At 72.9% G+C, this 41,814-nt stretch carries 35 protein-coding genes (1 of these 35 only partly in view); 21 read left to right on the plus strand and 14 right to left on the minus strand.

Features of this window, described 5'->3' with window-relative positions:
* From ACFWIC_RS21705 to ACFWIC_RS21730, 6 genes are all read left to right on the plus strand, one after another.
* Positions 1 to 1,213, plus strand: the 3' portion of a protein-coding gene (locus ACFWIC_RS21705) for an NtaA/DmoA family FMN-dependent monooxygenase (protein ID WP_329875911.1). The gene continues 134 nt to the left of window position 1, outside the view; 1,213 of the gene's 1,347 nt are visible here — the last part of the coding sequence; its start codon lies beyond the left edge, outside the window; its stop codon occupies positions 1,211 to 1,213.
* Positions 1,214 to 1,244: 31 nt separating this feature from the next.
* The gene (locus ACFWIC_RS21710) at positions 1,245 to 1,844 is read left to right on the plus strand and encodes a flavin reductase family protein (RefSeq protein ID WP_380519787.1); all 600 of its coding nucleotides are present in this window, start codon (positions 1,245 to 1,247) and stop codon (positions 1,842 to 1,844) included.
* On the plus strand, positions 1,837 to 2,262 hold the full coding sequence (locus tag ACFWIC_RS21715) for a riboflavin kinase (RefSeq protein ID WP_355405604.1): 426 nt from the start codon (positions 1,837 to 1,839) through the stop codon (positions 2,260 to 2,262). Before ACFWIC_RS21710 ends, ACFWIC_RS21715 begins: the two co-directional genes overlap by 8 nt.
* Before the next feature lie 153 nt (positions 2,263 to 2,415).
* On the plus strand, positions 2,416 to 3,141 hold the full coding sequence (locus ACFWIC_RS21720; protein WP_380519788.1) for a nicotinamide riboside transporter PnuC: 726 nt from the start codon (positions 2,416 to 2,418) through the stop codon (positions 3,139 to 3,141).
* Positions 3,142 to 3,264: 123 nt separating this feature from the next.
* Positions 3,265 to 3,507, plus strand: coding sequence for a plasmid mobilization protein (locus tag ACFWIC_RS21725; RefSeq protein ID WP_329875918.1), 243 nt, complete (start codon positions 3,265 to 3,267; stop codon positions 3,505 to 3,507).
* Complete coding sequence (locus ACFWIC_RS21730; protein WP_329875919.1) at positions 3,504 to 3,875, plus strand: fic family toxin-antitoxin system, toxin component; 372 nt, start codon at positions 3,504 to 3,506, stop codon at positions 3,873 to 3,875. The genes ACFWIC_RS21725 and ACFWIC_RS21730 overlap by 4 nt, the downstream gene beginning before the upstream one ends.
* 272 nt (positions 3,876 to 4,147) lie before the next feature.
* On the opposite strand, the gene ACFWIC_RS21735 is transcribed toward ACFWIC_RS21730, so the two are convergent.
* On the minus strand, positions 4,148 to 4,729 hold the full coding sequence (locus ACFWIC_RS21735) for a TetR/AcrR family transcriptional regulator (RefSeq protein ID WP_329875920.1): 582 nt from the start codon (positions 4,727 to 4,729) through the stop codon (positions 4,148 to 4,150).
* 600 nt (positions 4,730 to 5,329) lie between these two features.
* Between ACFWIC_RS21735 and ACFWIC_RS21740 the strand changes: the two genes are divergently transcribed.
* Positions 5,330 to 8,032 carry an AAA family ATPase gene (locus ACFWIC_RS21740; protein ID WP_380519789.1) on the plus strand — a complete coding sequence of 901 codons (2,703 nt, stop codon included), beginning with the start codon at positions 5,330 to 5,332 and terminating at the stop codon, positions 8,030 to 8,032.
* A gap of 68 nt (positions 8,033 to 8,100) precedes the next feature.
* On the opposite strand, the gene ACFWIC_RS21745 is transcribed toward ACFWIC_RS21740, so the two are convergent.
* The 3 genes from ACFWIC_RS21745 to ACFWIC_RS21755 form a co-directional block, all read right to left on the minus strand.
* Positions 8,101 to 8,466 carry a hypothetical protein gene (locus ACFWIC_RS21745; protein ID WP_329875923.1) on the minus strand — a complete coding sequence of 122 codons (366 nt, stop codon included), beginning with the start codon at positions 8,464 to 8,466 and terminating at the stop codon, positions 8,101 to 8,103.
* Between the two features lie 180 nt (positions 8,467 to 8,646).
* Positions 8,647 to 9,708 (minus strand): LLM class flavin-dependent oxidoreductase, encoded by a 1,062-nt coding sequence (locus ACFWIC_RS21750; RefSeq protein ID WP_380519790.1) that lies wholly within the window; start codon positions 9,706 to 9,708, stop codon positions 8,647 to 8,649.
* A gap of 111 nt (positions 9,709 to 9,819) precedes the next feature.
* On the minus strand, positions 9,820 to 10,557 hold the full coding sequence (locus ACFWIC_RS21755) for a VOC family protein (RefSeq protein WP_380519791.1): 738 nt from the start codon (positions 10,555 to 10,557) through the stop codon (positions 9,820 to 9,822).
* 655 nt (positions 10,558 to 11,212) lie between these two features.
* On the opposite strand from ACFWIC_RS21755, the gene ACFWIC_RS21760 reads away from it, so the two are divergent.
* From ACFWIC_RS21760 to ACFWIC_RS21785, 6 genes are all read left to right on the plus strand, one after another.
* Positions 11,213 to 12,613 carry an extracellular solute-binding protein gene (locus tag ACFWIC_RS21760; RefSeq protein WP_380519792.1) on the plus strand — a complete coding sequence of 467 codons (1,401 nt, stop codon included), beginning with the start codon at positions 11,213 to 11,215 and terminating at the stop codon, positions 12,611 to 12,613.
* Between the two features lie 186 nt (positions 12,614 to 12,799).
* On the plus strand, positions 12,800 to 13,774 hold the full coding sequence (locus ACFWIC_RS21765; RefSeq protein ID WP_380519793.1) for a carbohydrate ABC transporter permease: 975 nt from the start codon (positions 12,800 to 12,802) through the stop codon (positions 13,772 to 13,774).
* A 14-nt stretch (positions 13,775 to 13,788) separates the two neighbouring features.
* Positions 13,789 to 14,679 carry a carbohydrate ABC transporter permease gene (locus ACFWIC_RS21770; protein ID WP_355405596.1) on the plus strand — a complete coding sequence of 297 codons (891 nt, stop codon included), beginning with the start codon at positions 13,789 to 13,791 and terminating at the stop codon, positions 14,677 to 14,679.
* A gap of 63 nt (positions 14,680 to 14,742) precedes the next feature.
* Positions 14,743 to 16,380: a glycoside hydrolase family 13 protein gene (locus tag ACFWIC_RS21775; protein WP_380519794.1), complete on the plus strand. Its 1,638-nt coding sequence runs from the start codon at positions 14,743 to 14,745 to the stop codon at positions 16,378 to 16,380.
* Between the two features lie 363 nt (positions 16,381 to 16,743).
* Positions 16,744 to 21,039: a discoidin domain-containing protein gene (locus ACFWIC_RS21780; RefSeq protein ID WP_380519795.1), complete on the plus strand. Its 4,296-nt coding sequence runs from the start codon at positions 16,744 to 16,746 to the stop codon at positions 21,037 to 21,039.
* A gap of 220 nt (positions 21,040 to 21,259) precedes the next feature.
* Complete coding sequence (locus ACFWIC_RS21785; RefSeq protein ID WP_329875947.1) at positions 21,260 to 22,273, plus strand: LacI family DNA-binding transcriptional regulator; 1,014 nt, start codon at positions 21,260 to 21,262, stop codon at positions 22,271 to 22,273.
* A gap of 106 nt (positions 22,274 to 22,379) precedes the next feature.
* Here the strand turns inward: ACFWIC_RS21785 and ACFWIC_RS21790 are convergent, their stop codons facing one another.
* The 5 genes from ACFWIC_RS21790 to ACFWIC_RS21810 form a co-directional block, all read right to left on the minus strand.
* Positions 22,380 to 25,316, minus strand: a complete 2,937-nt coding sequence (locus tag ACFWIC_RS21790; protein WP_380519796.1) for a discoidin domain-containing protein — start codon at positions 25,314 to 25,316, stop codon at positions 22,380 to 22,382.
* A gap of 568 nt (positions 25,317 to 25,884) precedes the next feature.
* On the minus strand, positions 25,885 to 26,634 hold the full coding sequence (locus ACFWIC_RS21795) for a hypothetical protein (RefSeq protein WP_380519797.1): 750 nt from the start codon (positions 26,632 to 26,634) through the stop codon (positions 25,885 to 25,887).
* A 121-nt stretch (positions 26,635 to 26,755) separates the two neighbouring features.
* Entirely contained in the window at positions 26,756 to 28,036 is a 1,281-nt protein-coding gene (locus ACFWIC_RS21800) for an alpha/beta hydrolase (protein WP_380519798.1), read from the minus strand.
* Complete coding sequence (locus tag ACFWIC_RS21805; protein ID WP_380519799.1) at positions 28,033 to 28,797, minus strand: DUF2993 domain-containing protein; 765 nt, start codon at positions 28,795 to 28,797, stop codon at positions 28,033 to 28,035. Before ACFWIC_RS21805 ends, ACFWIC_RS21800 begins: the two co-directional genes overlap by 4 nt.
* A gap of 78 nt (positions 28,798 to 28,875) precedes the next feature.
* Positions 28,876 to 29,007, minus strand: a complete 132-nt coding sequence (locus ACFWIC_RS21810) for a hypothetical protein (protein WP_329875951.1) — start codon at positions 29,005 to 29,007, stop codon at positions 28,876 to 28,878.
* Positions 29,008 to 29,216: 209 nt separating this feature from the next.
* Here ACFWIC_RS21810 and ACFWIC_RS21815 point away from each other — a divergent pair, with 209 nt between their 5' ends.
* From ACFWIC_RS21815 to ACFWIC_RS21830, 4 genes are all read left to right on the plus strand, one after another.
* On the plus strand, positions 29,217 to 29,903 hold the full coding sequence (locus tag ACFWIC_RS21815) for a response regulator transcription factor (RefSeq protein WP_380519800.1): 687 nt from the start codon (positions 29,217 to 29,219) through the stop codon (positions 29,901 to 29,903).
* On the plus strand, positions 29,900 to 31,324 hold the full coding sequence (locus ACFWIC_RS21820) for an ATP-binding protein (RefSeq protein ID WP_380519801.1): 1,425 nt from the start codon (positions 29,900 to 29,902) through the stop codon (positions 31,322 to 31,324). The genes ACFWIC_RS21815 and ACFWIC_RS21820 overlap by 4 nt, the downstream gene beginning before the upstream one ends.
* 111 nt (positions 31,325 to 31,435) lie before the next feature.
* Positions 31,436 to 31,606, plus strand: coding sequence for a hydrophobic protein (locus tag ACFWIC_RS21825; RefSeq protein ID WP_329875954.1), 171 nt, complete (start codon positions 31,436 to 31,438; stop codon positions 31,604 to 31,606).
* A 401-nt stretch (positions 31,607 to 32,007) separates the two neighbouring features.
* Positions 32,008 to 33,207, plus strand: a complete 1,200-nt coding sequence (locus tag ACFWIC_RS21830; protein WP_380354879.1) for a PP2C family protein-serine/threonine phosphatase — start codon at positions 32,008 to 32,010, stop codon at positions 33,205 to 33,207.
* 77 nt (positions 33,208 to 33,284) lie between these two features.
* Here the strand turns inward: ACFWIC_RS21830 and ACFWIC_RS21835 are convergent, their stop codons facing one another.
* A complete protein-coding gene (locus ACFWIC_RS21835) occupies positions 33,285 to 34,127 on the minus strand; it encodes a TIGR04222 domain-containing membrane protein (RefSeq protein ID WP_380519802.1) in 843 nt (280 codons plus the stop codon).
* Between the two features lie 200 nt (positions 34,128 to 34,327).
* Here ACFWIC_RS21835 and ACFWIC_RS21840 point away from each other — a divergent pair, with 200 nt between their 5' ends.
* Positions 34,328 to 34,618, plus strand: a complete 291-nt coding sequence (locus tag ACFWIC_RS21840) for a DUF2695 domain-containing protein (RefSeq protein ID WP_380519803.1) — start codon at positions 34,328 to 34,330, stop codon at positions 34,616 to 34,618.
* 35 nt (positions 34,619 to 34,653) lie between these two features.
* Here ACFWIC_RS21840 and ACFWIC_RS21845 read toward each other — a convergent pair whose 3' ends face one another.
* Positions 34,654 to 35,634 (minus strand): zinc-binding alcohol dehydrogenase family protein, encoded by a 981-nt coding sequence (locus ACFWIC_RS21845; RefSeq protein WP_380519804.1) that lies wholly within the window; start codon positions 35,632 to 35,634, stop codon positions 34,654 to 34,656.
* Between the two features lie 128 nt (positions 35,635 to 35,762).
* Between ACFWIC_RS21845 and ACFWIC_RS21850 the strand changes: the two genes are divergently transcribed.
* Entirely contained in the window at positions 35,763 to 36,224 is a 462-nt protein-coding gene (locus ACFWIC_RS21850; protein WP_329949952.1) for a helix-turn-helix domain-containing protein, read from the plus strand.
* A gap of 233 nt (positions 36,225 to 36,457) precedes the next feature.
* Positions 36,458 to 36,889, plus strand: coding sequence for a hypothetical protein (locus ACFWIC_RS21855; protein WP_380519805.1), 432 nt, complete (start codon positions 36,458 to 36,460; stop codon positions 36,887 to 36,889).
* Between the two features lie 34 nt (positions 36,890 to 36,923).
* On the opposite strand, the gene ACFWIC_RS21860 is transcribed toward ACFWIC_RS21855, so the two are convergent.
* From ACFWIC_RS21860 to fdxA, 3 genes are all read right to left on the minus strand, one after another.
* Positions 36,924 to 38,039: a YncE family protein gene (locus ACFWIC_RS21860; protein ID WP_380519806.1), complete on the minus strand. Its 1,116-nt coding sequence runs from the start codon at positions 38,037 to 38,039 to the stop codon at positions 36,924 to 36,926.
* A 282-nt stretch (positions 38,040 to 38,321) separates the two neighbouring features.
* On the minus strand, positions 38,322 to 39,617 hold the full coding sequence (locus ACFWIC_RS21865; protein ID WP_380519807.1) for a peptidoglycan-binding protein: 1,296 nt from the start codon (positions 39,615 to 39,617) through the stop codon (positions 38,322 to 38,324).
* A gap of 962 nt (positions 39,618 to 40,579) precedes the next feature.
* Complete coding sequence (fdxA, locus tag ACFWIC_RS21870) at positions 40,580 to 40,903, minus strand: ferredoxin (RefSeq protein WP_329875963.1); 324 nt, start codon at positions 40,901 to 40,903, stop codon at positions 40,580 to 40,582.
* A 96-nt stretch (positions 40,904 to 40,999) separates the two neighbouring features.
* Here fdxA and soxR point away from each other — a divergent pair, with 96 nt between their 5' ends.
* Complete coding sequence (gene soxR / locus ACFWIC_RS21875; RefSeq protein ID WP_380519808.1) at positions 41,000 to 41,464, plus strand: redox-sensitive transcriptional activator SoxR; 465 nt, start codon at positions 41,000 to 41,002, stop codon at positions 41,462 to 41,464.
* The last annotated feature ends 350 nt before the right edge of the window (positions 41,465 to 41,814 follow it).

Genomic DNA, 41,814 nt, shown 5'->3' on the forward strand with positions numbered 1-41,814 from the left:
CGAGGACGCCAAGCTGGACTTCCTGTTCCTGGCCGACGCCTGGGGCTGGTCGGAGATCGACGGGGTGCGCCCGCCGATCGCCACCGAGGAGACCTTGGACCTGCCGCGCCTGGACCCGTTCGTGATCGCCTCGGCCCTGCTCGCGAGCACCACCGACCTGGGCCTGGTGGTGACCGGATCGGTGCTGGTCGAACCGCCCTACGCGTTCGCCCGCCGACTGGCCACCCTGGACCAGCTGTCCGGCGGCCGGCTCGGCTGGAACGTCGTGACCACCGGCACCGCCGACACGGCGGTCAAGGCCTTCGGCATGGACATGGTGGCGCACGACGACCGGTACAGGATGGCCGAGGACTTCCTCGACCTGGTCTACAAGTACTGGGAGGGCGCCTGGGAGCCGGACGCCCTGGAGAAGGACAAGGACGGCCGGTTCGCCGACCCGGCGAAGGTCCACCTGGTCGAGCACGACGGCCCGTACTTCCGCTCGCGCGGCTACGGCAACACCGCCCGCTCCCCGCAGGGCACCCCGGTGCTGTTCCAGGCCGGAGCGTCCCCGGCCGGGCGACGGGTCGGCGGGCGGCACGGCGAGTGCATGTTCGTCGGCAGCGGCTCGGTGGCGCAGCTCGCCGGGCACACCACGGCGATCCGCGAGGAGGCCGTGAAGGCGGGCCGACGCGCCGACGAGGTCAAGGTGATGTCGGCGTTCTCCTGTGTGGTCGGAGCCACCACCTCCGACGCCGAGCGCCGCTGGCAGCGCGTCCTGGACGCCCAGCGTCCGGAGGTCACCGTCGCCAGCTACGCCATGTTCACCGGCCTCGACCTCTCCTCGTACGCGCCCGGCACCCCGATGTCGGAGCTGTCCACCGAGATGTCGCAGACCCAGGTCGCCCGCTTCGCGGGCAGGACCGTCGGCGACGTGCTCGCCGACTGGCACACCCACGGTGTCGGCGCCCGCCCGGTGGTCGGCACCGCCGAGGAGATCGCCGACGAGATCTGCGCCCTGGCGGAGGGCGCCGACCTGGACGGCTTCCTGCTCTCGCCGACCGTGCAGCCGGCCTCCACCACGGAGTTCGTGGAGTCGGTGCTCCCGATCCTGCGCGCCCGCGGTGTCTTCCGCGGCGAGTACACGGCCGGTGAGTCGCTGCGCGAGCGGCTGACCGGCGCCTCCGACCGCGCCCTGCCTGCCAGCCACCCGGCCGCGCAGCACCGTCACTGACCACCCCACGCGCGACGAGAGGACGACGACCATGGTCACTCCCGCCCACCATCCGACCCCGCCCGCCGCGTCCGCGGAGCTGACCGCTGCGGAGCTGACCGCTGCGGAGCCGACCGCTGCGGAGCCGAACGGTGCGGAGCCCGACGCCGCGGAGCTGAACGCGGCGGTGCTGCGCCAGGCGTTCGGCGCCTACCCCACCGGTGTGGTCGCGATCGGTGCGCTGCGCGGCGGCGGACCGATCGGGCTCGCGGTGAGCTCCTTCGTGTCGATCTCGCTGGAGCCGCCGATGGTCGCGGTCAGCGTGGCCCGCTCCTCGACCACCTGGCCGAGGCTGGCAGGGGCGCCCGTGCTGGGGCTGAGCGTGCTCAGCCGTGACCAGGGCGCGCTCTGCCGGCGGCTCGCCTCCCGCGCGGGCGACCGCTTCGAGGGCACCGCGTGGCAGGCGACGCCGGACGGTGCGGTGCTGATCCACGACACGGCCCTGTGGCTGACCGCCCGGGTGAGCGCGGTGTACGACGGCGGCGACCACGAGATCGTCCTGATGGAGCTGCTCACCGCCGAGCTCTTCCCCGGGGTGGAGCCGCTGGTCTTCCACACCAGCCAGTTCCGCGAGCTCACCCCGCATGGCTGACACACCGACGACCCCCCTGGCCGGCACCGTGGTGCACGGCGCCGGCCGGGGGACGGGCCTGGGATTCCCCACCGCCAACGTCGCTCCCGACCCCGGCACTCCCGTCCCACCGCCCGCGATCTACAGTGGCTGGCTGGCCCGCCGCGCGACCGGCACCGTGCACCGCGCGACGATCAGTGTCGGCACCAACCCCACCTTCTGCGACACCTCCGAGATCCACACCGAGGTGTACTGCCACGACGCCCCGGGCGATCTGTACGGCGAGCGCGTCGACCTCTGGTTCGTCGCCCGCATCCGGGACACCGAGAGGTTCGCCTCGGCGGACGAGCTGGTGCTCGCCGCACGGGAGGACGTCCGCCGCTCGGAGGCCCTGCTGGACTCCGCGTACGGACGGCACGTCCGCAACGTCCTCTCCTGACCCCGTCACCACGCCCCACCTGCTCGGCGCGCGTTCCCGCCCCCTCGGTGACCGCGCCCTGCGCCCACGCGCCCGGTCGGCCCCGCTTCCCCCGCTTCGGCGGGGCCGACCGTCGATCCCCCTCCTCGCTCCGAACGAACAAAGGTGTGAGTCATGAGCGCATTCCACTGGCTGAACGAGCAGTTCAGCTTCTTCGGTCTCCCCGTCTACTGGTCCGACTTCCTGGGCAACCTCCTGGCGCTCGCCACCGTCTGGCTGGCCCTGCGGCGCTCGCTGGTGGCCTGGCCGGTGCAGATCCTCGGCTCGGTGCTGCTGCTGATCGCCAGCCTGAACGTGCATCTCGGCGGCAACGCCGCCCGGCAGATCGTGATCATCGTCTCGGCCTCCTGGGGCTGGGCGACCTGGAAGCGCAGCCGCGAGCAGGAAGGCACCATCAACGTCCGCTGGGCGTCGAGCCGTGAACGCGTCGCGCTGATCGCCGCGATGGTGCTGGGGACGGCCGTGTTCGGCGCGGTGCTGAGATGGACGGACGCCTCGTTCTACCCCGGCGCGCCGTTGTGGATGGTCCTCGCGGACGCCTGGATCTTCATCGGCTCGATCCTCGCCATGTACAGCCAGGCCCGCCGCTACGTCGAGTTCTGGTTCGTCTGGCTGGCCGTCGACCTGGTGGGCGTGCCGCTCGCGGTCCACTCCGAGCTGTACTTCTCCGGCATCGTCTACGGGATCTTCTTCGTGATGGTGCTGCTCGGCATCCGCGACTGGGCCTCCCGCAGCAAGCCGCAGGAGATCGCCTCGCCGCTGGAGCCCGCCGTCCTGGTCGAAGGCCGGGACGACGCCCGCCCGGCCGGCGGCCCGTCCCGAGCCGGGATCCCCGACTGAGCGCGGCTCACGTCCGCCACCCCCTCGTGCGTCGGCCGCCCGCCCCCTCAAGGGTGGGCGGCCTGCGTCGGATCCGGCCCGGGGGTGTTGTAGCGCACGATACGCACGGCTACGCTGACGGGCGTGAAGCAACTGAACGTCCGCCTGGACGAGACGACCCACGAAGCCCTGGAGCAGCGCGCCGAGGCGGCCGGGATGAGCCTGCCCGACTACGCGCGCAAGGTCCTGGTCGAGGAGGCCGACGAGAGGCGCGAGCGCTTCCTGACCGCCGCCGCGCACTTCTCGCAGGCGTGGGCGCCGGCCTTCGAGGCCGGGTTCGGCCCCTACCCGCAGAGCGCCCGGTCCGGCACGGCGGACGCGGCGTGATCCTGCGCGTCGACCGGGCCTGGCTCCTGGACGTCACCCACCAGTTCCTGGCCGCAGACCCCGACGTCACGGACTACGGCACGCTCGCCGCCGCGGTCGCCCGCCACGTCGACGAGGTCATGGAGGTGCCCGTGTACGGGGCCGTGCACCAGCGTGCCGCCGCGCTCATGCACCAGCTCATCCGCGTCCCGGCCCTGGAGTACGCCAACGAGCACTTCGCCGCCGTCGTCGCCGCCTCCTACCTCAGCGCCTCCGGTGTCATCGTCACCGCCGAACCGAAGGCCGCCGTCGCCCTGGCCGCCCGTGTCCGCGACGGACAGGCCGACGTGCGCGAGACCGCCACCGCCATCCGCACCTGGTACCGCTGAGCCGCGGCCGGGGGCGGCGCCGCAGGACGCGCCACCACCCCCGGCCGCGGATCGCTGATGCTCACACTGACGGAACCCGGCCCGTGTCCGTCGTCGTAGTGGAGGAATCCCGAGGCCGTGCCGGACTCGTCGAGCGTGAGCCGCCCGTCCTCGAACGACCCGCGGCCGGAGATCCGGGTGACCGTCCCCGGGGGCATGAACGCCGCCAGCTGGGCCGAGATCGGGCCCGAGCGCCGGCCTCCGCCGGCGGGGCCGTGGCCGGTGGCGGCCGGTCAGGTGTCGGTGCCGACCGCGGGCCGGCGTGTGTAGTGGGCGAAGAGGGCGTCGGCGACGACGGCCCACTGGGTGCGCAGGTCGAAGCCTTCGGGGTCCATGAGCCAGTGCAGCTGGAGGCCGTCGAGGACGGCCGGCACGACCTGGAGGAGTTCCGGCGCGGCGTCGGTGTCGACGCGGCTGCGGGCCTCCCGGATCAGGAGTTCGGTGCGGCCGTCGAAGTAGGCGCGAGCGGGGTGGGCGGGGTCGAGGGCCTCGGCCTGGACCATGGCGTACAGCTGGGCCCGGCGCGGGTGGCAGGCGTTGTAGTCGACGATCGCGTCGAGCGCGGAGCGCAGGTCGGGGCTGCCCGCGACGACGGCGTAGAGGTGCGGGCCGTCGATCCCGTCACGGTGCTCCAGGAGGGCGAGGAGCAGGGTGGGCATGTCCGGGAAGTAGTGCATCACGCCCGGGGCGGACATGCCGCAGCGGCGGGCGAGTTCGCGCAGCGACAGGCCCTTGTAGCCCTCCTCGGAGACCACGTCCATCGCGGTGTCGAGGATGGACAGCCGCCGCTCCTGCGGGGTCATTCGGGTCGCCACTACGCCTCCTGATCAGGGCCCCTTCGGCGGGCCTTGCCGGGGCCGCGGGGCTGGCCTAGAGTACCCCCGCCAGCTTATCTAACGGATGTTAGATAGTTCTGACGCCGGGGAGGGACGTCGTGACCGCCACCTCGTGCGAGGCCGTCGACGTCGCCTCCGTCGTGCCGGTCGCCGGCGTGACGCTGCCCTTCCGGCTGCCCGCCGCGACCGGCACGGCCGTCACCGGCCTCGGCTCCGGCACGGGCCGGGCCGTCGGCCCGGCCCGGATGCCCGAAGGGCTGCCCGGAGAGCCTGCTCCTGCGCGGAGGTTCTCGGCGTCCTTGGTACCGTCACCGCTCTGCCGCCGACCGTCGGTCCCTTCGCCGTCGGCCCCTTCGACGGCGGTGCTGTCATCACCCTCGCCATCCTCCCGATCCGATCCGTGAGGCAGGTACCCCCGTGAACCGCACCGCTGCCCCCGCACCTCCGCGTCCCGGCGCCCGCGACGGCGTCCCGCTCACCGTCACCACCGGTACCCCGGTGAGGGGAGGTCCCGGGCCCGACGGCCGGGGCGGCCACCTCCGGATCGGGGCCACCCGCAGGGAAGGGGGTGGGGAACGAATGCTCCTGGAACGCGACGAGGTGCTGGGCACGGCCGCGGCAGCCGCGGCAGCCACGCGTGCGGGCAGCGGCCGGTGGATCCTCCTCTCCGCGCCGGTCGCCGGCATGGGGCGGACCGCGGTGCTGGAGACGATCGTCCGCCGCGAGTCCGGCCGCGGCGCGATGCGCGTCGGCCGGGCGCGCGGCGTGGCGGAGGAGACGGCGTTCCCGTTCGGAATCGTTCGGCAGCTCTTCACGGACGACGAAGCCGTGCCCTTCTCGGTGCCGACCGGGATGGACGAACAGTGGCTGTTCCACCGCCTGGTGACGCGACTGACCCGGTCCGCCGCCGAGCGGCCGGTCCTGCTCGTGGTGGACGACCTCCACCATGCCGACGAGCCGTCCCTGCGCTGGATCGGCTACCTCGCCCGCCGGATCGCCGAGATCCCCGTCCTGCTGGTGGTCACCGAGTGCGCGGACCAGCCCGGTCCGGTGCCCTTCCCACCCTCCACGGGCGGGGCCGTCGCCCTCCGCCCCCTCAGCGAGTCCACCGTCGTCCGCCTCGCCCGGGCCGCCGACCTGGACCGGGACGACACCGCGACCTGCGTCGAAGCGGGTGCCGGCAACCCGGCCCTGGTACGGGCGCTCATCGCCGACCTCGGCGGCGGACCGCCGTCCGGCCCGAAGTCCGCCCGGCCGCACGGCCGTTACCGCGACACGATCGCCGACTGGCTGAGGAAGGCCGATCCGTGCTTACGCCACGCCTGTCTCGCCCTCGCTGTCGCGGCGGAGGGCGACCCGCCTGCCGGCCCCGGTCCCGATCACCGGCTCTGCGACCTCTGCACGTCCGCGCGAGCCCCGGGCGAGCGGCCGGCGCACCACCTGGACGCACTGCTGAGTCACCCCCTCGCCCGCGGGGCCGTGCTCGCCGCCGCCGATCCGGAGGAGGTCGCCGCACTGCACGCCCGTGTCGCGGAACTGCTCGACGAGAGCGGTGCCCCTGCGACGGCCGTGGCCTCCCGGCTCCTGCACGTGGAGCGGCCCGGCGCGACGTGGATGGCCCGCGCGCTCTCCGAGGCCGCCGAGGAAGCCGCGCGCAACGGTCACGTCGCGCAGTCCGCCGCGTACCTGCGCCACGCCCTGAGCGGCACGCTCGACCCGGACCGGCGCGCCGCCCTCACCGTGCGCCTCGGCGCCCTGGAGCTTGCGAACAACCCGACGGCCGGTATCCGTCGACTCCACACCGGACTGGAACTGCACACCGACGTCCGGGAACGGGCCGCCGCGGCGACCGCCCTCAGCGCGGCCCTCGTCGCGGTCCGGGACCCCGACACCGCCATGCGGGTCCTGCGCCAGGCCGGTCGCGCCGCCGCCGACGACGAACTGGTCCAGGTGTTGCAGACCCTCGGCGCGCTCGTCGCCTCGCACGACAACGACGAGTGGCGCGGGGCCGTCGCCGGCCTGCGCGCGCTCGCCCCGACGGCGCCCCCCGCCATCGAGCCGCTGGTGTGCGGGCTGATCACCGAGTACGAGGCCGGCGCCGGTCTCTGCTCGGCGGCCGAGGCACTCGCCCGGATCCGACCGCGCCTGGCGACGCGGGTCGACCCGCGTCTGCGGACGGCCTGGTTCGGCAGCGCGGCCACCCTGTTGCAGTGGGCCGACTGTCTGGACGAGGCCCGCGAGCTGACCGGCCTGTGCCTGCCCGGCCTTTCCGTCCCCCCGGCCCTGACGGACGTCGGTGTGCAGTGCCTGCTGAGTGTCCGGGCCGAGACGGCGCTCTGGGAGGGCGCGTTCGACCGCGTCGTCGCCGAGAACGCGCCGCTGGTGGAGGCGGCCGGCGAGCGGGGCGTCCGGTTGCCGCACCTGTCGGCGATGGTGGCGTCCGCCCGGTACGAGAAGGGCGATCGCGCCGGGGCGTGGGAGGCCGTGGCCCTCGCCGGACAGCGCGGCAGCGAGAGTTCCTGGGAGTGGAACGAGCTCAGCTACACGCGGGCCGTGCTGCATGCGGCGGACGGCGACTGGCACGCGGCTCTCGACGACTACCTGGCCTGCGGAGCCGGCCAGAGCGCCCACGACTTCGTCAGCCCGGTCGCCACGCCGTGGCGCTCGGGAGCGGCGTTCGCCCTGGTCCGGCTCGGGCGGCGGCAGGAAGCCCGCGAACTCGCCGAGGAGGAGCTGCGCCACGCCCGGACCTGGGGCACCGCGCGTACCGTCGGCCGGGCGCTGCGGGCGTACGCCGCGGCCGTGGGCGGCAGGCTGGCGCTGTGTTCGCTGACCGAGGGCGCCGAACTGCTCAGGCCGAGTGCCGCGCCCGTGGAACTCGCGGAGGTCCTGGTCGACCTCGGCCGGGCCCAGATCGAGGCGGGCAGCGCCCGCAAGGGCCGCGACACGCTGCGGGAGGCGCACGCCGTGGCCCTGCGGCCGGCCCCCGCGCCCGCTTCGGGGGCCGCTCCGGGAGCCGGGGGGCCGGCCGCCGTCGGCCGTCTCCTCGCCCTGACCCAGGACGCCTTGCGCGAGGGCGGGGTACGGAGCAGGAACGGCGGGCACGCCCTGACCCCGGCCGAACGGCGCGTGGCCGAACTGGCGGCGGTGGGGAACACCAACGCCCAGATCTCCTCCGCGCTGTGCCTCACCCTCCGCACCGTGGAAACGCACCTCACCAACTCGTACCGGAAGCTGCGGATCGCCCGGCGTTCCCAACTGGTGGCGGTGCTGCAGCAGTAGGCGTCGCGGGCCCACCCCGGCCTCGCCGTGCGCAGACGGTGTTCCGGCGCGTGGCCCGGGGGCGTGGCTCAGAGGCGGGAGACCCGTAGGGCCCAGGCGATCAGGGGAGCCTGAAGCGGTACCCGGGCCAGGGCGGCGACGCGAAGCGGTGCGGGACGGTGGCGCCAGTCCCGGGCCATCTTGACGTTGGCGGGCAGGACCGCGACGAACAGGCCGGCTGCGGCCAGCGCGCCGGCCCGGCGGGTGGGCGGGCAGGCGATGGCCGCGCCGACGGCGAGCTCCGCCACCCCGCTGAGCCGGGTCCAGGTGCGCGGATCACCGGGGAGGCCGCGGGGCACCATGGCGTCGAACGGGCGGGGGACGGCGAAGTGTGCCACCCCGGCGCCGAGCAGCAGGCCGCTCAGGAGAGCGGCGGATCGGGGCAGGGTCGGCATGGTGCTCCTCCAGGTACGGGCCCGCGCCCGGGCTCGATTACCGAAGAGTAACCATGTGGCGCCCGGAGCGGAAGCCGTCGTGCCGTCCGTGACCGACCCGGGCCGCCGCGACGGAAGGGGACGCAGGGTCGGCGACCCGGTCGGCGGAACAGTCGCGCCCGGCCCGCGCCGTCCCCGCCGTCAGTCCTGGGTCCCCGCGGGGAGCGGCCTCAGACCGGCGACCTGTGCGAGGAGGCGGTAGGAGGTGAACAGCGCGTCGCGGTCGTAGGTGCTGGTGGCGAGGAGGAACTCGTCCGCCGCGGCGCGCTCCATCAGCTCGGTGAGGCGGGCCCACGCCTGCTGAGGGGTGCCCGCGATGTGGCCGGTGAGCGACTGCTGGAACGCCGCACGTTCGCGCGGGGTCATCGTCCGGGACAGGATCTCCCCGGTGGGGGCCAGCGGCGGGAACTCGCCGTGGGTCCGGGAGTGGGCGGCGGCCCAGGCCTCGGGGACGAGGAGGTCGCGGGCCTCGGACTCCGACCCGGCGACGGCGACCGTACCCGAGAGCACGACGTACGGCCGGGAGGCGCGGGCCGAGGGGCGGAAGCGCTCCCGGTAGCGGTCGATCGCCTCGAACATCCGCTCCTGCCCTCGCGCGGCCGCGATCACCAGGGGGAGCCCGGCCTCGGCCGCGACGTCCGCGCCGGCGCCGGTGGCCAGCACGAACGCCGGTACGTCCAGACCCTCGGCCGGCCGGGCGTGAACGCCGTGGGGGGCGCTCGACGGCGCATCGAAGTAGGCCAGCAGTTCGGCGAGTTGCTCGGGAAACCGGTCGGCGGAGTCCTTCTCCCGGCCCAGCGCCCGCCGTACCCCGTCGGTGAACCCCACCGAACGGCCGAGACCCATGTCGATCCGGCCCGGGAACAGGGCGGCGAGCACACCGAACTGCTCGGCCACGACCAGCGGTTGGTGGTTGGGGAGCATCACCCCGCCCGTCCCCACTCTGATCCGCTCCGTTGCCGAGGCCACCGCTGCGGCCAGCACGGTCGGGGCCGAACCGGCCACGCCCGGGACGCCGTGGTGCTCGGACACCCAGAACCGGTGGTAGCCGAGCCGCTCGGCCTCGACGGCGAAGGCCACGGTGTCCCGCAGCGCCCGGGCCGGTTCCTCCCCCCTGCGGGTCCGGGAACGGTCCAGCACCGACAGTCGGAAGGGCGGCGTCGTGGTCACTCCCGCCACAACGGGCGCTGCCGCCCGGCTCATTCCCGTACGACGGAAAAGGCCACCTGCCCGGCCGGTCCCCGGCGCCGACCACCGGGGACCGGCCGTGGGGGAGCGGCCGTGCCTACGGGCCGGGTGTCGTCGGGCTCCGCGTCAGCGCGGGGCGAGGACGCAGAACTCGTTGCCCTCGGGATCGGCCAGGACCGTCCACGGCACGTCGCCCTGGCCCACGTCGGCGGGCGTCGCGCCGAGAGCCCGCAGCCGCGCCGCCTCCTCGACCCGGTCGCCCCCGGGGTACGGGCGGAGGTCGAGGTGGAGACGGTTCTTCACGGTCTTCTCGTCGGGGGTGCGGATGAATTCGAGGTACGGGCCGACGCTCCTGGCGGAGCGCAGCACGGCCTGGTCGTCCGTCACCTCGTGGACGGTCCAGTCCATCGCCTCGCCCCAGAACCCCGCCATGGCCCTCGGGTCCGCACAGTCGACCACCACCGAGGCCATCGGCCCGGTGTCCAGGTAGCGCTCGCGGGGCTCCAGTACGCAGAACTCGTTGCCCTCGGGGTCGGCCAGGACCGTCCACGGCACGTCGCCCTGGCCCACGTCGGCGGGCGTCGCGCCGAGGGCCTTCAGCCGTGCGACCAGCTCCGCCTGATGGGCTGCCGAGGTGGTGGCGAGGTCGATGTGCAGACGGTTCTTCACCGTCTTGGGGTCGGTGGCGCGAACGACGTCGATGCAGACGGCGACGGGGTCGGGATAGACGAAGCCCACGGGTTCGAGGTTGGTCACACCGGGGCCCTCGCTGTCGATGCCCCAGCCGAGTACCTCCGCCCAGAACCGGCCGACCGCGGAGTCGTCCCGGGCATTCATCGAAATCTGAACAAGCCGTGTCGTCATGCCGCCGACCCTATGCATGCCGTCCCGCGTCGACAAACACATATCCCGGCCTGGGAGGGATCCGTGGTGCTCCGTGGCATCCGGTGCTCGATTCTCCGGGGAGGAGGTGGTCGTGACAGTAGAGCGCGCTCGCCGAGCACCTCACAAGATGCATGCAAGGTTCTTTCTAAGATTTGCCGACTTCATGCAGTAGCGGAGAGTGGATCTTGCGGACGTGGAGCCGGGCCTTCCGCTGGTGGGCGGCCCCGGCAGTGATCCGGCAGTGTTCGGGCGGCGAAGTGCGGGAGGTGTGACCCGCCGGCAGATCCCAGGGAGGGGTGAGTGTGTAGCCGGTTGAGGCCGCAGCCGACCAGGTCGTCGGGGCATCGCGGCGGGCTATCTTGTTTTTGCGAAATTCTGTCGACATCTTGTGGTCATCTGGGCGGGATGGTTAAGTGAGCGGCGCGCCGAGGGGTGGTCGCCGACAGGTCCCGAGAGGGTCCGCGACGTGCCCCCGGGGCGTCCGAGCCGCGCAGTCCAGGAGTGCGCGGGCCTCGCTTCCGCACGTCCCCGCCCCCGTCACCAGGACCGGGGCGATCCCCACCGGAACACCGGGGCTCCCCCGCGCCCCGGCACCGGCCCTGCCCGCCGTGCCTGTAGAAGGGTCCTCTCCCCCATGAAGACGAATCGGCTTCTCCGCAGATCCCTCGCCGCCGTGGCCGTCGGCGCCCTGGTCCTCCCGGCCGCCGCGTGCAGCAGCTCCGCCGATAGCGGCTCCTCGGGCGACCCCGGCGCGCCGAACGGAGCGGAGGCCCCGCTGGACCCGTCCGCCAAGGTCACCATCAGCGCCGACTGCCAGCCGCCGACCACGAAGCCGGGGGAGCGCAGGCAGTGGGAGGAGGACATCGCGGAGTTCAACAAGACCTACCCGAACGTCACCATCAGGGCCACCGACGCCTCACCGTGCAACGAGCCCGCCAAGTTCACCGCGCAGCTCGCCGGCAAGACCCAACCCGACCTCTTCTACGCCTACTTCACGGACCTGGGCCAGGCGCTCGACGCCGGCGCGGTCGAGGACATCAGCGCGTACGTCAACGAGACGACCGTCCCGGCCCTGAAGGACATCGACCCCTCGGTGCTCGACACCCTCAGGAGCGAGGGCAAGCTCTACGGCCTCCCGGTCACCAACTACAAGATGGGCCTCATCTACAACCGCAAGCTCTTCACCCAGGCCGGTCTCGACCCCGACAAGCCGCCGACGACCTGGGCGGAGATCCGGACGGCCGCCCAGAAGATCTCCGCGCTCGGCAACGGCGTCAACGGCTACGGCGAGTACAGCGCGACCAACCAGGGCGGCTGGCACTTCACCGCCGAGCTGTACGGCCTCGGCGGCAGGATGACCGGTGACGACGGCAGGAAGGCCGCCTTCAACACCCCCGAGGGCAAGCAGGTCCTGCAGAACCTCCACGACATGCGCTGGACCGACGGCACGATGGGCGCCGCCCAGGGGCTCAAGTGGCCCGACCTGATGACCCAGACCTCCACCGACAAGCTCGGCATGTACATCGGGGCGCCGGACGACATCACGTACATGGTCCAGACCCTCAAGGGCAACTACGCCGACTACGGCATGGGTCCGATGCCAGGAGGCAGGGCCACCCTGCTCGGCGGCGACACCCGGCTCTTCAAGAAGGGGTCCACGCCCGACCAGATCAAGGCCGGCATCGCCTGGGTCACCTTCAAGTACCTGACCATGGGCAAGGGCCAGTTCGACTACGCCCGCAACAGGTCGGACAACCTGCCCGTCGGCATCCCTCAGCCCAACTTCTTCACCGGTTCGACCCTCGCGGCGGACAACGCGGCCAAGGCCGCCAGCGCAACCGTCCCGGTCCGGAACTACGCGCCCTACATCTCCGAGCAGGTCCCGGGAAAGACCGAGCCGGCCAACGCCCAGCAGCTCTACAAGGTCCTCGACAACGCGGTCTCCGCCGTGCTCACCGACCGGGGCGCCGACATCGACAAGCTGCTCGCCGACGCCGAGTCCCAGGCCAACAAGATCCTGGCGAGCCTCGGTTAGCCGACGCGGGGGACAACCCGCCCCGGGCCTCAGCCGCCCACGGCCACCCCGACGGACACACACGGATACGAAGACCGACCGACAAGCAGACCGACCGACAAGCAGACCGACGGACATGCAGACCGGCGGACCGGGCACCGACGACCCGCCCGACCCGCCGGTCCAGCCGGCACACCAGGAGCACCGATGGCCGGGACCATCTCCCCCTACAAGACCACCCGCCGGGCCAGTCGCATCCCGGCCGACCGCACGGGTGGCTCCGGAGGCCGCTCGTCCAAGCGTCCGGAACTCGGCCGGACCGTCCGCCGCAACGTCTCCGCCCACGGGTTCCTCTTCGGCGCCCTGGTGTGCTTCGGGTTCTTCACCTGGTACCCGATGGTCCGCGAAGTCGTCATGAGCTTCCAGAAGACCAGACGCGGAAAGACCACGTGGGTCGGGCTGGAGAACCTCGAACGGATCTTCGGCGACCCCGACTTCTGGACCGCCTGGCGCAACACCTTCCTCTTCACCGCGCTCGCGCTGCTCCTGGGCTTCGCGGTGCCGTTCTTCGTGGCCGTGCTCCTCAACGAGCTCCGGCACGCCAGGGCCTACCTGCGGATCCTGGTGTACATCCCGGTGATGATGCCGCCCGTCGCCGCGGTGCTGCTGTTCAAGTACTTCTACGACCCGGAGTACGGCCTCTTCAACTCGATCCTGACGACCCTCCACCTCCCCACCTCCGCCTGGCTCAACTCGCCGGACACCGCGATGGTCTCGGTGGTCGTCGCGGCCACCTGGATGAACATGGGCGGCGCCACCCTCATCTACCTGGCCGCCCTGCAGGGCATCCCCGGCGAGCTGTACGAGGCGGCCGACCTGGACGGCGCCGGCCTGATCCGCAAGATCTGGCACGTCACCGTCCCGCAGACCAGGCTCATCCTCTCGCTCCTCCTGCTGCTGCAGATCGTCTCCACCATGCAGGTCTTCGTGGAGCCGTTCCTGCTCACCGGTGGGAACGGCCCGCAGAACTCCACGATGTCGGTCGTCTACCTGGTCTACGAGTACGCCTTCGACATGGGAGGCAACAACTACGGCGTCGCCTCCGCGATGGGCCTGGTCATGCTCGTGGTCCTCGCCGGCTTCTCGGCCCTGTACACGCGGCTCAGCCGCACCGACGACTAGGAAGGGCTCCGGCCATGGCAGCGAACGAACCCCGGACCCGGACGCTCGTCGCACAGACCCAGCTCGACCGACCGCTCGGGAAGGCCGTCTACCGGACGGTGCTCGTCCTCGTGGTCCTCGTCTTCACCGCCGTCTTCGTCGGCCCGCTCTACTGGCTGGTGACCGGCGGCCTCAAGAGCACCCAGGAGGTGATCCAGAGCCCGCCGACCCTCTTCCCGTCCGAGATCCACTGGGGCACCTACGCGGAGGCCTGGCGCCAGCTCAGGATGGGCCGCCTGCTGACCAACACCCTCTACTACGCGCTCGGGGCGCTCGCCTTCCAGCTGGTGTTCGACGTCGCCGCGGCCTACGCGCTCTCCAAGCTGCGGCCGATCCTCGGCAACGTGATCCTCGGCATGATGCTCGCGACCCTGATGGTCCCCTCCGCGGTCCTGATCGTGCCGCAGTACCTCACCGTGCTGGACCTCCCGCTGCTCCACCTCAACCTGGTCGGCACCCCGTGGGCGATCTGGCTGCCCACCGTCGCCAACGCCTTCAACATCTTCCTGTTGAAACGGTTCTTCGACTCCGTCCCGGAGGACCTGCTGGCCGCAGCCGCGATCGACGGCGCCTCACCGACCCGGGCCCTGTGGTCGATCGTGCTGCCGATGTCCCGACCGATCCTCGGCGTGGTCTCCATCTTCGCCGTGGTCGCGGTCTGGAAGGACTTCCTCTGGCCGATGCTGGTCCTGCCGGACCCGGCCGACCACACGCTCAACATCGGCATCCGCTCCCTCGCCACCGGCCTGCCGCAGAACGTCGTGATCGCCGCCCTGGCCATCGCCTCCGCACCGACGATCGTCTTCTTCCTGATCTTCCAGCGCAGCATCGTGTCCGGCCTGACCTCCGGCGGCCTCAAGGGCTGAGCGCCCCGCCCGGAAGCGGTCGACCACCACGCCCCTCCCGTCCGGTCGAAAGGACCCCCCACCGTGGGACAGAACTCCAGCCGCCAGCCCGAGCACCCGGCCTGGTGGCGCGACGCGGCGATCTACCAGGTCTACCCGCGCAGCTTCGCCGACGGCAACGGCGACGGCACCGGGGATCTCGCCGGGGTCCGGTCCCGCCTCCCGTACCTCGCCGAACTCGGCGTCGACGCCATCTGGGTCAACCCCTGGTACCCGTCCCCGATGGCGGACGGCGGCTACGACGTCGCCGACTACCGCGACGTGGACCCGCTGTTCGGCACCCTGGAGGACGCCGAGAACCTGATCACCGAGGCGCTCGCTCACGGCATCCGCACCATCGTCGACATCGTCCCCAACCATGTCTCCGCCGAGCACCCGTGGTTCAGGCGGGCCCTCGCCGCCGCCCCCGGCAGCCCCGAGCGCGAGCTGTTCCATTTCCGCCCCGGCCGCGGCCCGGACGGCGAACTGCCGCCCAACGACTGGGAGTCCGAGTTCGGCGGCTGCCCCTGGACCAGGACCACCGACCCGGACGGAACGCCCGGCGAGTGGTACCTGCACCTCTTCGCCAGCCAGCAGCCCGACCTCAACTGGGCCCACCCGCAGGTCCGCAGCGAGCACGTGTCGATCCTGCGCTTCTGGTTCGACCGCGGAGCCGCCGGCGTCCGCATCGACTCCGCGGCCCTCCTCGTCAAGGACCCCGAACTGCCCGACTTCCGCAAGGGGGTGGACCCCCATCCCTTCACCGACCGCGAGGAGCTGCACGAGATCTACCGGTCCTGGCGCAGGATCGCCGACTCCTACCCGGGCGAGCGCATCCTCGTCGGGGAGGTGTGGCTGCCCGACGCCGAGAGGTTCACCCGCTACCTGCGCCGCGACGAGCTGCACACCGCGTTCAACTTCGACTTCCTGGCCCGCCCGTGGGAGCCGGAGGCGCTGCGCGAGTCCATCGACTCCACCCTCGCCCTGCACGCCCCGGCCGGGGCCCCCGCGACCTGGGTCCTCTGCAACCACGACGTCACCCGCACGGTGACCCGCTACGGTCGCAGGGACACCCGTTTCGACTTCGCGGCCAAGGCCTTCGGAACCCCCACCGACGTCGCCCTCGGCCTGCGCCGGGCCCGCGCCGCCGCGCTGCTCTCCCTCGCCCTGCCGGGTGCCGTCTACCTCTTCCAGGGCGAGGAGCTCGGCCTGCCCGAGGTGGAGGACCTCCCGATCGATCGTCTCCAGGACCCGATGCACCTGCGCTCCGGCGGCACCGACCCCGGCCGGGACGGCTGCCGCGTCCCGCTCCCGTGGTCCGGCCCCCTCCCGCCGTACGGCTTCTCGCCGGCGGGCACCGAACCGTGGCTGCCGCAGCCGGAGGGCTGGGCCGCGCTGACGGTGGAGGCGCAGAGCGCCGACCCGGACTCCGTGCTGTCGCTGTACCGCGCCGCGCTCCGGATCCGCCGGGGATCGCCCGGTCTGCGCGGCGACAAGTTCGAGTGGCTGCCCGGCGACCGCGGCGTCCTCGCCTTCCGCCGAGGCGCCGAGTTCGCCTGCGTCGTCAACCTCTCCCCGGCGCCCGTCGTCCTGCCCGCGCACGACACCGTCCTGCTCACCAGTCGGCCGCTCGACGGAAACCTCCTTCCCGTGGACGCCGCGGCCTGGCTGCGGTCGCGGTGACGGCCCGCCATCACCGGGCCCTCCCTCGCGGATCCTGCCGGGCGCAGGATCCGACCGAAAAGGGCTGAAGCGGTCGGCCGGCCACGGCCGCCCCTGCGCTCCCCTGCGCTCCCTGCCCTCCCCGGCGGCGCCGGCCGGTCCGGTGCCGTCGCCCGTCCTGAGCTCGTCGGCCCTCCCCGGAGGATCCAGATGATGTCGGCTCGGTCACCGCCCCCTCTCGCCAGGCCCCTCCGCGACGCACGCCCGGACCGCCCCGCCGGTCGGGGCCGCGGCACGCACGCGCCCACTCCCTCCCGGAGAGGCTCCGCTTTCCGGGCCTGTCCGCCCCCCACCTGTCATCCTGATGAGATCCAGAGGACTCCCGTGAGATCGACAGCTCCGACTTCCCGACTCGTGGCAGGGCTGGCCTCGGCCTGCCTGCTGCTCGTCGCCGGCCCGCTGCTGCCCGCCCGGGCCGCCGGCGGCCCCGACCTGGCCTCCGGCAAGCCGGCCGCCGCCGGCAGCGCCACCGCCGGCCGAGGCGCCGCCTTCGTCAACGACGGCGACCAGAACACCTACTGGGAGAGCGCCGGCACCGCCCTCCCGCAGTGGGTCCAGGTCGACCTCGGCAGCACCACCGCCGTCGACGAGGTGGTGCTCAAGCTCCCCGCGAGCTGGGGTGCCCGCGCCGAGACGCTCGCCGTTCAGGGCAGCACCGACGGCACCGCCTTCTCCACCCTCACCGCCTCGGCCCCGTACTCCTTCGAACCGGGCGCCGGCAACACGGTGAGGATCGGCTTCCCGTCGACCGGTACCCGCTTCGTCCGGGTGGACATCTCCGCCAACACCGGCTGGCCGGCCGCGCAGATCTCCGAGCTGGAGGTGCACGGCACCACCGGCTCCAGCGCCAACCTGGCCCGCGGCCGGGCCTTCACGGCCGGCAGCAGTTCGGGCGGCTACGGCGCGGGCAACGTCGACGACGGCAACCAGGGAAGCTACTGGGAGAGCGCGAGCAACGCGCTCCCGCAGTGGATCCAGGTCGACCTCGGGACGGCGGTCGCCGTCAGCCGGCTGGTCCTGAAGCTGCCGACGGGCTGGGAGCGGCGGACCCAGACCCTCGTCGTGCAGACCAGTACCGACGGCAGCACCTTCACCGACCGGGTCGCGTCCGCCGACTACGTCTTCGACCCGGCCACCGGCAACACGGTGACGGTGGACACCGGCACCACCACGGCCCGGTACGTCCGGCTGAAGGTCACCGCCAACACCGGCTGGCCGGCCGCCCAGCTCGCGGAGTTCGAGGTGTACGGCCCGGTGACCGGGGACACCCGGGCGCCGTCCGCGCCCGCGAACCTGACGTACACCCAGCCGTCCTCCGGGCAGGTCCGGCTGGCCTGGAGCGCGGCGAGCGACAACACCGGGGTCACCGGCTACGACGTCTACGCCGACAACGCCCTGGTCAGCAGTGTCGCGGGAAACGTGCTGACGTACACCGACAGCCGGGCCGACGGCGCTACCGTCTCGTACTACGTGAAGGCCAGGGACGCGGCCGGCAACCAGTCGGCCGCCAGCAACACCGTGACCCGCACGGGCGCCCCCGGGGACACCCGGGCGCCGTCCGCGCCGACGAACCTGACGTACACCCGGCCGACCTCCGGGCAGGTCCGACTGGCCTGGAGCGCGGGCGCCGACAACGTCGCGGTCACCGGGTACGAGGTCTTCGCCGACGGCGCGTTGCAGGCCGAGGTGGCCGGCAACGTGCTGACGTACACCGACAGCCGGGCCGACGGCGCCACGGTGTCGTACTACGTGAAGGCCAGGGACGCGGCCGGCAACCGCTCCGAGGCGAGCAACACCGTCGTCCGGACCGGCAACGACGGTGGCGGTGGCACCAACCTGGCCGGGGGCAAGCCGATCACGGCCGACTCCAGCATCTACACCTTCGTCGCGGCGAACGCCAACGACGACGACGTGACCACCTACTGGGAGGGCGCGGGCGGCAGCTACCCCAATGAGCTGACCACGCGGCTGGGTTCCAACGCGACCGTCGGTTCGGTGGTGCTGAAGCTCAACCCGGCCGCGGCCTGGGCCACCCGCACCCAGACCGTGGAGGTACTCGGCCGGGAGCAGAACGCGACCGGATTCACCAGCCTGGTGGCCGCGAAGCCCTACACGTTCTCCCCGGCCTCGGGCAACACGGTGACGATCCCGCTGACGGCCACCGCGGCCGACGTCCGGCTGCGGATCACCGCCAACTCCGGTGCCGGAGCCGGGCAGATCGCGGAGTTCCAGGTGATCGGCACCCCGGCGCCCAACCCCGACCTCACCGTCACCGCGGTCTCGGCCTCTCCGGCCGCTCCGGTGGAGACCGACCCGCTCACGCTCTCGGCGACGGTCAGGAACGCCGGCACGGCCGCCTCCGCCGCCACCGCCGTCGACCTCTACCTGGGCGGTGCCAAGGCCGGCACCGCGCAGCTCGGCCCGCTGGCCGCCGGTGCCTCCGCGACCGTCTCGGTCCCGACGGGCCCGCAGAACGCGGGCAGCTACCAGCTGCGAGCCGAGGCCGACCCGGCCGGCGCCGTCGTCGAACGGGACGAGACCAACAACGCCCACACCGCGCCGGCCCCGCTGGTGGTGAGTCAGGTCGCCGGTTCCGACCTGGTCGCCGCGCCCGTCAGCTGGACCCCGGGCAACCCGGCGAGCGGCAACGAGGTCACGTTCTCGGTGGCGGTCAAGAACCAGGGCACGACCGCCTCGGCGGGCGGCGCCCACGGCATCGGCCTGACGGTGACCGACGCCACCGGTGCGGTCGTCAGGACCCTGACCGGCAGCCACACCGGCGTCATCGCGCCCGGTGCCACCGGCTCCCCGGTGAACCTGGGCAGTTGGACGGCGGGCAACGGCCGGTACACCGTGAGGACGGTCATCGCCACCGACGCCAACGAACTGCCGGTCAAGCAGGCGAACAACACCTCCACCCAGTCGCTGTTCGTCGGCCGCGGCGCCAACCTGCCGTTCGACACCTACGAGGCCGAGGACGGCGTGCTGGCCGGCGGCGCCGCGGTGGTCGGGCCCAACCGGACCGTCGGCGACCTCGCGGGCGAGGCCTCCGGCCGCAAGGCCGTCACCCTGAACACGACCGGCGCCTCGGTCGAGTTCACCACCAAGGCGCCGACCAACACCCTGGTGACCCGCTTCTCAATCCCGGACGCGCCGGGCGGCGACGGCATCGACGTGAAACTCGACGTCTACGTCGACGGGGTCTTCCTCAAGGCCCTCGACCTCACCTCCAAGTACTCCTGGCTGTACGGCAGCGAGACCGGTCCGGGCAACTCGCCCGGCGCCGGCGGCCCCCGGCACGTCTACGACGAGGCGAACCTGCTGCTCGGCACCACCCTCCCGGCCGGCAGCAGGATCAAGCTGCAGAAGGACGCCGGCAACAGCACCACGTACGCCATCGACTTCGTCAGCCTGGAGCAGGCGACCCAGCTCCCCAACCCCGACCCGGCCCGGTACGCGGTGCCGACCGGCTTCACCCACGGCGATGTGCAGGCGGCTCTGGACCGGGTCCGGATGGACACCACCGGCGCCCTGGTGGGCGTCTACCTCCCGAGGGGGGACTACCAGACCGCCAGCAAGTTCCAGGTCTACGGCAAGGCGGTGAGGGTGGTCGGCGCGGGCCCCTGGTTCACCCGGTTCCACGCCCCGTCCTCGCAGTCCAACACCGACGTCGGCTTCCGGGCCGACGCCTCGGCCAACGGCTCGACCTTCACCGGCTTCGCCTACTTCGGCAACTACACCTCCCGCATCGACGGCCCCGGCAAGGTCTTCGACTTCGCCAACGTCGCCGACATCACCATCGACGACATCTGGACCGAGCACGTGGTCTGCCTGTACTGGGGCGCCAACACGGACCGGATGAAGATCACCAACTCCCGGATCCGCAACACCTTCGCCGACGGCGTCAACATGACCAACGGCTCGACCGACAACCTGGTCTCCAACAACGAGGCCCGGGCCACCGGGGACGACTCCTTCGCGCTGTTCTCGGCGATCGACGCGGGCGGGGCGGACGAGAAGAACAACGTCTTCGAGAACCTGACCTCGATCCTGACCTGGCGGGCCGCCGGCGTCGCGGTCTACGGCGGGTACGCCAACACCTTCCGCAACATCTACATCGCGGACACCCTGGTCTACTCGGGGATCACCATCTCCTCGCTGGACTTCGGGTACCCGATGAACGGCTTCGGCGCCTCGCCGACGACCGATCTGAAGAACATCTCCGTCGTCCGGGCCGGCGGCCGCTTCTGGGGGGCGCAGGTCTTCCCGGCGATCTGGGTGTTCTCGGCCTCGAAGGTGTTCCAGGGCATCAGGGTCACCGACGTGGACATCGTGGACCCGACGTACAGCGGCATCATGTTCCAGACCAACTACGTGGGCGGTCAGCCGCAGTTCCCGGTCGCCGACACGGTGTTCAGCAACATCTCGATCTCCGGTGCGCGGCGCAGCGGTGACGCCTCCGACGCCAGGTCCGGTATCGGCGTCTGGGCCAACGAGCTGCCCGAACCGGGGCAGGGCCCGGCGGTCGGTTCGGTGACCTTCGACCATCTGCGGTTCAGCGACAACCACCAGAACATCCGCAACACCACCTCGACGTTCACCATCAAGGTCAACCCGTAGGGAGGGGAACCTCCCGGTGACGGGCGGTTCGTGCCGCCGGGAGGTCTCCGACCTCCCGGCGGTCCTTGCGTTCCGGCGCGGCGTCCCACCTGGTAGGCCGGGCTCAGGGCTTGCGGGGTTCGGCAAGCGGCGTGCGGTTCCTGTCCGATCGCCCGTTGGAATTTGCGTCTTCGTCGCAACACCATGCAATTTCCTTGCGTGGCGGAGCTAGAATGGCCGCATGACACGACGACTGGCCCAGGTGGCGAAGAAGGTCGGGGTCAGCGAGGCCACGGTCAGCCGGGTGCTGAACGAGAAGCCCGGCGTCTCGGAGACGACCAGGGCGGCGGTGCTGACGGCGCTGGACGTGCTGGGCTACGAGCGCCCCACCCAACTGCGCGGTGAGCGGGCGCGGTTGGTGGGCATGGTGATGCCGGAGCTGCAGAACCCGATCTTCCCGGCCTTCGCCGAGGCGGTGGGCGGCGCGCTGGCCGGGCAGGGATTCACCCCGGTGCTGTGCACGCAGTCCGCGGGCGGGATCTCGGAGGCGGACTACGTGGACCTGCTGCTGGCCCAGCAGGTGTCGGGGGTGGTGTTCTTCGGTGGTCTGTACGCGCAGGCCGACGCCGCCCACGACCACTACGAGCGGTTGGCGGAGCGCAGTCTGCCGACGGTGCTGCTGAACGCGGCGATCGAGGGCCTGGACTTCGCGCGGGTCTCCTGTGACGACGCGGTGGCCGTGGAGCAGGCGATGGGGCACCTGCGGCAGCTCGGTCACCGCAGGATCGGCCTGGTACTGGGGCCGGCGGACCACGTGCCGTCCCAGCGGAAGTTGGACGCGGCGCGGCGGGCCGCGGCCTCGGCGGGCCTGGAGCTGCCGGACAGCCACGTCAAGCGCGCGCTGTTCACCCTGGAGGGGGGCCAGGCGGCCACCACGCGGCTGCTGGGCGAGGGGGTGACCGGGATCGTCTGTGCCAGTGACCCGCTGGCGTTGGGCGCGGTGCGGGCGGTGCGCCGGGCGGGGCTGTCGGTGCCCGGCGACGTGTCGGTGATCGGCTACGACGACTCCTCGTTCATGACCTGCACCGATCCGCCGCTGACCACGGTGCGCCAGCCGATCGAGGCGATGGGCCGGGCGGCCGTGGACCTCCTGGCGGGGGAGATCGCGGGCGCGAGGATCACCCACGACGAGCTGCTGTTCGAGCCGGAGCTGGTCGTGCGCAGCTCCACCGGGCCGGCCCCCGCCGCCGGCTGACCGCACGCGGCCCTACACAGCCCCACGCGGCCGCAGGCCCCGCCGTTCCGGTCCATCGGAACGGCGGGGCCTGCGGCCCTTCGGATTCTGCCCGGGGGGCGCGGGGTCAGGAGGTGTAGGCCTCGAACTCGGCGAGCTGGGCGGCCGGCCAGCCGGTGTTGCCGGTGAACGAGAGCCGAAGGTGACGTGCGGTGGTGCCCGGTACGGCGAGGGTGACCGTGTTGCCGGTGGCCGGGTCGAAGCGGTGGGCGGCTTCGGCCCTGGCCGTGGTCCACGTCGTGCCGTCGGTGCTGGCGAGCACCGCGAGGGTCTGGGTCCGGGCGGTCCAGGCGGGGGCCGGCGGCAGTCTCAGCACCAGCCGGCCGACGGCGGTGGGGGCGCCGAGGTCGGCGGTCAGCGACTGCGGGAAGGCGTGGCCGGTGCTCTCCCAGTAGCTTCCGGTGTCGCCGTCGGCGGCCTGGTCGGGGCCGTAGCCGCCGACCGAGCCGGTGGCGGTGAGGGGCTTGCCCGCGAGGAGGTTGGTTCCGGCCGGGGGTGTGGTGGTCGGCGTGGTGGGTGTGGTGGTGGGCGTCGGGGTGGCGGTCGCGCCGGTGGCCCGGATCTCCAGCTCGCCGAGCTGGGCGGCCGGCCAGCCGGTGTTCCCGGTGACGGTCACCCGGACGAAGCGGGCGTTGCTGCGGGGGAGTCCGATGGTGACGGCGTTGCCACCGGCCGGATCGAAGGTGCGCCCGGCGGCGGGGGCCAGGGTGGTGAAGGCGGTGCCGTCGGCGGAGCCCTCGACGGAGAGGGTCTGGGTGCGTGCACCCCACGAGGCGGGGAGCCTGGCGGTGACGCTGTCCACGCCGGTCACGGCGCAGAGGTCGACGGTCAGCGCCTGGGGGAACGCGTCGTTGGCGCTCTCCCAGTAGGTGGCGGCGTCGCCGTCCACGGCGTTGGCGGCGGTGTAGGTCTGGTTGCGGCTGGTGGCCGTGGTGTTCTTGCCCCGGGCCAGGTTGCCCGTGCCGGGATCGCAGGCCGGCGGTGTGGTCGGGGCGGTGGTCGTCGGCGAGGGTGCGCTGGGGGAGGGGGTCGTCGGGGTGGTGGGCACACTCGGTGTGGGGGACGGCGTCGGGGTTCCGCCGGTCGGGCGGCCGCCGTAGGTGAACCGCGGTGCGGGCCACAGGCCGGAGCAGGTGGAGCCGGACCAGCCGGAGTTCCCCCCGCCGTCGGTGACCTTGAATCCGGCGCCGACGCAGTTGTGGGTCGGGGTGGCGCTCTGGGCGATGTTCTTCGCGGTCACGTGGGTGAACCGCATGTCGGCGGCGGCCTGGGCCTGGATCGCGTAGGTGCCGGCCCCGTCGATGGTGGTGTTGGTGAACTCGATGCCCTCGGACGCGCCCTCGATGGTGTGGATCGCCGCGTAGGAGCTGTCGAGGACGTCGGTGTCGGTCACGGTGATGTGCGCGCCCCTGATCGGCTCGTTGAGGCCGCTGAACCAGATGGCGCCGACGCCGAAGTTCCAGTTGTAGTCGCTGTTGCCGGTCCGGATCAGGGTGTTCCTGGCAGCGGTGATGGTCCCGGCCACGGCGGTGCCGTTGCCGGAGCCGACCCCCGGGTAGCGGTTGGCGATGTGCAGGCCGCCGCCGTTGGTGACGGTGTCGGCCATCACGTTGTCGGAGATGGTGAAGTCCTTGCCGCCGTAGGTGACGATGTTGTTCGCCAGGATCGGCAGGACCACGGTGTTGCGGGTGAAGCTGTCGCCGACGTTGGGCACCCGCTCCGGCCAGGAGGCCAGGCCGTCGTCGCCGGTGTTGCGGACGAAGGTGTTGGTGACCGTCGAGCCGGTGACGCCGGTGTGGAAGTTCACGCCGTCGGCGGTCTGGTCCAGGATGCGGCTGTTCCTGAGGGTGAAGCGGTCCATCGGACCGTCCATCCAGGCGGCCACCTTGGTGTGCTGGATCCAGAGGTTGTCGACGGTGGAGTTGCTCATCGCGCCGCCGATGGCGTTCACCTGGTCGTCGTCGACGCGCTCCCTGATGTCGCCGATGACGGCGAAGTCCTTGAGGGTGACGTTGCGGCTCGGGCCGTTCGACTCGTGCGGGCGGACCGCCCCGCCGTACCCGCCGCCGGGGGCGTACTTGCCGTAGATGCCTGCGGCCCGGTTCCGGTTCACCGGGTCGCGTCCGCCGAGCACGCTGTACCAGGGCCCGGCGCCGGCCAGCGTGACGCCGTCCACCACGACGTGGTCGTAGAGGGTGAAGCTGCCCGGCGGGACGAAGACCGTCCGGCCCTGCGCCTGGCCGGCGTCGACCGCGGCCTGGAACCTCGCGGTGCTGTCGGCGGCTCCGGTGGGGTCGGCGCCGAAGTCGGCCACGACGTCGATGGCGCCGGCGGGTGCGGCGATCGGCGCGGCGACCTGCTCGAAGTCGGCCAGGTCGACGGTGAAGGTCGGCGACTGCGCGGTCGAGGTGACCTGCAGCCGGATCCTGGTGCCGGTCGGCAGCGAGGAGCCGAACATGGTCCGGGTCTCGTCGTAGAAGTGGTGCGGGTTGGTGTCCCCGGGGTTGTTGTTGAACGGGTACCCCCCGTAGTACCAGCCGTACTTGGAGGTGACCGGCAGGTCCTTCAGCTTCACCCCGTCGACCAGGAGGCCGAGCGAGGCGTCCCGGCCCCGGCCGTCCGCGCTGTCCGGGAGGGAGTACCGGAAGCTCATCGCGTTGGCCGGTGCGGTGAGGGTGAACTCGACGTACTCGCCGGGGGCGTCGAGGGTGACGGCCTGGCGCCCGGAGGCCTCGGAGGGGAGCGTGCCGTACGCCCGCTCGGGGCCGATCACGGTGCCGTTGGTCGCCGCGTACTCGGCCTCCTGCTCCTTGAACGGCACGGTGGCGCCCCGGGCGGGGACGTCCAGCGGGGAGAGCGTCGGCACCGCGGCGGCGTGGGCGGGGGCGGCCGTCGTGACGGCGGCCGCGGTGAACAGGCCGGCCGCGCCCACCGCGACGGCGGTGAACGCGGCGAGGCCGTTCCGGAACCGGATCCGTGGCTGCGGGCGGCGTTGTCGTTGCATGGAGTCAGCACATCCTTGCCGGTCGTGGGGGTGATGGCGGGGTGGTGGTGACGGGGTGGTGGCGGTGGGGTGCGAGCCCGCGAGGTCGGCCGTCGCCACGGGCGGGGCGCCCGGTGAACGGAGCGGAGCGCACCGGGAGTTGGGGAGCGGCGCGGGGGCTGCCGCCGAGGCGAGAGACTACGGTCGGTCATCGCATGAAGTCCATAGGAAAGAGCAAAGATGTGACACAGGACTGCAAGACATCGATTCTCATTCGCCCAGGACTGACCGCCCCCTCCCTCGCCTCCACGGGGATGTCCGGCGGGGTGCCGTCCACTTGATGCGAACGGACTTGGGCGGGGGATCAAGTGTCCTGCGGGCAGGGATCGGCCGGGTTCGTTGACACGCTCGTCGCCGGCCTGTATTCCTGGGAGCTCATCCCTGCGCAAAAGATAAACAGATGCATGTCGTCTAATCGACCGACTGTCTCTCCTCGGTAGGCAGCGGGAGCAGCGACGTCATGGGGACCGCCGTGCGTCCGCGGCCGTCCGCGGCCGGCAGCGGCGCCGCCCGGGCGGCGCCGGGGGAATCACCGGGCCGAGGGGCCGGACCGTCCGACCTGCCCCTCGGTTGCCCGGCTCGTGAGGTGCCACTGACGACTCGTCGGGCACGCGTACACCCGCTTCGGGTAGTAGCCGAGATCACGCCGACTCGTGATGGCCAGGAGCGCCTCCAGGGCGAGATCCCAGGAGTCGTAGCGGACCTTCCCGCACCGACACCCGTCGGCGTCGGTCCTCCGGGGATCCTCCAGCGGGCCGAGGCGGCCCGTGGCGAGGTACTGACACACCTCCGGAAGGGTCTTGAGGACGCCGGGCCCGAGGTGCGACGACTCGGCCGCGCGGTGGAGACCGGCGAACGTGGGGTGGGTCGGAGGCTCGACGCTCTGGACCGCGCGGGAGAGCCGTCGGCCGGTCCATCCGAGCAGGGTCTCGGCGAGGGGGTGCGGCTGCGGGAACTCGCCCGTGTCACGGACGTGCTGGAGCAGGTCGTCCGCGGTCCGGGACGCCAGGACGATCGTCACGTCGTCCGAGTGTTCGGCGGCCACGAGGCCCGCCAGCACGCCCAGCACGGCGGCTTCGTCGCTGTTGCGGGCGAGGGGGCCGGTCCGGAACCCGAAGACCTTCTTGTTGCCCGGGCTGTCCTTCCGTCCGGCGAAGGTACCGTCCGGCTTCCTCACGTTGATGATGCGCCGTATGTGGCAGGTCGCCTCGTCGCGGTTCCAGGCGGCCCACACGAAGATGCGGTGTCGCCTGCCGGCGTCCTCCGGTACGTGGTTCATCGGATCATCTTCCTCCGGGTGGTGGCGCCTTGACACGGAACCCGGGTCTTCCTTGCGGATCCTGCCTTCGTCCCGCGCCGTGGACTGCGGAGTCCGTCCGCCTTGCCGTGCGGCCCGCTGGTCACGGTCCTGCGGGCCGGACGACGTCAGGTGTCCGCCTGTGCTGCGTGAGGAAGGCGGCGAGCTCCTTGTCGTAGGCGGCGGGATCGGCGTTCCACGCGCCGGTGTGGCTCGCTCCTTCGACGGTGACGAGGGTGACCTTGCCGGGCCAGTCGCGGGCGAACTCGGCGCTGGTGGCGTAGGGCACGACGCTGTCGCCGGTGCCGTGGAAGAGCAGGACGGGCTGCTCGGGGCCGCCGGTGCGCCGGTTGGCGGCCAGGGCGTCGATGTCGTCGAAGTCCACGTCCGCGCGCAGGCCGATGATCCCGGTCTCGAGGGCGGCGACGGGTGCGGGCAGACCGAGGCCGGTCACGATGGAGTCGAGGGCCGCGCGGTAGTCCAGGGCGGGCGAGTCGAGGACGACGGCGCTGACGGCGTCGGTGTCGGCGGCGCGCTGGAGGTAGGCCTCCACGACGGCCCCGCCCATGGAGTAGCCGATCAGGACGACATCGGTGGCCCCCTGGCTGCGGGCGTACCGGACGGCGGCGTCGAGGTCGCGCCACTCGGTGTCGCCGAAGTGGCGCTTGCCGCTGCTGTCCCTGGGGGCGCCGGGGTCGTTGCGGTAGGTGATGTCGAGGACGGGGTGGCCGAGTTCGTGCAGTTGGGGCATGGTGCGCAGTCCGGCGGCGCGGCCGGCGCCGAGCCCGTGGACCTGGATGGCCCAGGTGGTGCCGGTGCCGGGGACGAACCAGGCGGGCATCGGGCCGAGTTCGCCGGGGTAGGTGACGTCCTGGAAGTCGAGCCCGGCGGCCTGCCGGGGGTCGGAGTTCCAGACGGTGACGATGATCTTCGCCTTGGCGCCGGGGGTGGGCACCGTGTCGGCGGTGAGCTCCCTGGTGACGGTGTCGCCGTCGGTGGTGAGGACGGACCCGAGGACGCCGTGGTGGCGGCGGTCGGCGGTGTCCTGCCAGACCAGGCCGTAGGTGCCGGCGTAGCGGCTGTCGGTGGTGGCGGGGAGGGTCACCGTGCCGGGGCCGGAGGCGAGGACGCGGGTGTTGAGCGGGGTGTCGTCGATGGGGCTGACGATCTTGCCCGCGGCCAGCCAGAGCAGACCGGCGGCGGCGCCGAGCGCCAGGACGAGAACGCCTGCGACGACCGTGAGCAGGCGGCGGCGCAGCTTGGCGCGGCGAGTCCGGCGAACGGGCGTGGCGGGTGGGGTGGGCGTGGCGGGCGTGATGGGCGCGGCCGGTCGGGGCTGGGGTGAGGGGTTCTGCGGCATGGTCGGCGAGGGCTCCCGGTTCACGAGTGCTTCAGGGTGGTCGGGCCTGCGGAGAGGGTGAGGGCGAGGCCGGTCGGAGTGACGGCGAGGGCGGTGGGCGAGAGGCCCAGTGGGTAGCCGCCGCCCTGCTTCCTGGCGGTGAGGCGCTCGTTGATCCGGTCGAGCTGGGGCCCGGTGATCGTGCGGCCGAGGAATTCGAGCGCGGTGGCGGTGATCGTCACCCTGCCGTCGGTGAGGGCGGGCTTGAGCGTGAGCCGGCCGGTGCCGCCGGAGCCCAGGCCGAGTTCGATCGTGCCGGCGGCCGGATCGGTGCGGGCGGCACCGACCGGAAGGCTCTGGCCGGAGTCGCGCACGGTGGCGGCCAGGGTGTCGGCGGGGATCGTGATCTGCGCCGACACCCCGGCCGCACTGGGTACGGACGCGGCGAACCGCACGTCGGTCAGCGTGATTCGGGCCGAGGCGCCGCTCAAGCCGCCGAGCCGGGCGTTGTCGGCGCTCAGGGTGACGTGCTCCAGCCGCCGGTCGAGGATCTTGACGAGGGCCGGACCGCTGCCGGTGTCCACCTCCACCGGGGCACCGAGGGCCTTCGCGGTACTCTCGGCGATCCGGCTCTCCAGTACGTGCCCGGCGGCGACCTCCGCACCGGCGGCGAGGACCAGGACGGTGGCCACGGGCACCGCGACAGCGCGCGCGATCCGGCCGCGCCGGGTGGCGGGGCGCAGCATCCGGCGCAGCCGGCCGGGTGAGGGTGCCGGGGAACGGGGTGGGGCGGGACGGCGGGTCATGCTTCTCCTCGGGATGACTCGGGACGGCTCGGGACGGTTCGGGATGACGTGGGTCGGCTCGGGGCTCGGCACGCGGGCTCAGGTCCGGCGGCGGAGGCCGCGGGTGCGCGGACGGCTGCGGGTCCGGGCGAGCAACCCCGCGCCGGCGGCGAGCAGGACGGCCGTGGCCGCCACGCCGGCCAGTACCAGCGCCCTCGGATCCGTGACCACCGGTGCCCTCCTTCGCGTCCGGGCCCGCCGGTCGGGGGGCCCGGGAACAGGCTGGACCGGGGCTGCAAGCGGTGGGTTCGGCGAGTGTTCGGGGCGTGTAAGGATCACCGGCGGCGCCCCGGAGCGACCCGTTCGGCGCGTTAGCATCGGAGCAGTTCGAGACCCGCGACCGGAGCGTGCGCGGCGGCGGAGGTCGGAAGAGGACGGCGATGACACCGAGCAAGGGCCTGGTCCTGGTCGTGGAGGACGAGCGCCACATCGCCGACCTCCAACGCCTCTACCTCGCCCGCGAGGGCTTCGGGGTGCACACCGAGAGCGACGGGGTGGCCGGTCTGGACGCGGTCCGGCGGCTGCGGCCGGTGGCGGTCGTCCTGGACATCGGGCTCCCGGGCCTGGACGGCACCGAGATCTGCCGCCGCCTGCGTGCCGCCGACGACTGGACGCCGGTCGTCCTGGTGACGGCGCGCGACGAGGAGGCCGATCGGATCCTCGGCCTCGAACTGGGCGCCGACGACTACGTCACCAAGCCGTTCTCCCCGCGCGAGCTGGTCGCCCGGGTGAAGGCGGTGCTGCGCCGGACCGCCGGACCGCAGGCCGTCGGCAGCTACAGCGTCGGACGGCTGCGACTGGACCCGGAGCGCCGCACCGTGCACCGCGACGGGGAGCCGGTGGAACTGACCACCACCGAGTTCAACCTGCTGGCCCATCTGCTGGCCCGGCCGGGCCGGGTGTTCGGCCGCGACCAGCTGCTCTCACAGGTCTGGGGGCACGCCGACTACCGGGACAGCAGGGTCGTCGACGTCTACGTGTCCCAGCTGCGGGCCAAGCTCGGCGACGCCAGCCCGATCCGGACCGTTCGCGGCGTCGGCTACAGCGCCCAGGACGACGGGCGGTGAGGCTGCGCCCGCCGGCCCTTGCGCGAGCGGGTGCCCGTACAGGACCGGGTGCCCGTACGCGCGGCCGTACGCCGGGCGGTTCGCTGACCGGAAACCTGGTCCTGCTCGCCACCGTGGTGGCGACCGTGGCGGTGCTGCTGGCCGGGTTCGCGGGCTGGCGGACGGCCCGGTCCAACGCCGAGGCCCAGTACCGGGAACGGCTGGTCCGCCAGGCAGCCGTGCTGTCCGTCGCCCCCAACCTGTCGGTGCTGCTGCTCGACCAGGCGCAGCGGCTGACCGGGGCCACCGGTGTCCAGGTCGCCGTGATCGCCCCCGACGGCCAGGTGGCCGGCCCGTCGGCCGGTGCCGTCACCCCGGCCGACCGGGACGCCCTGCTGGCCGGCGAGGACATCTCCACCGCGGCCGTGCTCGGTGGCGCGCGCGTCCTGCTGGAGGGCCGCCCGGCACGCGACGGCGCGGTGGTCCTCACCCAGCCCTTCACCGAAGTCGACGCCGCCGCCGACCGGATCCGCGCGGGCCTGACCCTTCCCCTGGTCGCCGGGCTGGTCGGGGCGGCGCTGGCCGGTGCCCTCCTCGCCCGGCGGATCGCCCGCCCCCTGGTGGACGCCGCCGCCGTCGCCCACCGGCTCGCCGGGGGCGAGCGCGACCTGCACTGCGCGGTCCACGGTCCCGCCGAGGCCCGCGAGGTGGCCCGCGCCCTCAACACCCTCGGCGCCGCCCTCGAACAGAGCGAAGGTCGCCAGCGCGCGTTCCTGACCTCGGTGTCCCACGAGATCCGCACCCCCCTCACCGCGCTGCGCGGCTACGCCGAGGCCCTCGCCGACGGCGTGGTCGAACCCGGACAGCAGGAGGAGGTCGGACGGATCCTCCTGTCCGAGACCGAGCGCCTGGACCGGTTCGTCACCGATCTCCTCGAACTCGCCCGCCTCGACGCCGACGACTTCCACATCACCCGGGAACCCGCCGATCTCGACGCCCTCGTCCGGGAGACCGCGCGGGCCTGGACCCAGCAGGCCCGGCGGCAAGGGCTGGACCTGCGCCTGGAACACCCCGACGAACCGGTGACCGCGGCCACCGACGCCTTCCGCGTCCGCCAGCTCCTCGACGGCCTCCTCGCCAACGCCGTCCGTCACACCCCGCCCGGCGCACCCGTCGTCCTCGCCCTCCGGCGCACCGCCGAGGGCCAGGCGGAACTACAGGTCCGCGACGGCGGACCCGGCCTCACCGAGGACGACGTCCGCATCGCCTTCCGACCGGGCGCCCTGCGCGACCGCTACGCCGCCACCCGCCCCACCGGTACCGGCCTCGGTCTCGCCATCGCCCAACGCCTCGCCGAGCGTCTCGGCGCCACTCTCGTCCTTCGCGGCCACGGTCCCGAAGGCGGCGCCCACTTCACCGTCACCCTTCCGGGGGAGGGCTGACGCCCTGGCCCCGACCCCGTCCTCTGCCCTCGTCGGACGGGAAGATTCCCATGAATACGGGCTGATCAGCCGGGCAGACGGTCCTCCGACACTGACTACGGAGGTCGACTCATGGTTCCCCTTCTTCTCGTCCTGCTGCTGGCCCTGCTCCTGTTCGGGGCAGGTTTCGCGGTGAAGATCCTCTGGTGGGTGGCCATCATCGTCCTGGTGCTCTGGCTGGTCGGATTCGTCGCCCGCGGGACCCACTCCTCCGGTCGCCGCCACCGCTGGTACCGCTGGTGACCACAGGTCCGTCCGCACCAGGGATCGGGGGCGGGACCCGCGCACATGCGCCGGGTCCCGCCCCCGTTCCCGGGTACGGCCTTCCCGCCTCCGGCCCGCACCCGCCGTACGTCGAGGTCCACGGAGGGGTAGCCGGGTCCGCGCGCGCCGCCCGGAGCGGGCGACGGGCTGGGCGATGCCGAGGCGCCTGTCCGCGTTCCCCGTCGGTCGCCCGCCCCACGCCGCTCCCGTCCGCCCGCCCGCGAGTCTTTTTGTCCGCATTGCCTGGAACGTTCTCCGTCAGGCGTGCGCGCGCCGGGAAGGACGGCTGCATCCGGCACCCCCACCAGTGAGAATGGTCCCGCAGCCGGGGTGCTCGCCGCGCCTGCGGGACGAAGAGTCCGAGACTCGAGGAGGCCGACATGGCACGCGATCGGATCGGACCGGCCGAGGTACTGGCCGCGGCGGAGGACGCCGCGCCGATGGACTCCCTCGACGTCGTGGCACGCAACCTGCGCGACCGCTTCGACGCGCGGTACGTGTCACTGCTGTTCGTCGACGTCGTCGGCCGGCGCCTGCTGCGGGTCAACGACACGGCGGCCACGCACGGAGAACGCCCCGCCGAACAGGTCCCCCTCGCGGGCAGCACCGTCTACGACGAGGTCCTGCGCACCCAGAAGCCGGTGCGGGCACCGCAGGACGGGCAGGGGGAGCGGGTGCTCGCCCCCGTCACCAACCGCGGCGACACCATCGGCGTCCTGGAACTGTTCCTCGACCGGGTCACCCCGGACGTGCTGGAGCAGGTCGAGGAGGCCGCGCACGCGCTGGCGTACATCATCATCGCGGACCGCCGCTTCACCGACCTCTACCACTGGGGCAACCGCACCACCCCGGTCAGCCTGGCCGCCGAGATCCAGCGCCAGCTCCTGCCCTCCGCCCCCTCCTGCGAAGCCGCCGAGTTCGCCCTCGCCGGCGCCCTGGTCCCGGCCGCCGACATCGCCGGCGACACCTACGACTACACCCTCGACCACGACACCCTGCACCTGTCCATCACCGACGCCATGGGCCACGACGTCGACGCCTCGCTCATGGCCACCCTCCTGGTCAACGCCTCCCGCGGCGCCCGCCGCGCCGGCACCGACCTCGCCGAACAGGCCCAGCGGATCCACCGGGCCCTCCTCGACCACGGCCGACAGACCTACGCCACCGGTCAGCTGCTGCGCATCGCCCTGGACGGGAGCGGCGCCCGGCTCGTCAACGCCGGCCACCCCTGGCCGCTGCGGCTGCGCGACGGCACGGTCGACGAACTGCGCCTGGCCGTGAACCTGCCCTTCGGCGTCCTCGGACAGGGCCCGTACCGGGTGCAGGACATCGACCTGCGCCCCGGGGACCGCCTCGTCCTCTACACCGACGGCATGCAGGAACGCCAAGCGCACCAGGTCGACCTTCCCGGCCTCATCCGCAAGACCGCCGCCGAGCACCCGCGCGAGGTCGTGCGCACCCTGGTCGCCGCGGTCGCCGACGCCTGCGACGGCCGTGTCAGGGACGACGCCACCGTCCTGTGTCTGGACTGGTACGGCCCTCTCTCCGCGGACCGCGGGGCCGCCCGGGCCGGCACCTGACCTCGCGCGCGGCCCGGTCCGGCCGCGTCGGGACCGCGAAGCGTCGGTCGCGCCGGACGGACGGGGCCGATGCGGTGTCAGAGGCCGCCGAGCCCCGGGGGGTCGTTGACGGGCGTGGCGGTACTGCGCGGACGGTCGGGCCAGTTGAGGGCCCCGGACAGGGGTCCGAGCCTGCCGCCGAAGCTGCCCCCCTGCACGCCGGCGGCAAGCAGCTCGGCGTCCTGCGGGGACAGGCGGTCGTTGGTACGGGGGATCCACGGCTGGTGGCGGGCGTAGTGGGCCTTCAGCGCGGCCCGCCCCTCCTCCGTCGTGCTGCAGAGCCAGTAGTGACCCCTCACCTTCGGGCTGGCGGCCCTCCAGCCGGCCGCGAGGAGGACGGCCGTGGCGGCGAGCGGGATCAGGAACGTCCGACCGCCCTCGGCACCGGCCAGTCCGACGGCGGTCAGTCCCATGGCGATGCACGGCACCTGGATCCACACCAGCCGGTCGTGGCCGCGCGCCGCCGCCCGGGACCGCCCGGGGTGACGCACCAGCCCCTGGTCGCCCAGCCTGTTCCCGATCGCGAGGATGGCGCGGCTGCGCCCGAACCGGCCCATCCGCCGCCAGGTCCTGCGGCTCGGCGAGAGACCGATCACCTTGAGCACGTCGGCTTCGACCGCATCGCGCGGTACGGGGTCGGTGACGGTGAGGACCTTTTCCCGGACCTTCATCCGGCCGCCCAGGATCATCGCCGCGATCGCCACCTGGGCGACCCGCTTCTCGTAGAGGGACAGGAAGGCGACCTCGTAGAGCGTGAACTCGTCGTCGGGCGGGCGCGGACGCACCGGAGCGTCCAGGAAGACGCGGAGCGCCCGGCGGTAGCGGACGGCGCAGAGCGCGGTCGACCCGTAGGCGACGACAAGCAGGACCCACCACGGCACGGCGCACCCCCGGCCCGCCCCATACCCCGCCCGGTGGCACCTGACACGGAGAAGGGTTGACCACCGCGTTCCCGTGACGTTCCCGCTCGCCCCGACGCCGGTCCCGACGCCGACCCTGACGCGGACGTGCCGCGACGCCCGGGCGCGCCGACGCCCGTAGGACGGGGCATCGCCTCGTCGACGAGAAGCAGGGTGTGCGGATGTCCTCGGAACGGGATCGCCGGCGGATGCCGCGCGACGCCCACAAGGCGGAGCACAAGCGCGCGGAGCGGGACCTGCTCGGCCTCGACCGCGAACAACTCGACGATCTCCTCGACCACGTCGAGGAGCGCCTCGCGGACACCGACTGTGATCACACCCTGAGACACTCCCGGGCCTGGGCCGACGCCTGGTCGGTGCCGTGGTCCGCGCCGGAAGCGGGCCTCCTGGCCAACGGTGCCGGCTGCGACTGCGAGGTGCTCGCGAACCTCGATCCGGACGAAAGGGTCTGATTCCGCTCCGCCGCCTCCGGACGGGCCGGTGCCGGTCAGGGCAGGAGGACGGCCTTGCCGGTGAGGGTGCCGGTCTGGATCGCTTGGTGGGCCTCGGCGGCCCCGTCGAGGGGGCGGACGAGCCCGAGGTGGGGGCGCAGACCGGCGGCGAGCGCGGCGACGGTCAGGGCACGGCGGGCCAGGGGATCGGCGGCCTGGCCGCCGTAGCCGACCAGGGCCACCCCTCGGTACATCAGATCGGCCGGAGTGATCTCGGGCCAGTCGCCGCCGACGGTGCCGTAGGCGACCAGGCGGCCGGTTCCGGGGTTGAGCAGGCCGAGGGCGGTGCGGGAATGGGAACCCCCGACGGTGTCGAGGACGACGTCGACGCCGGCGGGCCCTGCCGCGTCGGCGACGAGGCCCGGCCAGTCGGGATCCCTGGAGTCGATGACGTGGTCGGCGCCGCATTCGCGGGCGAGGGACTGCCTGGCGTCGCCGTGGGCGAGGGCAAGGATCCTGAAGGCTCCGGCGCCGCGCAGCAGTTGGAGCAGCAGATGGCCGACTCCGCCGCCCGCTCCCTCCACCAGGACGGTCTCCGTTCCCGTGAGGCGTGCGGCGGCGACCACGCCGACGGCGGTGCTGCCCGCCACCGCCAGGGCGACCGCGTCGGCGGGCCCCAGCCCTTCGGGGAGAGCGATCAGGTGGCCGGCGGGGACGCCGGCGTACTCGGCGTATCCGCCGCACCCCGCCGCCAGGACGGCGACGACCCGGCGGCCGACCAACGCGGGGTCGGCGTGCGCGCCGACCCCGACCACGGTGCCCGCGACCTCGCCGCCGGGCACGACGGGGAAGCGGGCAGGCGGGGCGTGGCCGATGCTGTGCAGCCTGCCGGAGCGCAGCCAGGTGTCGGCGAAGCTCACGCCCGCGGCGGCGACCCTGACCAGGGCATCGTCCGGTCCGGGGGACGGGTCGGGGAAGGCGCGGTCCACCTCCAGTACGTGGGCCGGACCGTGACGGTGGAAGACGACGGCACGCATGCTGATCTCCTGATCTGCTGACGACAGGGGGGACGGGGCCATGCCCGCGACGGGGCAGCCCGGCAGTGATCGGCCGGATCGCGGACCGGCCTTGTCTGCCTCGATCCGATGCTGCTAGAACGGCGCGGATGAGGGAAGAACGCACTTTGCTGTCCGTTGCTCACACTCCTGTTCCTGCCCGCGCCCGGGACGTGCTGGAGGAGTGTCCGGCCCGCGAGGCGCTGGACCGCCTGGGGGACAAGTGGACCCCGCTCGTCGTCGCGCTACTGGCGGACCGTCCGCGCCGGTACGGCGAGTTGAACCGCCTCCTGGAGGGGGTGTCGGCGCGCATGCTGACCCTGACGCTGCGGCGTCTGGAGCGGGACGGGTTGGTGCTTCGCCGGGTGACACCGACCATCCCGCCGCGTGTCGACTACGAACTCAGCTCGGCAGGAGAGGAGTTGTGCGAGGTTCTGGCCGCAGTGGCCCGGTGGGCCGACCGGCACGGCGGCGGCATCCGGCGCAGCCGCGCGGACTACGACGCCGGGCGCGTCGCCCGGCCGGCTCCGATCGGACCAGTGGGACGTGGGGCCGGGCATGCCGTCGACTGACGCCTCGACCGGCCGACGGCACCGCCGTCCCTCCTGAACCGGCTCCGTTGGCCCGCCCGGCGAACGTCCACCGCCTCCCGCGACCGTTCCGGCGTACCCGCACGGGGCCGCGGCCACGGGGACGGGCACCGGACCCCTGCCGGACCGCGTACCCGCTGCTCGCCGGGCACGGACCGTGCCTCTACGCTGGCGGCGGGCGCCGGCCCCGGCGCGCACAGACCCGGGGGGACCGCGTGATCCGAGTTCAGCAGCGCACCTACACCCTGATCGCGTGGCCGTGGAACGCCATGTCCTGGGCCCGGGTGCCCGAGGGGCTCGGGTTCACCCTGTACGACGTCGTCGACCCGACGGCGCGCGGCGTCGAGGTGCCCGGCACGGAGCAGGACGCCACCCGCTGGAAGGTGGCCCACGACGCCTACCAGGACCTGCTGCGCCACGCCGAGGACATCGTGCGCCACGCCCACGGCGTGCGCAGCAAGGCCGGCTTCATGGTGGACCGGCGCACGGTGCGCCTGCGCCGCTACGATCTGGTGCCCGGGCGCGGGGCCCGCTCCCGACGGCTGTTCGCCGAGTGCGGGACCCTGATGCGGGCGGCCGAGGCGGCCTACCGGCCGATCCTCGACGAGATCGAAGCCCGCCTCGCGGACGCTCCGGGCGCGGCCTGAGCCGCCGGCGCCCCGGCCACGGGCCGGGGTCCGGTCAGAGGCTGATGATCTGTAGGCCGGAGCCGGCGGTGAGGTAGAAGGTGTGGCCGTCGGGGCCGAGGGCCAGGCCCGTGACCCAGGTGAGGCCGGTGATGCCCTCGCCCGGGACGAGGGTGTTGGTCGCGGTGTCCAGGGCGAGGACCGAGGCCGCGCCGTCGGTGCCGGTGAGGTCCTGCTGGACGAGGTACAGCCGGGTGCCGCCCGCGCCCACCGACGGGTTCTGCAACCACTGGCCCGGGGCGATGTCGAGGGTGGTGAGGGTGCCGGTGGCGAGGTCGACGGCGTATCCGGTGCCGCTGCTCCCCACGCCGTGGAGCCGCGTGCCGTCGGGGGAGAGGGCCAGGCTCGGTACGGCGCCGATCGGGGCGGCGACGGCCCCGGCCACGGCGGGGGTCGCGGTGCTCGTGTCCAGGTGGACCAGGTTCTCGTCGGTGGCGGCGTACGCGGCGGCGCCGCCCGGCAGGGTGACGATCGAGCCCAGGTAGCGGCCGGGCACCGGCACGGCGGTGGTGAAGTCCTGCTGCTGCGGGGAGAAGGACAGGATCCGGGCGCTCGGTTCGGCCGGGCGGTGGAAGCGGGCCGGCCCGTTCTGGCCGACGTAGACCCTGGCGCCGTCGGGGCTGACCGCCAGTGAGGTGAGGGCCCCGGGGAGGGTTCCCTCGGGCCGGGGCTGGTCCGGTACCGCCGTGCTGGAGACCACGGCGTCGGTGGCCGTGTCGATGGCGGCCAGGGTGGACAGCGGTGCCCTGCGGGCGGTCGAGAACAGGACGTAGACGCGCGAACCGTCGGGGCTGACCGCGACCGGGCCGGGACCGGCCCCGAGTCCGGTGGAGAGCGTCACCACTGCGGTGATCGCCCCGCTCTGGGTGTCGACGACCTTCACCTTGGCGCCGTCGATGCTGTCCTTCACCGCGACGTAGGCCTTGCGCCCGTCCGGGCCGACCGCCACCGAGGCGGGCGACGAGTCCAGTTCGACGGTCCGCGGGACACCCGGGACCGGCCCGTCGGACGGGCCCGTGTCGGCGCCGGCGGAGCCGGATCCGGTGAGCAGCAGCGCCCCCACGGCGGCCAGGGAACCCAGCCAACGAGCCTTCGAGGCAAGCGAGTTCATTCAACCCTCCCCTTCGGACACTGCGGGTGCCCGCAGTGGAAGGCAAACGCTACGGGACGAACTCGGTATGAGTGCAGAGTTGTTGATGCATCATCAGGCTAATTCGAGAGTGACACCGGTCCGGCCCGACGCCTCCGCCGGGAGCCGCGCCCACGGGGGGATCCGCCGCCGGCCCGTCGGCACAGCGGGACCGCGGTGCCCGTGGCCGGTCTCCGCACCGTGGACGGCACCCTGCCTCCGGGCGCGGGTCGCGTCCGGAGGCAGGGCGGCGAAGCGCGCCGGTCAGCCTCCCGCGGGGGAGATGATGGCGTAGGCGCCGCGGGCCGCCGGGGAGAAGTGGCGGCGGATCACCTGGTCGCTGGAGTTGCCCTCGATGGTGTCGACGGTGCCGTCGGCGTTGGCCTTCTCGATGATGCCGACGTGGACGCTCGTGCTGGTGTTCTGCGGACCGGTGCCGAAGACGATGGCGTCACCGGGCTGCGGGTTGCTCAGACCGCTGTGCAGGGTGCCGTGGTTGCGGCCGTAGTAGTAGAAGTCCCCGCTGAACGCGGTGCTGAAGTTGACGCCGGCCTGGCGCCAGGCCCAGCTGGTGAACAGGGCGCACCAGGCCACGCAGGGGCCGTACGGGTTGCAGTTGTTGCCCCACTCGTGGACGCCGAGCTGGGAGCGGGCCGCCTGGACGATCTTGTCGCGGACACTGCCGTCCAGCGGGGGAACGGTGGGGGTTCCGCCGCTCTCGCCGCCCGGGGTGCCGCCGCCGAGCTCGCGGGGGATCCCCATCGACGCCATGGTCTGCGGGCCGGCGATGCCGTCGACCTCCAGGCCGTGGGCGCTCTGGTAGCTGCGCACCGCGTTGATGGTGGCGGGGCCGTAGTCGCCGTCGGCGGGCGTGTTCGCCTTGCCCTGCACCTGCTTCACCTTCGCGGTCAGAGCCGCGTTGGTCAGCGGCCCGGCGATGCCGTCGACCGAGAGGTCGTTGTCGCTCTGGAACGAGAGCACCGCGTTCTTGGTGGCGGGGCCGTAGACCCCGTCCACACCGCCCTCGCCCAGGTAGCCGAGACCGGTCAGGTTGCGCTGGAGCAGCCGGGTGTCGTTGCTGCTGCCGGTGCCGCTGGAGGTGATGCGGTCGATGTTCATCGCGCCCATGGTCTGCGGGCCGGCGATGCCGTCGGCCTCCAGGTGGCGGGCGCTCTGGTAGCTGCGCACCGCGTTGATGGTGGCGGGGCCGTAGTCGCCGTCGGCCGAGACGCCGGCCTTGGCCTGGACCTGCCTCACCTTGGCGAGCAGCGCGGTCATCGTGTTCGTCCCGGCGACGCCGTCCACGGACAGGCCGTTGTCGCGCTGGAAGTGCCGCACCGAGTCGGTGGTCTGGGAGCCGTAGACGCCGTCGACGCCGCTGAGCGGGGCGTAGCTGAGCCCAGCGAGGTCGCGCTGGAGCAGCCGGACGTCCACCGCGTGGGCCTGCCCCGCGGTGGGGCCGAGCAGGAGGCCGAAGAGGATCATTGCCAGGGCCAGCGCCGTCGAGGTGAGCCGGGCGCCGGGAGCCCGGGTGGGTGGGCGGAGGTTCGTTACGGACATGGACTTGCCTCTCGTTCTCGTTCGCCCGGGAAGCCCGGGACGGGTGGGCGAGGACGTGACGGGTCCACCGGTCGGCGGCGTCACGTCCTGGGGCGGTTCGAGGCCGGCGCCGAGGGGCCACCGGCGGCCGGGCCGCTGAGGCGCTCTCGGCCACGGTGGTCCGGCCGTACGGCCCGAGGGCCGCGCCGTACGGGGCGCGGAACGGGCGCGTGCAGTGCCTTTCGGTTCACCACGCTGGTTCGTCCGTACTGGTCGTCCGTACGGACGGGTGCCGATGGCTTCCGTCCGGCCGTCTCCCCGCCCGACGGCGACAACTCTGACCCGGCGGTGATCCACGGGTCGAGGGGCGTCCGGATCTTTGAGACTTCGCGGAGCGTCTCAGGCCGTGGACCTGCTCAGTGAGACACCGTCAGATTTATCCTGAGACGCCTGAACGCCTTCGGGGGAAAAGGCTCTGATGATGCGTCAGGACTGACTGTCCCGAATCGACTCGTTTGCCCTCGGGCCGCCTGCGGAGCCCACCGCCCGTGCCCCGCCGCCCGCTTCCCGCCGCCCGCTTCCCGTCGGTCGGCGGCAATCCCGTCGCCCGCGCATCTGCGACGGCCTGCGGCGGGATCCGGCCTGACCACCGCAAGTGACTACCAGGATCGTCCGATCGCGGACTTCGCGAACGACCTGCCCGTCGCGCGGGCCGCATGTGTCCCGGCCCGGCCGAAGCGATCGACCACGGTGACGGTGACTGCCGCCGGGTCGCGCCCTGGCCGCGGCAGCGCGAGTACCTCGCGAAGCTCTCATCTCCGCCACCCCCCGAGCCTCGGTGACTGCTTCGGCGATCTGAGCGAACCCCCGCCCCTTTGTGTGCGCAACAGGCCAGTCTGCGCGACTTCTCAAGCCGCCTTCCCGGGCTTCCCCAGCTCGGACGGAAGGGCGCCGGGTCGCACACGGCGCCCACTCCCGGTCGGTCAGGCGGTGTCCTGGACCGGCAGCGCCGCCACCATCGGGTGGTCCTTCTTGATCAGGCCGAGCTTCGCGCTGCCACCGGGGGAGCCGAGGTCGGTGAAGAACTCGGCGTTCGCCGTGTTGAACGGCTGCCACGGATCCGGGGTGTCGTCCTCGAAGTAGATCGCCTCGACCGGGCAGACCGGCTCGCAGGCACCGCAGTCGATGCACTCGTCGGGTTGGACGTAGAGCATCCGCTCCCCTTCGTAGATGCAGTCGACGGGGCACTCGTCCAGGCATGCCTTGTCCTTGACGTCCACGCAGGGCAGGGCGATCACATAGGTCATCGGGGCTGCCGTCCTCTCCGGGTCGGTGCTGTTCGCCGCTCTGGCACGGCCGACCGTAGGGCCTCAAGTAAGCTTGAGGTCAAGAGGAGGCGATGCATGGCGACCCACCAGCCCGGCGACGCCAGGGCCACTCCCGACGACTGGTTGGGCATCGGCGAGGTCAGCGCGCGGACCGGGGCGGCAGTTTCCGCCCTGCGGTTCTACGAGGAACTCGGCCTGATCGCCTCCGAGCGCGACGAGCGCAACCAGCGCCGCTACCCCCGGCACATGCTGCGCCGCGTCGCGCTGATCTCCGTGGCGAAACGGATCGGCATCCCGCTGCAGGACTTTCAGGAGGCGTTCGCGGACGTGCCGCTCGACCGGCCGCCGAGCCATCACGAGTGGCAGCGCGCCTCGCGCGGCTGGAAGCGCCGCTTGGAGGAGCGCCGGCAGACCATCGAACGGCTGGAGGCCGAACTCACGGGGTGCATCGGCTGCGGCTGCCTCTCGATGAAGGCCTGCGCCCTGCTGAACCCCGGCGACGCACTCGCCGAGGACGGTGTCGGACCCCGGCGTCTGTGAGGGGTTCCGGGTCGAAGTCCTCTCCTGTCCTCCCCGCGCAGGCGGGGCCGGCTGTACCTGCCCGTCTCCACGCCCACGCAGGAGAACTCGTTCCGCGCGGCTCGTGACAGCACCACCTGAGACGGTCTCGACCACGGCGTGTACCCGCCTGCTTCCGGGCGCCACAAGGCTCACCGGAGTGACGTGGCGAGACGCGTGCTGAGTCACACCTGACCGGTCAGCCCTTCGACCAGTTGCACCGTCGGCATCCCCGGAGGGGGGGCGCGGTGGCACCAACGCCCCCCCCCCGGCGCCCCCCCCCCGGCGCCCGGCCCCCCCCGCCCCACCCCCCCCGGCCGCCCCCCCCCCCC

This window comes from Kitasatospora sp. NPDC127035 (genome assembly GCF_042726075.1).
In the GTDB taxonomy this organism is placed as follows: Bacteria; Actinomycetota; Actinomycetes; order Streptomycetales; family Streptomycetaceae; genus Kitasatospora.

Coding starts and splice junctions, on each gene's coding strand:
- ACFWIC_RS21710 (WP_380519787.1), top strand. CDS start 1,245: ATGGTCACTCCCGCCCACCATCCGACCCCGCCCGCCGCGTCCGCGGAG.
- ACFWIC_RS21715 (WP_355405604.1), top strand. CDS start 1,837: ATGGCTGACACACCGACGACCCCCCTGGCCGGCACCGTGGTGCACGGC.
- ACFWIC_RS21720 (WP_380519788.1), top strand. CDS start 2,416: ATGAGCGCATTCCACTGGCTGAACGAGCAGTTCAGCTTCTTCGGTCTC.
- ACFWIC_RS21740 (WP_380519789.1), top strand. CDS start 5,330: ATGCTCCTGGAACGCGACGAGGTGCTGGGCACGGCCGCGGCAGCCGCG.
- ACFWIC_RS21745 (WP_329875923.1), bottom strand. CDS start 8,466: ATGCCGACCCTGCCCCGATCCGCCGCTCTCCTGAGCGGCCTGCTGCTC.
- ACFWIC_RS21750 (WP_380519790.1), bottom strand. CDS start 9,708: ATGAGCCGGGCGGCAGCGCCCGTTGTGGCGGGAGTGACCACGACGCCG.
- ACFWIC_RS21755 (WP_380519791.1), bottom strand. CDS start 10,557: ATGACGACACGGCTTGTTCAGATTTCGATGAATGCCCGGGACGACTCC.
- ACFWIC_RS21760 (WP_380519792.1), top strand. CDS start 11,213: ATGAAGACGAATCGGCTTCTCCGCAGATCCCTCGCCGCCGTGGCCGTC.
- ACFWIC_RS21765 (WP_380519793.1), top strand. CDS start 12,800: ATGGCCGGGACCATCTCCCCCTACAAGACCACCCGCCGGGCCAGTCGC.
- ACFWIC_RS21770 (WP_355405596.1), top strand. CDS start 13,789: ATGGCAGCGAACGAACCCCGGACCCGGACGCTCGTCGCACAGACCCAG.
- ACFWIC_RS21785 (WP_329875947.1), top strand. CDS start 21,260: ATGACACGACGACTGGCCCAGGTGGCGAAGAAGGTCGGGGTCAGCGAG.
- ACFWIC_RS21790 (WP_380519796.1), bottom strand. CDS start 25,316: ATGCAACGACAACGCCGCCCGCAGCCACGGATCCGGTTCCGGAACGGC.
- ACFWIC_RS21795 (WP_380519797.1), bottom strand. CDS start 26,634: ATGAACCACGTACCGGAGGACGCCGGCAGGCGACACCGCATCTTCGTG.
- ACFWIC_RS21805 (WP_380519799.1), bottom strand. CDS start 28,797: ATGACCCGCCGTCCCGCCCCACCCCGTTCCCCGGCACCCTCACCCGGC.
- ACFWIC_RS21815 (WP_380519800.1), top strand. CDS start 29,217: ATGACACCGAGCAAGGGCCTGGTCCTGGTCGTGGAGGACGAGCGCCAC.
- ACFWIC_RS21825 (WP_329875954.1), top strand. CDS start 31,436: ATGGTTCCCCTTCTTCTCGTCCTGCTGCTGGCCCTGCTCCTGTTCGGG.
- ACFWIC_RS21830 (WP_380354879.1), top strand. CDS start 32,008: ATGGCACGCGATCGGATCGGACCGGCCGAGGTACTGGCCGCGGCGGAG.
- ACFWIC_RS21840 (WP_380519803.1), top strand. CDS start 34,328: ATGTCCTCGGAACGGGATCGCCGGCGGATGCCGCGCGACGCCCACAAG.
- ACFWIC_RS21845 (WP_380519804.1), bottom strand. CDS start 35,634: ATGCGTGCCGTCGTCTTCCACCGTCACGGTCCGGCCCACGTACTGGAG.
- ACFWIC_RS21850 (WP_329949952.1), top strand. CDS start 35,763: ATGAGGGAAGAACGCACTTTGCTGTCCGTTGCTCACACTCCTGTTCCT.
- ACFWIC_RS21860 (WP_380519806.1), bottom strand. CDS start 38,039: ATGAACTCGCTTGCCTCGAAGGCTCGTTGGCTGGGTTCCCTGGCCGCC.
- ACFWIC_RS21865 (WP_380519807.1), bottom strand. CDS start 39,617: ATGTCCGTAACGAACCTCCGCCCACCCACCCGGGCTCCCGGCGCCCGG.
- fdxA (WP_329875963.1), bottom strand. CDS start 40,903: ATGACCTATGTGATCGCCCTGCCCTGCGTGGACGTCAAGGACAAGGCA.
- soxR (WP_380519808.1), top strand. CDS start 41,000: ATGGCGACCCACCAGCCCGGCGACGCCAGGGCCACTCCCGACGACTGG.